Here is a 51,440-nt window from a genome sequence, read left to right on the forward strand (position 1 = left end):
TTCTGACCTTCGACAAGCCAGAACCTAGGCGGGACAACGGCATGTAGTGCACAGAACGGCTTAAACCACCCACACATGCGTCAGTAGAACCACAAAAACTGGCGCCGCCTCCGGGGACTGCCAAAATTCAGGACTACCGCGATCGCCCCGCCCGCTCACCGGCCCCAAAGGGGCGATCGCCCGCGGAGCGAAGCGGAGCCAGCCGGCTCAGCTCCTTGACAGGCGTCTGATCAGAGAATCCGCGCCCATCGGGTACGCGCCGTGGCGCCGCACGCCGTCGGCGACCTCCCGGTCCGACGAGACCACCACGAGCGGGCGCCCGGCCGGCTCGGCCCGTACCAGCTGGCGGATCAGCTCGTCGGCGGTGTCCCCCTTCCGGGAGAACAACACGCGCACGCCGCGGGGCGCCGGCGGCAGCCCGTGCACCCGCTCGGCCCCGTCGAAGACCACCGTGATCTCGTCGCCGGTCTGCGCCGCTATCCCGCCCAGCCCGGTGATCAGCCGCTTGCGCTGCTGCTCCAGCGACATCTCGGCGAAGCCGCGCTTGGTCACGTTGTACCCGTCCACGATCAGGTGCGCCCGGGGCAGGGCGAGCAACTGGTCGAGCCGGCCGGGGTCGTCGGTGTCCTGGGCGCGGGCCCGGGAGCGCTCGGGCGAGCCGGGCCGGTCGGCCGCCGCGTCCGCCACGAAATCGGCCGGCAGCTTCTCGGACGGGCCCAGCGCCAGCTCGCGGCGCAGGCCGGAGGCGGCCTGCCCGATCGTCTCGATGAGCAGCCAGAGGCGGGCGTCGTCGGCGGCCCGGGCGTCCTTGACGCTCTGCTTGCCGGTGGCGGCCATCGTCTCGGCCTCGGCCAGGCGGGCCTTCAGCCGGCGTACCTCCGCGTCATGATCCGCCGCGATGCGCGACGCGCGCCCCTTCTCGGTGGCCAGCAGGTCGCTCGCGCGTTTCTGCGCGGCCTGCGCCTCGCGCAGGGCCTTGGCGGTGGTCCGCGACTCCTCGCGCAGCGTGCCCAGCTCCTCGCGGACCCGGGCGAGCTCGTCGCGCAGCTTGTCGGCCTCGACCTTGGCGACCGTCCGGTCGTGCTCGGCCCGCAGCGCCCGCTGCTCGGCCTCGTGCACCTGGCGGGCCACGGCGGCGCTGTCGGCCTCGGCCCGGACCGCCTCGCCGGCCCCCTCGACCAGCTCGCGCCAGCCTTCCGGCCGGGCCAGATAGGCCAGCGCGGCGACCTCGACCGGGTCGGCGGCGGCCGGCGCCATCCCGGCGACCACGGCGGCGCCCAGGTCACCCGCCTCGGTAACGATCCGGCCGCTGATCCGCTGCCGGAAGAGCGGGTCGGAGGTGAGCTGCGCGGCGATCTCCCGGCCGCCCAGCCGTGCCCGGCGATTCGGGGCAAACCGGGCGACCCGCCGGAGCGCCACCGGGATCTCGTCGCCGGGCAGGCCCGGCAGGGCGGCGGCGGCAAGAGCGGTCACCCGCTGGCGGACCGGCTCGGGGAGGATCGGTTCCGGGACAAACTCCACGTCTTGGACGGCCGCCTCCTCCTGGGGGCGGTCGTCGTGACGCAGAGGCTCGGACATCTACCCATTCTCACACCGTGGACGGCAAAAAAGCTTGTCGAAGCAAGTGATCTTTCAAAGCCCAATCTTGTCGTACCCCCTCTCTAATCTCCCCGCCGTGGCACAACCCGCATATGTCCAGGGCACTCTGGACACGCTTCTCGCCGACCCGGCGGCGCACTCCCTGGCCGAGACCACGTTCGTGGTGCTCGACCTCGAGACGACCGGCGGCGCGGCCGACGGGGCCGGCGTCACCGAGATCGGCGCGGTCAAGGTGCGCGGCGGCGAGGAACTCGGCGTCTTCGCGACCCTGGTCAACCCGGGCGAGCGCATCCCGGCGTTCATCACCGTCCTGACCGGCATCACCGACGCCATGCTGGCCCCGGCGCCGTCGATCGAGACGGTGCTGCCCAGCCTGCTCGAGTTCCTGCGCGGGGCGGTGCTGGTGGCGCACAACGCGCCGTACGACGTGGGTTTCCTGAAAGCCGCCTGTGCCCGGCACGGCTACCCCTGGCCCAACCCGCGGGTGCTCGACACCGCCGCGCTGGCCCGGCGGGCGCTGACCCGAGACGAGGTGCCCAACCGCAAGCTCGCCACCCTCGCGCATTTCTTCCACGCCGCGGTCCAGCCCACCCACCGCGCGCTCGACGACGCCCGGGCCACCGTCGACGTGCTGCACGGCCTGATCGAGCGGCTGGGCAGCTTCCGGGTGCACACGCTGGGCGACGCGCTCGAGTTCGCCAAGGCGGTCACCCCCACCCAGCGCCGCCAGCGGCACCTGGCCGAGGGGCTGCCGCACGTGCCGGGCGTCTACGTGTTCCGGGCCGCCGACGACCGGCCGCTCTACGTCGGCACCTCGAAGGACATCGCCACCCGCGTCCGCAGCTACTTCACCGCCAGCGAGAAGAGGGCGCGCATCTCCGAGATGCTCGGCGCCGCCACCCGGGTGGAGGCGGTCGAGTGCGCCCACTCGCTGGAGGCGGAGGTCCGCGAGCTGCGGCTGATCGCGGCGCACTCCCCGCCGTACAACCGCAGGTCCAAATACCCCGAGCGAGTGGTCTGGCTCAAGCTCACCGAGGAGGCGTATCCGCGCCTGTCGATCGTGCGCCGCCTCGCCGACGACAGCTCGGCGTATCTGGGGCCGTTCTCCTCGCGGCGCACCGCCGAGCTGGCCGCCGCCGGGGTCTACGACGCGCTGCCGCTGCGCCAGTGTGGCCACACGCTCTCGATCCGCACGCCCACCCCGGCCTGCGCGCTGGCCGAGCTCGGCAAATGCCCCGCGCCGTGCGAACACAAGATCACCCCGGAGGTGTACGCGGCGACCGCCGCCCTGCCCTTTCGCACCGCCATCCACGGCGACCCGGGGATCGTCGTGGCCGCGCTGATGGGCCGCATCGACGCCCTCTCCGAGCACCAGCGCTACGAGGAGGCGGCGGTCCTGCGCTCCCGGCTGATCGCCCTGCTCCGGGCGACCGTCCGCATGCAGCGGTTGTCCGCCCTGACCCGGCTCGCCGAGGTGGTCGCCGCCCGCCGGGACACCGTCGGCGGGTGGGAGATCATCGTGGTCCGGCACGGCCGGCTCGCCGCCGCGGCCACCTCGCCGCCGCGCGAGCATCCCCGCCCGACCCTCGACGCGGTCCGGTTGACCGCCGAGACGGTCCTACCCGGACCGGGCCCGGTGCCGGCCGCGAGCGCCGAGGAGACCGAGCGCATCCTCGCCTGGCTCGAACGGGCCGACACCCGGTTGGTGGAAACCTCCGGCGACTGGGTGTCACCGGTTCGTGGCGCGGCGCGCTTCACCGCCCTGCTCAACCGGGCAGAAGCCGCGGCATCGGGCAAAGACTCGGCCGTTCGCTCATCCGTAACTGACCGTTCGGATGACGCTCGCTCGCTTAGGCTGTAAGGCAAGTGGATTCACCCGGAGTGGTTCGGGTGACTTCACGGCGATTTGCCAGGCGGATCGCGCGGGTGCCCACGGGTTCCCGGGCGGCCGAGCGGTGAGGGGGTGTCCAGTGGACGTCGACGCCGGCCACGGCGCCGCCCTTGGACGTGCCCTCCCCACGCAAGCGCCCGCCAGTGGTTCCCTCACCCAGCGCCTCCGCTCGTTCCTGAGCTTCCCGGGCAACGACGACGACCCGGTCGTACGGCTCACCAAGACGCACCGCGGCATCCACCCCTCCGCCGACTCCGGCATCCTGCGCCGCGGCTACGCGATCGCGGAGAACATGCACCGCGGCCAGATGCGCAAGTCCGGCGATCCGTACATCACGCATCCGCTGGCGGTCGCCCAGATCTGCGCCGAACTGGGGATGGATACCACCACCCTGGTCGCCGCCCTGCTGCACGACACGGTGGAGGACACGAGCTACACGCTGGAGGCGCTGCACAGCGACTTCGGCCCCGAGGTGACCCACCTGGTCGACGGCGTGACCAAGTTCGACAAAGCGTTCTACGGCAAGGCGGCCGAGGGCGAGACGATCCGCAAGATGATCGTCGCGGCCGGCAAGGACGTCCGGGTGCTGGTGATCAAGCTCGCCGACCGGCTGCACAACATGCGTACGCTCGACGCCCGCTCCCCCGCGAGCCGCGCCCGGATCGCCACTGCGACCCTCGATGTGCTGGTCCCGCTCTGCGACCGGCTCGGCATCCAGGCCCTCAAGCGCGACCTCGACGACGTGGTGCTCTACCACCTGGAGCCGGATTCGTACGCGCGCATCGACGACCACGTCCGCAACCGCCCCGGCTGGGACGAATACCTCAACGACGTCTCCGCGAAGGCGCGCACCGCGCTGCGCCGCCAGCGAGTGTCGGCCGAGGTACGGGTCCGGCCCCGGCACTACTACTCGATCTGGAAGGACACGGTCGCCGGCAATCATCCGGTCCCCTTCGACCTCCCCCGGATAGCGGTCATCGTCGACGGGCCGCCCACCGACTGTTACGCGGCGCTCGGCGCGATCCACGGCCAGTGGCGCCCGGTGGCCGGCCGCTTCAAAGACTTCATCGCCTCGCCGAAGAACAACCTCTACCGCTCGCTCCACACGACCGTCACCGGCCCCGAGGGCCGCCTGGTCGAGGTGCTGATCCGCACCGAGACGATGCACCGGTACTCCGAGTACGGCGTCGCCACCAGCTATCGCTACCCGAAGGTCGCCGAGACCCACGACCCGTCCGGCGCCGACCAGCTCTCCTGGCTCAAGCGGGTGCTCGACTGGCAGCAGGACACCACCGACGCCGCCCAGTTCCTCGCCTCGCTCCGCTGCGATCTCGCCGAGGCCCAGATCACCGTCTTCGCCCACGGCCAGGCGTTCGAGCTGCCCAGCGGCTCCACCCCGGTCGACCTGGCGTACGAGCTGGGGCCCGAGACCGGCGACCAGTGCCTGGCCGCCACGATCAACGGCCGCCTCGCCCCGCTGAGCTCCCCGCTGCGCGACGGCGACGTGGTCGAGATCTTCGCCGAGAACGACGGCCACGTCGAGACCGAGGCGAACGCGCCGCGCGGCCCCCGCAAGGAGTGGCTGGGCTTCGTGAAATCCAGCACCGCCCAGCTCCAGATCAACAAGTACTTCGACGACAAGAACGAGCCCGGCATGAGCATCGCCGACAAGGTACGGCTGGGCCGGGCGACGATCGGGCTGACCCTGCGCAAACACGACCGGGGGCTGGCCAGCGAGGTGCCGCTGCGCCGGCTCGCCGAGGAACTGGGCTACCCCGACCTGGAGACGATGCTGGTCGCCGTCTGTGAGCGCACGCTCGAACCGGACACGGTCGTCGAGCAGCTCATCGCCCTCGTCGACCACCCGGACTGAAACTTACAGCGACCGCCGTTAGCCTTGCTCACGTGAAATTCCCTCGGCGAGTGCGCGGCCTGGCGTACATCACGTTCTATCGGATGCCGCTTCCCGTACGCCGCGGGTTGGCCAGGCTGGTCTCGCCGCGCTACGTGGTCGGCGCGGTCACCATCCTGCGCGACTCGGAGGCGGCCGCCGGCGACGGCCCCGACCGCGTGCTGCTGCTCCGGCAGCCGAGCCGGCACGGCTGGGGCCTGCCGGCCGGCCTGCTGAAGAAGCGGGAGCAGCCGGTGGTCGGCGCGGCCCGCGAGCTCCTCGAGGAGACCGGCGTCCGGGTCGACCCCGCCGACATGACCGCCGCCTCGCCGAACGCGATCATCCACGTGGTCGGCGTGGTCGACACGATCTTCTTCGCCTCGGTCCCGGCCTCGACCACGCCGCTGATCGTGGACGGCGCCGAGGTGCTGGAGGCGGCCTGGTTCCCGGTCGACGACCTGCCCCGGCTGAGCGCCAACACCGCCCTGGTCCTGGGCCGCTACGGCATCGGCCCGATGGCCTCCGCGGGATGACCCCCGTGCCGGAGGTCTGCGCGGTGATCCTGGCCGCCGGCGAGGGGCAACGCCTGCGCCCGCTGACCGGGAGCCTGCCCAAGGCGCTCTGCCCGGTCGGCAACGTCGCGCTCCTCGACCGGGCGCTGGCCCGGGTGGCCGCGCTGGGCCTGCCCACCGCCGTGAACGCCGCCTACCTGGCCGACCGGATCCGTGACCACGTCGGCGACCGGGCCCACCTCTCGATCGAGCCGGCGCCGCTGGGCACCTCGGGCGGCGTGGCCCGCCTGAAGTCCTGGATCGACGGTCGCGCCGTCCTCATCGGCAACGCCGACGGCTACCTCGCCGACCCGCACCGGTCCCCCGGCAAGGACGTCGCGGCCATGCTGGAGGGCTGGTCCGGCGAGACGGTCCGGCTGCTCACCAAGCCGGTCCCACCCGGCGTCACCGGCGGTTTCAGCGGCCGCCGCTTCGCCGGCTTCTCGCTGCTGCCCTGGCGCTACGTCCGCGACCTGCCCGAGGGCCACGGCGACCTGGTCCGCACCGCGTGGCGCCCGGCCGAGGCGGCCGGCGAGCTCGATCTCATCCCGTACGAAGGCGTCTACATCGACACCGGCACGCCGGCCGACTACCTGAGAGCCAACCTGCACGCCGCGGACGGCCACACCCTGATCGACCCCACCGCCGAGATCACCGGATCCGTCAGCGACTCGGTGGTCGGCCCGCACGCCCGCGTCCACGGCAGTGCCACCCGCGTCGTCCTCTGGCCGGGCGCCGAAATCCCGGCGGGCGAGCACCTCACCGACGCCGTCCGCGCCCCCGGCGGCCTGACCGTCCACGTCCCCCCGACCGAACCGGCCGCGCGCCGATAGCATGGTCGCGACCGTTCCGCTCTCATCGCCGAGGAGCCGCCAGGTGAACACCGCGATCGTGCACATCGACTGCGCCACCGACTCGATCCCCGAGGTGGCCGAGGCACTGGCGGCTCTCGACGGCGTCAGCGAGGTCTACTCGGTGGCCGGCAACGTCGACCTGATCGCCATCGTCCGCGTCAACCACTTCGACGACATCGCCGAGGTCATCGCCGGCAAGATCTCCAAGACCCCCGGCGTCCTCAACACCGAGTCGCACATCGCCTTCCGCGCCTACTCCAAGCACGACCTCGAGGACGCCTTCGCGATCGGCCTTCCCGCCGCCGACTAAAAAGCCCATACCGTACGGGATCAGGACAAGTCCCCGCCGGAGCGCCCGGCGCCGTCGTTGCCTACGCTCCGACCGCGGCCGCCGGGCTGTTCCCGGCCCAAGACGTAACAACCAAGCACAGCAAAAAGGGCCCGCCGAAGCGGGCCCTTTTCGTCTGACTGACCGGTCAGCGGCCGGAGGTGATCTCCTCGCGCTGCTCGCCGGCGGTGACCGGGGGCAGGGCCGGGGAGACCGGGGCCTCGGCCGGCTTCTCGACCGGGAAGAAGAAGCCCTTGATCGCGGGGGCCAGGGCGCCCACGCGGTTCATCTTCTTCGGGACCACCCAGCCGCCGTACTCCAGCGGGATCGGGTGGCCGTGGTCGTCGACCGGGCCGAGCGGCTGGTGCACCTCGATGAACTGGCCGTTCGGGAGGCGGCGGATGATGCCGGTCTCCACGCCGTGCGCCAGTACCTCGCGGTCGTGCTGCTGGAGGCCCAGGCAGACCCGGACCGCCAGGAAGTACGCCAGCGGCGGGCCGATCAGCAACCCGATCCGGCCGGCCCAGGTCATCGCGTTCAGGCTGATGTGGAACTTGTCGGCGATCACGTCGTTACCGCCAGAGAGCGTCGCCACCAGGAAGAACGTGAAGGCCATCGCGCCGATGCCGGTGCGCTCGGGGTTGTCCCGCGGACGCTGCAGCAGGTTGTGGATCGCCTTGTCCTTGGTACGGCGCGCCTCGATCCACGGGTAGAACATCGGGACCGTGGTGAGCGCGCCGAGGCCGACCACCGCGGGCCAGAACAGCGGCGGGATGCTGTAGCCGTTCCCGATCGGGATGTAGATCTGCCAGTTCGGCATCAGACGGACCAGGCCGTCCATGAACATGACGTACCAGTCGGGCTGGCTGGCCGAGGAGACCTCGGACGCCCGGTACGGGCCGAACAGCCAGATCGGGTTGATCTGGAACATGCCCGCCATCAGCGCGACCGTGCCGAAGACGGCCATGAAGAAGCCGCCCTGCTTGAGCGCGTACCGCGGGAACATGCGCTCGCCGACCACGTTGGTGTTGGTCCGCATCGGGCCGGGCCACTGGGTGTGCTTCTGCTTGAAGACCAGGCCCAGGTGCACGGCGATCAGCGCGAGCAGCGCGGCCGGGATGAGCAGCACGTGCGCGATGTAGAACCGGCCGATGATCAGGTGGCCGGGGAACTCGCCGCCGAAGATCGACGCCGAGATCCAGGTGCCCGCGACCGGGATGGACAGCATGATCGCCGACGCGATGCGCAGGCCGGTGCCGGAGAGGCCGTCGTCCGGCAGCGAGTACCCGGTGAAGCCGGCCAGGAAGCCGAGCAGGAACAGCAGGACGCCGATCGCCCAGTTCGCCTCGCGCGGCTTGCGGAACGCGCCGGTGAAGAAGATGCGGGCCATGTGCACGACGATCGCCGCCACGAACAGCAGCGCCGCCCAGTGGTGCATCTGCCGCAGGAACAGGCCGCCGCGCACCTCGAAGGAGAGGCGCAGGGACGACTCGTACGCCGCCGACATGTCGACGCCGCGCAGCGCCGCGTAGGGCCCGTGGTACGTGACCTCCTGCATCGACGGGTCGAAGAAGAGGGTCAGGAAGGTGCCGGTCAGCAGCAGGATGATGAACGAGAAGAGCGCGATCTCACCGAGCAGGAACGACCAGTGGTCGGGGAAGACCTTGTTGAGCAGCGCCCGCAGCGGGGTCGCCACCTGGTAACGCTCGTCCACCCCCTTGGCGAGGGTGACCGGCGCCTGTGCGAGATCTACTTTCCGGCGTTTCATGGCCGCTCCCAGAAATCGGGTCCGACGGTGTCCTTGTAGTCACGGGCCGCCACGAAGAAACCTTCGTCGTCCACGGTAAGCGGCAGCATCGGCAGTCGGCGAGTGGCCGGACCGAAAATCGGCTGCGCATTGTCCGTGATGTTGAACTGGGACTGGTGGCACGGGCAGAGCAGACGGTTGGTCTGCTGCTCGTAGAGGCTCGCCGGGCAGCCCGCGTGCGTGCAGATCTTCGAGTACGCGATGTAGTCGCCCCACATCGAGCCCTTGTTGCGCGGGTCGGCGTCGGCGTTCTTCCGGGCCACGTCGGCGTCCTCCGGCCGCAGGTGGATCAGCAGGGTGGGCGAGTCGGCCCACTCGTTGGTCGCGCCGCCGGGGATGCCGGGGAAGACGGTCAGCTGACCGCCGGTGCTGACGTCCTCGGGCCGCAGCGGCGTGCCGTCCGACCGGGTCAGCCGGACCTGCTTGCCGTTGTTGAACGCCGAGTTGAACCCGGTCGAGAACATCATCGGCGGGTTGTCCCGATGCGGGTTCTGGATCAGGCCGCCGATCAGCGGCGCCGCGGCGGCCACGCCGAGCGGCGCCAGGCCGAGCCCGATCGCGCCCTTGAGCAGCGGCCGGCGCTGCACGCCCTGGCCGAGCTCCTCGGCCACGAACAGCATCGTCTGGCCGGTGATCTTCTGCTCGTCGGTGGGCGAGCCGCCGTCGTGCCGCTTCTGGATCGACACCTCGTGCGGCAGCAGCTTCTTCGCCCAGGCCAGGATGCCGAAGCCGAGGCAGAACAGCGCGATGCCCAGGCTGAGGCCGAGGATCGGCGTGTAGTAGTCGCTCAGCGTGTTGCCGAGCTCGAACTGCCACGGCCACGCGATGTAGAAGACCACGAACGCGATGCCGGCGATCCCCGCGATGAAGAACAGCAGCGCGATGTTGCGGACGACGCGCTTCTCCGCCTTGGAGTCCGTGCCGTGGAACTGCGACTCGTACGTGACGATCTCGATGTCGTCGCGCCGGGCGCCCTCCTTGACGATCTCGAAACGGCTGAGCCGCGGGTCGCTGACGTCGACCGCTTCCGTCTCGTCGTGCAGCGTGGTCATGACTTCCCCGCAATCCACAGCGCCGTGAAGACCAGGATCACAATGCCCACCCCGAAGATCACTAGACCCTCGGTGACCGGGCCGTACCGGCCGAGGTTGAAGATGCCGCCCGGGTCCTTGTCCTGCTGGAGCTGCACCGTGATGTAGGTGATGATCTGGCGCTTCTGCTCGGGGGTGAGCTCGTTGTCACCGAACACCGGCATGTTCTGCGGGCCGGTCAGCATCGCCGCGTAGATATGCTCGGGCGAGACGTCGTGCAGGCTCGGTGCGTACTTGCCCGAGGAGAGCGCGCCGCCGGCGCCGCCGAAGCCGTGGCAGGAGGTGCAGTTGACACGGAACAGCTCGCCGCCGCGGGCCAGCGCGTCCGGGTTCTGCTTCAGGTCCTCGGTGTAGACGCCGTCGGCCGGCAGCTGCGGGCCGCCGCCGAGCTCCTGGATGTACTGGGCCAGCTGCTTGGTCTGATCCTTGTCGAACTGCGGCTTCTTCTCCTCGGCCTGGGCCTCCTGCCGGGTCAGCGGCATGCGGCCGGTACCCACCTGGAACTCCACCGAGGCGGACCCGACGCCGATCAGGCTCGGACCACGACCCGTGACACCCTGCGCGTCCCGCCCGTGACAGACGATGCAGCTGTTCTCGTACAGCTGCTTGCCCTCTTGCGCGGTCGCCGAGAGCTGCGTCGTGTTGTCCTGGGCGAAGGCGCCGGGGGCGAACGCGGTGTATACGCCGCCGGCGAGCGCGAGCGCGGCGATCATGCGCACCGCCGCGCCGAGGCGCCGACGCGTCCGGCTCGGCGCGCCGCGACGCCGGGTGAACACGCCCCGGAAGCGCCACCGCCCCGGGCGGGATCCTGAAGTCATCAGCTGTGTCCCTCTGGTTTTCGACCTGAAACTCATGGGCGGGTGCGGGTCAGCGCAACCAATAGATCATGGAGAACAGCGCGATCCACACGACATCCACGAAGTGCCAGTAGTACGACACGACGATCGCCGACGTCGCCTGGGCCGGGGTGAATTTGCCCATGGTCGTACGGATCATGTAGACGATGAACGCGATGAGGCCGCCCGTGACGTGCAGGCCGTGGAAGCCGGTCGTCAGGTAGAACATCGAGCCGTACCCGTCGCCGTTGAGCGTCACACCCTCGTGGATGAGGCTGCGGTACTCGTTGGCCTGGCCGAGCACGAAGATCAGGCCCATCACGAACGTGATGGTGAACCAGCGCCGCAGCGCGAAGACGTCGCCCTTCTCCGCCGCGAAGACGCCGAGCTGGCACGTCACGGACGACAGCACGAGGATGATCGTGTTGGTCGTCGCGTACGGCAGGTCCAGCTTCGGCGTGTGCAACTGCCACATGCTGTAGTCCGCCGCGCGGATCGAGAAATACATGGCGAACAACGCCGCGAAGAACATGAGTTCGCTGGAGAGCCAGACGATCGTCCCGACGCTCACCATGTTCGGTCGCGTCAGCGAGTGGATCCGGCTCTTGTCGATGGCTGGGGCCGCTGTCACGGGCTCATTATTGCCCCGCGATCAGTCCAACGTGCCGCGGGGGGTGGAATCCGGCACGAGTCGCAGCCCGGAGGAACCGGCCACCACCGGATAGGCCTAGCCTCAGGTGGTGCAGTCAGTCGAAACGGCCACGTTGCTGGCGGCGGGCGGGGATACTGAGCTCCCGCCGTTCAGCGCCGCCGGCATCTTCACCGAGATCCATCTGGCCAGCCTGGTCGCGCTGATCCTGCTGGTCTCCGCGGCGTTGTACGGATACGGCGTCTACCGGCTGAGAGCGCGCGGCGACCACTGGCCGCTGGGCCGGACGATCGCGTTCGTCGCCGGTGGACTGGGCAGCATCGCGGCGGTCACGGTGACCGGGGTCGAGGCGTACGACGACACTCTGCTCTCGGTGCACATGGTCCAGCACATGGTGCTCTCCATGGTGGGCCCGATCTTCCTGGCGCTGGGCGCCCCGGTCACGCTCGCCCTGCGCACCCTGCACGGCAAGAGCCGCAAGACCCTGCTCGCCGTGCTGCACAGCCGGGTGGTCGGCGTGGTGACGTTCCCGCTGGTCGCGTTCGGGCTCTTCATCGCGAACCCGTTCGTCCTCTACTTCACCCCGCTGTACCGGGCGACCCTCGAGCACGCCTGGCTGCACGAGTTCATCCACGTGCACTTCATCGTCACCGGCTGCCTGTTCTTCTGGCCGCTGCTCGGCCTGGACCCGCTGCCCAACCGCTGGCCGTACCCGGGTCGCGCGCTGCTGATGGTGCTCTCGGTGCCGTTCCACACGGTCCTCGGCCTGACGATCATGCAGAGCAAGACACTGCTGGCCGGCGACTACTACCCCGACCTGCACCTGAGCTGGGTGAACCCGTGGAGCGACCAGGTCACGGCGGGCGGCATCCTGTGGGCCGGCGGCGAGATCGTGAGCGTCATCATGCTCGGCGTCCTGGTCATGCAGTGGATCAAGCAGTCCGAGCGGGAGGCCCGCCGGGTGGACCGCGCACTGGACCGCGCCGAGGCCGAAGAGGCAGCTCGGGAGGCCGCCGCGGCGGCGGCGACCAAGATCACAAACCCGCCGGACGCCGGGTAATCACGTTCGGTACGATCAGCCAGCACCTACGACCGACTTGTGAACCGGGGCCACACTCATGAGCGACGCACAGGCGACTCCGCAGCCGGACACCTACACTGTCCTGCTCTACAGCGACGACCTCGCGGTACGGGACCGGATCCGGCTGGCCATCGGCACCCGCCCCGCGGCCGACCTCGCGGTCGAGTTCGTGGACGCGTCCACCTGGGAGGAGTGCCGCATCCTCCTCGACAAGTACGTGATCGACCTCATGGTCCTGGACGGCGAGGCGGCCCCCGCCGGCGGCCTGGGCATCGCCCGCCAGACGAAGGACGAGTATGCGACGCCCCCGCCCGTCTGCGTGGTGCTGGCCCGGGCCGCCGACCGCTGGCTCGCGGCGTACGCGCAGGTCGACGAGACCCTGACCTACCCGCTCGACCCGGTCACCACCGGCCAGACCGTCGCCGGCATGCTCCGCGCCCACCGCGCGGGCGCCGTCCCGCTCGGCACCCTCGGTCACCTCGGCTGATCGACTTCAGTCGTCAAACCCCCCACGGAGGCCCCGCCATGGGCGCACGCACCTGGCCGAACCTGACGAGCGCCCTGCTGCGCGGCGAGGAGCTGGAGTCCGCCGACACCGCCTGGGCGATGGGCGAGATCGTCGCGGGCAACGCCACGCCGGTGCAGATCGCCGGGTTCGCGATGGCGTTGCGGGCCAAGGGCGAGACCCCCGGCGAGCTGGCCGGCCTGGTCGAGGCGATGCTGGCCAACGCCACCCTGGTCGAGCTGCCGGAAAAGACCCGCACCGACGCGGTGGACGTGGTCGGCACCGGCGGCGACCGGGCCAACACGGTGAACATCTCCACGATGGCCGCGATCGTCACGGCCGCCTCCGGGGTCACCGTGGTCAAGCACGGCAACCGCTCGGCCTCCTCCTCCACCGGCACGGCCGACCTGCTCGAGCACTTCGGCATCCCGCTCGACCTGGGCCCCGACGGGGTCTGCCGGACGGTCGCCGAGGCCGGCATCGGCTTCTGCTTCGCGGCCCGCTACCACCCCGGCATGCGGCACGCCGCGGTCACCCGGCGCGAGCTGGGCGTGCCCACCTTCTTCAACATGCTGGGCCCGCTGACCAACCCGGCCCGGCCGACGTCGGCCATGGTCGGCTGCTTCGACGTGCGGATGGCGCCGGTGATCGCCGCCGTCTTCGCCCGCCGCGGCGACAGCGCCCTGGTGGTACGCGGCGAGGACGGCCTGGACGAGTTCACCACCGCCGCGCCGACCCGGATCTGGATGGCCCGCTCCGGCGCCGTCGAGGAGCTCGTGATCGACTCGGTGGAGCTGGGCCTGCCCCGCAGCCAGCCGGCCGATCTCCGGGGCGACGACGTGACGTTCAACGCCCAGGTGGCCCATCGGGTGTTCGCCGGCGAGACCGGCCCGGTACGCGACGCCGTGGTGCTCAACGCGGCGGCCGCCCTCGCGGCGCACGACGGCTTCCCCGGCGACTTCAGGGAGACGCTGCGGGCCGGAATAGCCCGGGCCCAGGCCACGATCGACTCCGGCGCGGTGACGACCCAGCTGACCCGCTGGGTGGAGTCGGCGCAGGCGGCGAAGGCGGCCGAGGAGAAATAGCGACACGCCGCCGGTAATGCTCAGCGATGCCGGAGTTCCGTGGCAGCGTCTGAAGGACATTCGGGTAAATCCCAACCATAGGAGCCACCCGTGTCCGAACGCGAACTGCGCTGCGTCATCTGCGACGGCGACATGATGTTCGAGGTGCCGCCCTGCTTCGAGGGCCACGACGACTGCCCCGAATTGGTCTGCACCCGGTGCGGGGCCGCGGAGGTGGTCGCCCCCATCGTCGTCCATCTGTGGTGGAAACCTCAGGGTCCCCGCCGTGCCGTCGCTCCCCAGCAGCGCCGCGCCGCCTGAGACCCGCCTTAGCACACAACTCCGACACTGTTCGGGGTAGACCCTGGGCTCTGCCCAGACCCGGCCATCGCTGCGAAGATCAGCCGTTTGCGTGTTGGTTGCGGTGGGGCGGTGGGTGATCTCCTTGCGACAACATCCGTAGGGAATCTGATGCTGGGGTGGGGCGCAGCAAACACCGCTTGCGCCCCACCCCAGCATCAGATGGCGTTCGGCTGCCGTCGCAAGGAGATCACCCACCTACAGGTCGAGGTGTGCGGCGGCTCGGGCTGTGCTGGCGGGCGCTGGCTGCGTGCAGCACATCGGGGCAGGAGCAGAAACTCCCCACGGTCGGGTTCCGCGCCGCAGACCTTGATGCGTCCGTGTTCGGTGCGCGCACCAAAGCTTCATCCTTGCCGGGCCGGGCCCACCCCGATGCCTGGCCTACCGCGACGCACCATGACCACGTATCTGCCGGGTGCCCCTCATCCGAGAACGGCCCGCGCCCCCAGGCCCCCCGGGGTGCCCTATCTGGGAACGGCCCGCGCTCCCAGGCCTCCCGGGGTGCCCCGTATCCGAGAACGGCCCGCGATCGCCCCGCTGATGAGGAGAGGCCGGTTTTCGGTACCGCAAACCCCGCGGTGCCGAAAACCGGCCTCTCCTCATCAGCCCCAAAGGGGCGATCGCCCGCGGCGCCGAGGCCGACGGCGATCAGCCACCACATCCAGAACACCAGGCCCAGGCCGGCCACCGATGCTGCCAGGGCGATGCCGAACGGCCAGTAGCTGCCGGGGCTGAAGAAGCCGATCTCGCCGGCGCCCTCGGCGATCTCGCCGTCCTCGCGGTCTTCCGGGCGGGGCTCGATGCGCCGCGAGACGAACCAGAAGAACGTGGCGCACATCGAGCAGAGCAGGCCGGACAGGATCAGCGCGACCACGCCGATCCACTCCATGTGGCCGGTCGCGCCGTGCGTCCAGAAGCCGTACAGGGCGGCGGCGGAGAACAGGAAGCCGGCCACCCCGGCGAAGATTTTGTACTCGGTCTTCACGTCGCGCCCCCTACTTTCCCGAAGCCACGGGGTTGCTCTGGTTCCAGCTGTTCGCCTGGCGGCGCGTGTTCAGCGGCTCGGTGGTCACCGCGTACGCCTCCTTGCCGGTGAAGCCGATCGCCTCCATGCCCTGCTGGGTGGTGGCGCCGCTCTTCCGGGCGTTCATGTACGTGGTGAACTGGTCCTTCGAGACCGCGACCAGCTCGAACTGCATGAACGCGTGGTAGGTGCCGCAGAGCTCGGCGCAGCGGCCGACGTAGCGGCCGGTCTTGTCGAGGGTCACCTCGAAGACGTTGCGAACGCTGCCGGGGAAGACATCGCGCTTGAACAGCAGCTCGGGAACCCAGAAGGAGTGGATGACGTCCTTCGAGGTCTCCTCGAACCGGATCTTCTCCCCGACCGGCAGGACCAGCAGGGGGATCACGTCGGCCGAGCCGACGGTGGAGACCACCGTGTTCGCGTCCTTGCCCATGCCGTCGCGGTAGTCGAACTCCCACTGCCACTTGAACGCCGTGACCTGGACGACCTGGTCGGGGTTCTTGGAGAGCTTGTCCACGTCGGTCTGCACGATCGCGGTGAAGTAGAACAGCACCGCCACCACCAGGATCGGCGTGACCGTGTAGAGGACCTCCATCGGCATGTTGAACCGGGTCTGCACGGGCAGCTCGTCGCCGCGCTTGCGGTACCGGATGATGCACCAGAAGATCAGGCCCCAGACGAAGATGCCCACGACGAGCGCCGCGATGACCGCGGCGATCCACAGGTCGTACATCTTGTGCGCTTGCAAGCTGATGCCGGAGCTGGGCCAGCCGAAGTTGCCGAACGCGCTCCCGACGCTCTCCAGCGAACAGCCCGAGAGCAGGAACAGCAGCGCCGCGCCGCCGAGACCCAGCCCGGTGATCCGGACCGCCGCTCGACGCCGTGCGGCTGAACTCTTTGCGCCCACCTGCTTCTGCCTCCCTTAGCAGCGTCGCCCCGCCCGAAAACGGACACGGGCGGCAAGGCGTCACCGACGGTCGCACACTACTCGACCAGGCCCTACCGTCCGGTTCCGGGGGTCGGATCTTCAACGCTCGCGGAACCGGTCAACATTCGGACGATACCGTTCGCGGGGTGGAATACATGGGCGTTCCCGCCGGAGCGGCGGCCTACATGGACGCGGCGACCGCGGTTCCGCTGCACCCGGTGGCGGCGGAGGCGCTGGTAGCGGCGTTGGCCGATGGCTGGGCGGATCCGTCGCGCCTGTATGCCGCGAGCCGGCGGGCCCAACAGCTGAGTGAGGCGGCGCGCGCCGCGTTTGCGGAGGCATTGGGCGTACGGCCGGATGAAGTGTCTCTCTGGTCTTCGGGGACGCAGGCCGCCCAGGCCGCGGTGCTCGGTGGACTCGCCGGACGACGCCGCCAGGGCGACACGCTGGTCCACTCGGCCATCGAGCATTCGGCCGTCCTCCACGCGGCACACCGTCACGCGGCCCGACTGGCCTCGCAGGGGCCCGGGTTCTCCACGCCGTCCGTAGGACCGGGCGTCGGTAACGGCACAGCCATTGAGGTGGGTGTGGATCGTCTCGGGCGGCTCGACTTGGGAGCGTGGGACGAGGCGGTCAAGGCGCCGGGAGTGGCCCTGGCCAGCCTGATCAGCGCGAGTCACGAGGTGGGGACGGTGCAGCCGGTGGCGGCGGCGGCCGACTACTGCGCCGAGGCGGGCGTGCCGCTGTATGTGGACGCCGCCCAGTCGATCGGCCACCATCCGGTGCCGCCGGGCTGGTCGATGCTCAGCGCCAGCGCGCACAAGTGGGGCGGGCCGCCCGGAGTCGGCGTCCTGGTGGTGCGCAAGGGTGTGCGATGGATCTCACCGTACCCGCAGGATGATCTTTATCGCCCCGGCGCGACCGGCGCCCTCGACCTGCCGGCCGTGGTGGCCGCCGCGGCGAGCTTGCGGGCCGTGCTGGCCGAGGCCCGGGCCGAGGCGGTGCGGCTGAGCGCGCTGGTCGACCGGATCCGGGAGCGGGTGGCCGCGACCGTGCCGGATGTCGAGGTGGTCGGCGACCCGGCCGACCGGCTGCCGCACCTGGTCACCTTCTCCTGTCTCTATGTCGACGGGGAGGCGCTGCTGCACGCGCTGGACCGGGAGGGTTTCGCCGTCTCCTCCGGCTCGTCCTGCACGGCGTCGACGCTGCGGCCGAGTCACGTGCTGGAGGCGATGGGCGTGCTCAGCCACGGCAACGTGCGTGTCTCGCTGCACCGCGGCACGACGCCGGAAGAGGTCGAGCGCTTCCTATCCGTTTTGCCGGGAATAGTGCAAGAAATCAGGAAAGAAGCGGGCATGTGATCACGCTCGATTGCCTGGGTCAGAAGTGCCCGCTCCCCGTGATCGCCTTAGCCAAACAAATCCGAAATGTCGGAATCGGCGAAAAGGTCCGCGTGCTGGCGGATGACCCGGCGGCGGCGAACGACATCCCCGCCTGGTGCCGGATGAAGGACCAGGAGTACCTCGGGTCCCCCGAGGCGAACGCCTTTGAAGTCAGGCGAGTCAGCTGAGGTAGTCGACGACGGGCGCGACCGGCTCCCTGGCCAGGAACGTGTCCACCACCAGGCGCGGCCCCAGATACGGCTCGTACTCCTTCTGCCGCTCCAGCACCCGCACCCAGTCCGGGATGCCGTCGTGGTCGCGGGACGCGTACCGGGCCTCGACCCGGCGCCGGTGCTCGGCGTCGTCACCGCAGACCACCTCGACGACGCGCAGCCGCACGCCGAGCCGTTCGGCCAGCTCCACCCAGAGCTGGCGGGCCGCCTTCACCGGATTCACCGCGTCGATGATCACGTGGTGGCCGATGCGCAGCTGCACCTCGGCCAGCGCCGCCACGATCCCGTACGCGGCGTAGCCCGGCCGCGTCTCGGTGACCTCGTAGCGCTGCATCGTGAAATCGACGGTGTCGACGGGGAGCACCGCGGCGGGCAGCTCGGCGGCCACCCGCTCGGCGAGCGTGCTCTTCCCGACGCCGGGCAACCCGGCGAAGACGGCCAGCACCATGGCAGTTATGCCGGAAGGTACGACTTGACCTCGGCGGCCGCCGCGTCGCCGTACGAGACCGCGAACCGCTTCAGGAACTCGTCGCCGCGGATGTCGTACTCCTGCGGGCCGACCGACTCGAGGACGAGCGCCGCCACCAGCGAGCCCACCTGGGCGGCCCGCTCGAGGCCCAGCCCCCACGAGATGGCCGAGAAGAAGCCGGCCCGGAAGCCGTCGCCGACGCCGGTCGGGTCCTCGGGGATGACGTCCCGGGCGACCGGCACGTGGATCCGCTCGATCCCCCGGCCGGTGATCTCCACGCCGTCCTTGCCGAGCGTGGTCACCCGGATCTTGACCTGCTCCAGGACCTGGTCGGCGGTGAGGCCGGCCTTGGTCTCCAGCAGCGAGCGCTCGTACTCGTTGGTCAGCAGGTACTCCGCGCCGCTGATCAGGGTCAGCACGTCGCTGCCCTCCATCCGGGCGAGCTGCTGCGACGGGTCGGCCGCGAACTTGAAGCCGCGGGCGCGGCACTCCTGCGAGTGGCGGATCATCGCGTCCGGGTCGTTCGCGCTGATCAGCACCAGGTCGAGGCCGCCGGCCCGGGCGTCGACCGGGGCGAGCTCGATGTTGCGGGCCTCGGACATCGCGCCGGCGTAGAACGAGGCGATCTGGTTGAGGTCGTCGTCGGTGGTGCAGACGAACCGGGCGGTGTGCGCCACCTCGCTGACGTGCACCGAGCCGCAGTCGACGCCGTGCCGCTCGAGCCAGGAGCGGTAGTCGGCGAAATCCGCGCCGACCGCGCCGACCAGGATCGGGCTGAGGCCGAGCTTGCCCATGCCGAAGGCGATGTTGCTGGCCACCCCGCCGCGCCGGACCACCAGGTCGTCGACGAGGAAGGAGAGGGAGACCTTGTGCAGCTGGTCGGCGATGAGCTGGTCGGCGAACCGGCCGGGGAAATGCATCAGATGGTCGGTCGCGATCGAGCCGGTAACGGCGATCTTCATGTCGGCCCTCGAGGTTGGGGAACAGAACAGGGGGCGGGCTTACCAACGCAGCCTACCGGCACGTTACGCGACGCAGGCCGCCCCGTTAACGGGACGGCCTGCGGAGGTTTCGAGCTGTTAGGGCGATGTCAGTGGAACGAGTCGCCGCACGCGCACGAGTTCTGCGCATTCGGGTTGTCGATCGTGAAGCCCTGCGCGTCGATCCGGTCGGCGAAGTCGATCGTGGCGCCGGCGAGATACGGGGCGCTCATCCGGTCGACGACGACCTCGACCCCGCCGAAGTCGTTCACGACGTCGCCGTCGAGCGAGCGCTCGTCGAAGAACAGCTGGTAGCGCAGGCCGGAGCAGCCGCCCGGCTGCACGGCGATCCGCAGGCGCAGGTCGTCGCGGCCTTCCTGCTCGATCAGGGCCTTGACCTTCACAGCGGCGACGTCGGTAAGGATGACGCCGGTGGGCGCGGCGGCCTCGGTCGACTGAGTGTGCGCTTCAGTGGTCACTGCGTATCTCCCTGCAAGGGTCTGCGGTCTGCGGTCTTCTGCAGTACTAGCCAACGCTAGCCCTGTTTCGAATGATTCCCAATCCGGGTGGCTTACCTCTCACCTGCTCCACTGAACCGACAGGCGCTCGGCGAGTTCGCGCAGCCCACGGGCGGGCTCGGCGAGAGCTGTCGCTTCGGAGCCGAAGTGCTCGGTCAGGGACAGCGTCTCGGTGACTCCGGCGCTGGCGGCCTCACGGTAGCCGGTTTCGTTCCGGCCGCACACCACCACGCAGGGCAGGCCCCGGTCGCGGGCGCCGTTGGCGATGCCGGCCACCACCTTGCCGCGCAGCGACTGGTGGTCGAACGAGCCCTCCCCGGTGATCACCAGGTCGGCCGCGTCCAGCTCCTTCTCCAGCCCGATCAGCGTGCCGACCAGGCCGATGCCGGAGGTGACCCGGCCGCCGAGGGCGATCAGGGCGGCGCCGATGCCGCCGGCCGCGCCGCCGCCGGGGGCGACCTCCAGGTCGGTGAGCCCGAACGCCCGCTCGAGCACGCCGGCGAACTGCTCGAGGGCGGCGTCCAGGCGGAACACGTCCTCCTCGGTGGCGCCCTTCTGCGGGCCGTAGATCTTGCTGGCGCCGTGCAGGCCGGTCAGCGGGTTGTCGACGTCGGTGGCGGCGACGATCCGCGCCTGCCGCAGCCGGGGCTGCCCCTCCAGCGCGACCGCCGAGGTCAAATACATTCCGCCGTACGGGAGGGCGTTGCCGGCCACGTCGATCGGGGCGGCGCCGAGGGCCGCGAGCATGCCCGCTCCCCCGTCGTTGACCGCCGAGCCGCCCAGGCCGATCACCAGCTCGGTCGCGCCCGCCTCGACCGCCGCCGTCATCAGCAGGCCCAGGCCGTACGACGTCGTGGTGTTGGGGTTTCGCTCCTGCTTGGTCAGCAGGTGCAGGCCGCAGGCCTGGGCGCTCTCGAGATAGGCCGTGTTGCCGACCAGCAGGACCTCGCCGCGCGCGGGGCGGCCGAGTGGATCGACCGTCTCGACCGGCAGGAGCCGCCCGTCCAGCGCGCCGCTGAGCACCTCGACGAAGCCGGGGCCGCCGTCCGAGAGGGGCCGCTGCACGAGGAGATCATCCCCACCCCATCCGGAGGCGACGGCGGAAGCGACATCGGGGGCCGAAAGGGTGCCGGCGAACTTGTCCGGACAGATCAGTACGCGCACCCCATCAGTGTGGCAGGCCACTTTTGAGCGACGGTTCCGGCCGTGCCGAGCTGTGCAACTATGGCGGACGTGACGACCTGGATCGAGCCTGGCAATACCGCGACCGCGTTGCTGCTTCTCGGCCGTGGCAGCGATCCCGCCTCCGAGCGTGGCGTCGACTGCCCCGGCGATCTGCCCGCACCGAGCGACCCCGACCTGGTCGCCCGGGCCACCGCCGCCAAGGCCGCGCTCGGCGACCGCGTCTTCGTTCTGGGCCACCATTACCAGCGCGACGAGGTCATCCAGTTCGCCGACGTCACCGGCGACTCGTTCAAGCTGGCCCAGCAGGCCGCGGCCCGGCCGGACGCGGAGTTCATCGTCTTCTGCGGCGTGCATTTCATGGCCGAGAGCGCGGACATTCTGACCACCCCGGCGCAGCGGGTGATCCTGCCCGATCTGGCTGCGGGCTGCTCGATGGCCGACATGGCGGTGCTCGGCCAGGTGCAGACGGCCTGGGAGCACTTCGAGGACCTGGGCATCGCGGGTGACGTCGTCCCGGTCACGTACATGAACTCGTCGGCGGACATCAAGGGCTTCGTCGGCCGCAACAAGGGCGTGGTGTGCACCTCGTCCAACGCGAAACGGGCGCTGACCTGGTCGTTCGAGCAGGGTTCGAAGGTGTTCTTCCTGCCCGACCAGCATCTCGGGCGCAACACCGCCGTACTGGAAATGGGCTTTGATCTTGAAGATTGTGTGCTTTACGACCCGCACAAGCCGAACGGCGGCCTGACGGATCAGCAGCTGCGCGACGCCCGGATGATCCTGTGGCGGGGGCACTGCTCGGTGCACGGCCGGTTCACCATCGACAGCGTGCGCGAGGTGCGCGAGCGGGTGCCGGGGGTGAACGTGCTGGTCCACCCGGAGTGCCGGCACGACGTGGTGCGGGCGGCGGACCACGTCGGCTCGACCGAATACATCATCAAGGCGCTGGACGCGGCGCCGGCGGGCTCGTCGTGGGCGGTGGGGACCGAGCTCAATCTCGTACGCCGGATGGCGCTGGCCCACCCGGACAAGCAGATCATGTTCCTGGACCGGACGGTCTGCTACTGCTCGACGATGAACCGGATCGACCTGCCGCACCTGGTCTGGGCCCTGGAGGAGCTGGTGGCCGGCCGGGTGCCCAACCAGATCACGGTCGACGAGGACACCGCGCACCACGCCCGGGTCGCCCTCGACCAGATGCTCGCCCTGCCGTAACCCACAGTAACCGTATGACCGCCCGATGAGGGTCAACGGCTATGCGGTGTCTTAATCATCAGCATTTCACGGCGGTCTGGGCGATTGCCGACTTCCCTTATGGTCACGCAACGCTATGCTTCCTCGGTTGCAAGACCCCCTCGATCATCTTCGGGCGGCCTCGATCGCCCCCGGCTGGAGGTTACGTTGACCGACGATGTCCTGGTCGTGCACGGCGGTGCGCCGCTGCAGGGTCAGATCCGGGTCCGTGGCGCCAAGAATCTCGTCTCCAAGGCGATGGTCGCCGCCCTGCTGGGTGAGACGCCGAGCCGCCTCTACGACGTGCCGCGCATCCGCGACGTCGAGGTCGTCCGCGGCCTGCTGGAGCTGCACGGCGTCAAGGTCAGCGACGGCGCCGACGACGGCGAGATCGTGATGGACCCGACCAACGTCGAGTCGGCCAGCACCGACGAGATCAACGTGCACGCGGGCTCGAGCCGGATCCCGATCCTGTTCTGCGGCCCGCTGCTGCACCGGCTGGGCCGGGCGTTCATCCCGGACCTCGGCGGCTGCCACATCGGCCCGCGGCCGATCGACTTCCACATCCAGGCGCTGCGCGAGTTCGGCGCGGTCGTCGACAAGGCGCCCGAGGGCATGCACCTGAGCGCGCCGAACGGCCTCAAGGGCGCCAAGCTCGAGCTGCCCTACCCCAGCGTCGGCGCCACCGAGCAGGTGCTGCTCACCGCCGTGCGCGCCGAGGGCGTCACCGAGCTGCGCAACGCCGCCATCGAGCCGGAGATCATCGACCTGATCTGCGTGCTGCAGAAGATGGGCGGCATCATCACGGTGCACACCGACCGGGTCATCGAGATCCAGGGTGTGCCGCGGCTGCACGGCTATGCGCACAAGCCGATCCCGGACCGCATCGAGGCCGCCAGCTGGGCCGCCGCGGCGCTGGCCACCCGGGGCGAGATCGAGGTGCTCGGCGCCCGGCAGGCCGACATGATGACGTTCCTGAACGTGTTCCGCTCGATCGGCGGTGAGTTCCAGATCACCGACGACCGGGTCGGCCGGAGCGGCGTGACCGGCGCCGAGGGCGGCATCAAGTTCTGGCACCCGGGCGGCGACCTGCAGCCGGTCGCGCTCGAGACCGACGTGCACCCCGGCTTCATGACCGACTGGCAGCAGCCGCTGGTGGTCGCGCTGACCCAGGCCCGCGGGCTGTCGATCATGCACGAGACGGTGTACGAGCAGCGGCTGGGCTACACCGAGGCGCTCAACCAGATGGGCGCGACGATCCAGGTCTACCGGGACTGCCTGGGTGGCACGCCGTGCCGCTTCGGCCGCCGCAACTTCAAGCACTCGGCGGTCATCGCCGGCCCGTCCAAGCTGCACGCGGCCGACCTGGTGATCCCCGACCTGCGGGCCGGTTTCGCCCACCTGATCGCCGCGCTGGCCGCCGAGGGCACCTCCCGGGTGTACGGCGTCGACCTGATCAACCGGGGCTACGAGGACTTCGAGAACAAGCTCGCCGCCCTGGGCGCGCACGTCGAGCGCCTCTGACACCAGCCCGGCCGAGCCAACCCGCTACTCTCCTAGCGTGTCCTCGCTCTTTCGCCGCAAGCCCGCCGACGTCGCCTCCTCCGAGCCCGCCCCGGAGGAGGTGACCGACGCCGCGGCCAGGCCGAAGAGCTACACGCCGAGCAAGCGAGAGCTCGGCCAGGCCACGCCGAAAAGGCAGAGCACGGCGCGCAAGGTCAACGCGGAGGCTCCGGCGAACCGCCGCGAGGCCATGAAGCAGATGCGCGAGCGGCAGAAGGTCGAGCGGGCCGAGGCCGCCGAGGGCATGCGCGCCGGCGACGAGCGCTACCTGCTGGCCCGCGACCGCGGCCCCGAGCGCAAGCTGGTCCGCAACGTCATCGACTCCCGGCGTACGGTCGGCACCTGGTTCTTCGGCGGCGCGCTGATCGTGCTGGTCGGCTCGACCGTCCGGGTCCCGGCTGTCCAGCTGGCCAGCAACCTGCTGTGGGCGCTGCTCGCGATCGCCGTGATCGTGGACAGCGTCCTGATCTCCCGCAAGGTGAAGAGGCTGGTCAAGGAGCGCTTCCCGAAGACGCAGCAGCGGATGGGCTCCCTGCAGCTGTACGGCGTGATGCGCGGCCTGACGTTCCGCCGGATGCGGATGCCGAAACCGCAGGTCAACCTCGGCGACAAGAGCTAGGGCACGCCGGCCAGACGCAGCAAGGCGGCCGTCGCGGCGGCGGCCAGCACCACCACGACGAACGGCGCCTTGCGCCCGGCCAGCACGCCGCCGACCAGCACCCCGGCCGGGCGGGCGACGCCGGCGAAGTCGGTGCCGGCCATCAGCGCGGCCGTGCCGGCGAGGGCGGCGAGCAGCGCGGCCGCGGCCATCGCCAGCAGCCGCTGAAGGGCGTCGGAGAGCTCGAGGCGGCCCCGCAGCAGCACCCCGCCGAGCCGCATGCCGTAGGTCCCGACGCCGAGGGCGACGATCGCGGCGATCACCATGACCGGGGCCGTACCAGCGTGAGCAGGCCGACCAGCGCGCACAACACCGGCAGGCCGGCCGGCAGCACCGGCGTGAGCAGCACCGCCACCGCCGCGCCGGTCAGGGCCACGACGCGGGTGGTGCGGTCGCGCAGCGAGGGCATGATCAGCGCCAGCAGGGCGGCCGGGAAGGCGGCGTCCAGGCCCAGCGCGTTCGGATCCCCCGTCGCGCCGCCGAGCAGCACGCCGAGGGCGGTGCCGATGTTCCAGGACGTGAACAGGGTCGCGCCGATGATCAGGTAGACCCGGCGACGACGTACCGGATCGGTCTCGGCCAGGGTGAAGGCGGCGACCTCGTCGGTCAGCACGTGGCTGCCGATCACCCGGGTGCGCAGGCGGGGACCGAGCGCGTCGCCGACCGCCAGGCCGAACGGCAGGTGGCGGGCGTTGAGCAGCAGGCCGGCGAAGACCGCGGCGAGCGGGTTGCCGGCCGCGAGCAGGCCGACCGCGAGGAACTGCGAGCCGCCGGCGAAGACGACCGTGGACATCAGGAACGGCACCCAGGTGGGCAGCCCGTACGCGATGGCGATCGCCCCGAACGACGCGCCCACCGCGATCATGGCCGCCGCGATCGTCGCGGCGTCGCGCAGCAGGGCGCGATCCTCGACCGTTCGCTGTAGCGTACGCATGGTTTGAAATACTGAACGCCATACGGGCGTTCGTCAAATCGAACGAGCAGACTGATGGAGCGAACACATGCACCAGCCGGCGCCACCACTCGCCACGATCGCCGCGGCCCTGCGCCGCGAACGCGGGCGGGTCGGCATCTCGCTGGCCGAGCTCGCCCGCCGGGCCGGCCTGGCCAAGTCGACGCTCTCCCAGCTGGAGGCGGGCACCGGCAACCCGAGCATCGAGACGCTGTGGTCGCTCGGGGTGGCGCTGGGCGTGCCGTTCAGCCGGCTGGTCGAGCCGCCCACCGCGCAGGTCCGGGTGATCCGGGCGGGCGAGGGCCAGCGGCTCGAGGCGGACCAGGCCGACGTGCTGGTCAAGCTGCTCGCGGCCGGGGCTCAGGGCACCCGGCGGGACATCTACCTGATGGAGCTGGAGCCGGGCCAGGCCCGGGCGGCGGAAGCGCACATCCCGGGCAGCATCGAGCACCTCGTGCTGGGCGCCGGCCGGCTGCGCACCGGGCCGGCCGGCGAGGAGGTCGAGCTCGCGCCGGGCGACTACCTGACCTTCCCCGGCGACGTGCCGCACCACTACGAGGCGCTGGAGACGTCGTGGGCGGTGCTGGTCATGGAGCATCGCTGAGTGCCAAAAGGTCTTCTCGGCGCTACCGCTGGGTATTACGCCTCGGTAACGTGGCGACCGAGGAGGTCCGCGATGACCGCGACCCAGCGCAATGTCTCCGAGAAGCAGGCCCGGCAGGTGGCCGAGGCCGCACGCGAGTCCGAGTGGCGCAAGCCCAGCTTCGGCAAGGAGCTCTTCCTCGGCCGGTTCCGGCTCGACCTGATCGACCCGTGGCCCGCCGAGCAGCCCCGCCCGGACGCCGACGAGTTCCTCCGCAAGCTCGACGCGTTCGCCCGCTCCGAGATCGACGGGGCGCGGATCGAGCACGATGCGCGCATCCCGGACGAGGTCTTCCAGGGCCTGGCCCGGCTCGGCGCGTTCGGCATGAAGATCGACAAGGAGTACGGCGGGCTCGGGCTCACCAACCTGCACTACTGCCGGGCGCTGACCCTGGTCGGCTCGGCCAACGCGGCGATCGGCGCGCTGCTCTCGGCGCACCAGTCGATCGGCGTGCCGCAGCCGCTGAAGCTGTTCGGCAGCCCCGAGCAGAAGAAGAAGTTCCTGCCCCGGCTCGCGGCCGGCGAGGTCTCCGCGTTCCTGCTCACCGAGCCGGATGTCGGCTCCGACCCGGCCCGCCTCGGCACCACCGCCGACCCGGTCGAGGGCGGCTACCGGCTGAACGGCGTGAAGCTCTGGGCCACCAACGGCATCGTCGCCACCCTGCTGGTGGTGATGGCCCGGGTGCCGGACAAGGGGATCACCGCGTTCGTGGTCGAGGGCGACGCCGAGGGCATCACCGTCGAGCGGCGCAACGAGTTCCTCGGGCTGCGCGGCCTGGAGAACAGCGTGACCCGGTTCCACGACGTGTTCGTGCCCGAGGCGAACGTGATCGGCGGGCTCGGCAAGGGTCTCAAGATCGCGCTGACCACGCTGAACACCGGCCGGCTGTCGCTGCCCGCGATGTGCGTGAGCGCCGGCAAGCGGTCGCTGGCGATCGCCCGCGAGTGGTCGGCCGACCGGGTCCAGTGGGGACGCGCGGTCGGCAAGCACGAGGCGGTGGCCAAGAAGATCGCCTTCATCGCCGCCACCACGTACGCGATGGAGTCCACCCTCGACCTGTGCTGCATGATCGCCGACGACGACCGCAACGACATCCGGATCGAGGCGGCGCTGATCAAACTGTTCGCCAGCGAGATGGCCTGGCAGGTCGCCGACGAACTGGTGCAGATCCGGGGCGGCCGCGGCTACGAGACGTCCGCGTCGCTGCTCGCCCGCGGCGAGCGCCCGGCCGAGGTCGAGCAGATGCTGCGCGACCTGCGGATCAACCGGATCTTCGAGGGCTCGACCGAGATCATGCACCTGCTGATCGCCCGCGAGGCGGTGGACGCGCACCTGTCGGTGGCCGGCGACATCATCGACCCCGACGCCGGTCTCAACCGCAAGGCGAGGGCCGCGGCCAAGGCCGGCGGGTTCTACGCGAAGTGGCTGCCCACCCTCGCGGTCGGCAAGGGCCAGGCGCCATCGGCGTACGGCGAGTTCGGGCCGCTCGCCGGTCACCTGCGGTACGTCGAGCGCGCTTCTCGCAAGCTGGCCCGCTCGACCTTCTACGCGATGTCCCGCTGGCAGGGCAAGCTCGAGCGCAAGCAGGGCTTCCTCGGCCGGATCGTGGACATCGGCGCGGAGCTGTTCGCGATGTCGGCGGTGTGCGTGCGGGCCCAGGCCGAGCGCGGCCACCGGCCGGAGGGGGTGGAGCTGGCCGACCTGTTCTGCCGCCAGGCCCGGCTGCGGGCCGAGGCGCTGTTCGGCGCGCTGTGGGAGAACACCGACGCGGTGGACGTACGAGCGGCGCAGCGGGTGCTCGACGGGCGGTACGAGTTCCTGGAGGAGGGCGTGGTCGACCACCCGAGCGACCTGGCCTGGGTCGCCGCCTGGGAGCCGGGCGCGGCGACGGTCGAGGACGTGCGCCGGCGGATCCCTCAGGCGGAGGCGTAGAGCCGGGCCACCACGTCCTCGATGTCCGGCTCCACCACCGACAGGTCGCGGACCGAGGCGGCGGCCACCAGCGCGGCCACCGCCTCCCCGGCCGACGCCGAATCCAGCGCGAACGTGACCCGGTGCCCCTCCGCCTCGGCCGCCACGAGGGTCGCGCCGGGCAGCGCGAAACCGGACGCCAGCGGCCGGTCCAGGTCGACCACGAGGCTGCGACGAGAGCCGTACCGGGCGTGCAGGGCGTCGATCGTGCCGTCGTGCACCACCCGGCCGTGGTCGATCACCACGAGCCGGTGGCAGAGCCGCTCGATGTCGGCCAGGTCGTGCGTGGTCAGCACCAGCGTGACGTCCCCGGTCGCGCCCAGCTCGGCCAGGAACGAGCGGACCGCCTGCTTGCTCACCACGTCCAGGCCGATCGTCGGCTCGTCCAGGAACAGCACGCCCGGGCCGTGCAGCAGGGCGGCGGTCAGCTCGCCGCGCATCCGCTGGCCGAGCGACAGCTGACGGACCGGCGTGTCCAGGAAGGCGTCCAGGTCGAGCAGGTCCCGGCAGCGGCGCAGGCGGGCCTCGTGCTCGGCGGCCGGCACCCGGTAGATGTGCCGGAGCAGCCGGAACGACTCGCGCAGCGGCAGGTCCCACCACAGCTGGGAGCGCTGCCCGAAGACCACGCCGATGCGCAGCGCCAGCCGGGTGCGCTGCGGCACCGGGGTCAGCCCGAACACCGACACCTCGCCCGAGGTCGGCGCGAGCACGCCGGTCAGCATCTTCAGGGTGGTCGACTTGCCGGCGCCGTTCGGTCCGATGTAGCCGACCATCTCCCCGGGCTCGATCGTCAGGCTCACACCGTCCACGGCGGGGACCGTGCGTTTCTCGCGCCGCAGCCGGCCCGCTTTGACGCGTACGGTGAAATCTTTTCGAAGGTCCTGCATGCGAATCATGAGCCCGTACTCCGGTAGTGACGGATACCGATGCGCCAGACCAGGGCGGCGATGGCCACGGCGGGCACGCTGACCAGCGGCGCCGCGTAGCCGGCCCAGGCCGGCAGACCTAAGGGATCGGCGCGGTCCAGGAGCGCCAGCGCCGGCTGGTAGGAGACAAGACCGAAACCGAGTGCGTACGCGAAGACGCCGCGGAACCAATCGCTGTAGATCGTTATCGGGTACGAAGTGAAGTCGCGCCCACCGTAGGTGAAGGCGGCGCCCATCTCCCCCGACTCGACCCACCAGAAGGCCAGGCTGGCGGTCAGCACGAAGATCGCCCCGAAGAAGACGGCGGCCCCGATCGGCGCGACGACGGCCAGCGTGAGGCGGGTGGGCGTCCAGTGGACGTGGTTGACGACCAGCGCCGCCACGTACACAAAAATGCCGAAGGCCAGCCGCAGCAGCTTGCGCAGCGGCAGGTCCATGAAGATCAGCTGGGGCAGCACCCGCAACGGCCGGATCAGCACGGTGTCGAGGGTGCCGGCCCGCACGTACCTCTTGAGGTCGTCGATGTTCCCGACGACCAGGTCGGCGAGCACGAAGCCGGCCGCGGTCAGCCCGGTCATCAGCAGCGACTCGGCGAGCGTGAAGCCGCCGACCCGCGCGGTGGCCCGGTAGAGGACGAAGACGGTCACCACGTCGAGCACCGTGCTGCCCAGGTTGCTGAGCAGCTCGATCGCGAACGAGGTGCGGTAGGAGGCCATCGAGCGGGCCTTGCCGCCGAGCAGGGCGGCGTACGCGCGCAGCTCACCCACCCTGCACCACCAGCTTCCGCTCGGCGTGGCGCTGCACGGTTCTTGCCAGCGCCAGCAGGGCGATCGCCCAGACGGCCTGGAGCGCGACGAGGCCGGCCTGCTGGGCCGGCGGATCCCGCTCGACCAGCACGTCCAGCGGGGTCTACAGCAGGCCCGGGAACGGGGTGGCCACCCAGAGCGTCACCGCCAGCCACTCCGGCAGCAGGCGCAGCGGGAAGTAGAGGCCGCAGAGCACGCCCGAGCCGAGCGTCCAGAGCACGAGCGGGCCGCGGGCGTCGTGCAGCCAGTAGGCGGTCGCGTTGATCAGGAACCGGCACCCGAAGCTGCCGATCGCCGCCAAAAGGGTGGATATCGCGAACAAAGGGATGGTCTGCCAGCGCGTCGGCGTCGTCAACGTGAAGAAGATCGCCCCGACGATCACCGGCCCGACCATCCGGGTGAGCAGGGCGTGCCCGAAACGACCGAGATCGGCAGCCAGGTAAGCGGTCACCGGCGGGACCGGACGTAACAGATCGGACGCGACATCACCGGTCCGGATCCGGTCCGAAAGATCCGGTGGACCCCAGATGCCCACCACGGTGAGTAGCCCCTGACCCACCCAAACAAAGGTTGCCAGTTGCGCACCGTCATACCCGCCCGGGCGGCTCCCGGTCGCGCCCGCCGCCACGGCCAGCAGCACGTAGCAGCGGAGGAAGCCGAAGACTATGTTGGTGAACGATCCGGCTAAGGTGGCTTGCCGGTAGGTGGCGTACCGCCGGAAACCCGACCACACCAGGGCACCGAAAGTAGTGACGGAGGCGCGGAACGGACGACCGGGAGAGATCGTCAGCACGCTGGCGTATATCCCACCCACGCCGTTAATCTCCTTCCAAACCCCGCAGTGGAGCCGGGAGACTCTACCCGGGTCTCCGGACGGCCACCGCGCATTTTCTGACGTAGAAGTGGACGTGACCGTGACGGAGCGTTGCCAATCACCGGGCCTGTATCTGGGTGCCCGATGAACGGCTGGAGCTCTCAACGCGGGGACGACCGGTGGGGCGACGAGCCGGCGTGGGTCTACGAGATCACCTGGGAGTGGGAGCCGCAGACGCCGGGCCAGCGGTATCCGGGCGATCCGGGGCGGCGGAAGGCCGTGCATACGCCGGTTTATGAGGCGTCGCAGTCTGGTCGTGCTTCGGGGGCGGAGTCGGATTCGGGGCCTGGTCGTGCTTCGGGGGCGGGGCCCGTTTCGGGGCCTGGTCGTGCTTCGGGGGCGGGGCCTGGGTCTGCTTCGGCGTCCGCCTCGCGGGACGAGTGGACCGACTCACGGGGATATCCCCAGCGGAGTGCGCCGCCGCAGCGTGACGAGCCCGCGTGGAACCGGCCGGCCAGCATGGTTCCCGCGCCCGACCAGCGGCGTGGGTCGGCGCCGGTCTACGGGCGGCAGTCTGCCGAGGGTCAATATCCGCCGGCGGCTCGGGGGCAGTTCCGGCCGGGGTCGCCGGCGCCGGAGGGTGGGCGCGCCTCGGTGTCGCCGGTGTCCGGGCCGTCGGGGCGCCCGCAGTCGGGGCCGCCAGGGTCGCCGCAGCGGCCGGGTGTCACGCCGCCCGGGTCGCCGCAGCGGCCGGGTGTCACGCCGCCGGGGTCACCGCAGCGGCCGGGTGTCACGCCGCCCGGGTCGCCGCAGCGGGGGCCGCAGCATGGCCAGTCGGCGCCGCCCAGCGGACCGCGGCCGCCGGTCATGCCTGGGTCGCCACAGCATGCGCAGGGCACCCCGCCCGGGTCGCCGCAGCATGCGCAGGGCACGCCGCCCGGGTCGCCGCAGCACTCGCAGGGCACGCCGCCCGGGTCGCCGCAGCACTCGCAGGGCACGCCGCCCGGGTCGCCGCAGCGGCCGCACGCCGGTCCTGGGGCTTATGGGAGTGCTCGCCCCTATTACGGCGATTCGTCCGAGCGGGCTGGGCGACCGGTTTCGCCGGAATCCGGGCCGCACGTTTACGGCAGCGCTCGGCCGGCGCCGTCCGACGCCTTCCCGGCCCGGTCCGACGCGCAGCAGGGGCGGCGGCCTTCGGAGGCGCCGTTCGACCTGCGGCCGGCTCCCGAACTGGGGTCGCCCGCGCCCGCACGACCCGCCGCCCAGCCCACCCGGGTCACGCCGTCGCATCCGGCCACACCGCCGGCGCCGGCCTACCCGCCGGTGCCGGGACAGGCCCGCCCGGTCTCCGGCCCGGCCCAGCCCGGCCCCGCGGGCTGGCTACGTCCCACACACGCGGACCAGCCGGGCCCCTCCTACGCCGATCAGGCGCGCCCCACCCACGCAGAACAGCCGCGCCCCACGCACGCAGAACAGCCGCGCTCCACTTATGCCGACCAGGTGCGGCCCACCCCGGCGGAACAGCCGCGGCCCCCGCACGCGGAACAGCCACGCTCCAGCTACGCCGACCAGCCGCGGCCCACCAACGCCGACCAGGCGCGTCCCACCAACGCCGACCAGGCGCGTCCCACCAACGCCGACCAGGCGCGTCCCACCAACGCTGACCAGGCGCGCCCCACAAACGCTGACCAGGCGCGCCCCCCGGCCCAGCCTCGGCCGGAGCACCCGTGGGCGGCCACCGGGTCGACGCCGGCCGCCCCACCGCGGACCGGTCCGGCCGACTACGCGCGGCCGTCGTCCGGCTCGGCTCAGCCCGGCTTGGACCACCCGTGGGCGGTCCCGCCGACTCCTGCCGGGCCGCCGGACCAGCCACGACCGGTCTCCGCACCAAGCCAGGCCGGCCCCGGCTACCAGCGCCCGGTCTCGGCACCCGTCCCGCCCGACCAGCCACGCCCCGTCTCCGCGCCCAGCCAGGTCAGCCCCGACTACCCCCGACCCGTCTCGACACCCACCCCACCCGAGCAACCACGACCCGTCTCCGCGCCCAGCCAGAGTGGCGGCGACTACCCGCGGCCGGTGTCGGCGCCTGCTGATGCCGGGGTGCCTGAGCGGCCGGCGACCTGGGCGGACGCGTTTGCTCCTCGGGTTCGGCGCTCGACTTCGGACGAGGCTTTCGGTCAGGTGTCCGAGCCGGTTACGGCGTCACCCGCTGTGGAGCGGGTGGTGCTGCCGGACGGGCCGGTGGCGGGTTCGGGGATCGAGCCGGTTTTGGAGCCGCCTTCCGAGCCGCCGGCCGGGGAGGAGCCGCACGGGCTCGGCTGGCTGCTGTCGCAGAGCGGGCTGGGGGCTACGTCGCCGGTGCCGATCGAGGCGGTCACCGAGGAGCCGGAGCCTGCGCCCGAGCCGGAGCCCGAGCCCCAGCCGGTTGTCGAGCCCGAGGTGGTGGTCGAGCCCGAGGCAGTGGTCGAGCCCGAGGCAGTGGTCGAGCCCGAGGCAGTGGTCGAGCCCGAGGCAGTGGTCAAGGCCGAGCCGACGGTCGAGCCCGAGCAGGTGGCCGAGGCCGAGCCGACGGTCGAGGCCGAGCAGGAACCTGAGCCGGTGGTCGAGGCCGAGCCGGTGGTCGAAGACTCGGCGCCGGTCAGTGGGGCGCCGCAGAAGCAGAACTGGTTCGTGCCGGTCACCGGGTCTCAGCCGGTCATCAAGCCGGCCGGGGCAGCGGACGGCGAGCCGGCGGAGGACGAGCCGGTCGACGCCGAACCGGTCGAAGCCGAACTGGTCGACGAGCCGGTGGATGCCGAACTGGTCGACGAAACGGTGGACGTCGAACTGGTTGACGAGCCGGTCGCTGCCGACGCCGCGGACGAGCCGGTGGACGTCGAACTCGTTGACGAGCCGATTGACGCGGTGCTTCTCGGGGATGAGCCGGTCGCCGCGCCGGTCAGTTCGGGGGCGTTGGACACCTCGTCGTATCACCGGTCGGACTTTGACGACGAGCCGTTCAGCGCTTCGCCGGTCAGTGCGGCTCCGGTCAGCTCCGCGCCGGTGGAGGCCTTTGACGTGCGGCCGACCAGCGTGTCGCCCTACAGCGCCGCACCGACCAGTGCTGCGCCGGCCGGTCCCAGCTCGAGCGACGTCGCGCCGGTCAGCTCGTCCCCGGCCACCGCCCACCCGGTGAGTGCCACGCCCGTCAGTACCACGCCGATCAGCGCCGCCCCGGTGAGTACCGCGCCGGCCGGGACGGAGACGGCGGCAACTGCGACGGTGGAGGCGGATGCGGTCGAGGCAGAGCTGGTCGACGTCGGACCGGTGGATGCCATGCGGGTCGAGGCCGAGCTGCCGCCGAGCGTCGAGGACCACGTCGAGCCGGCCCACGAGACAGAGCCGGAGACCGAGGCGGAGCCGGACACCGAGGCAGAGCCGGACACCGAGGCAGAGCCGGACACCGAGGCAGAGCCGGAGACGCAGACAGGACCGGAGAGCGAGGCAGGGCCGGAGACCGCGCACGAGCCAGAGGCGGCGACCGAGCCAGGGACCGCGCACGACGCGCCGGAGACCGTGCCGGAGCCGGAGACCGCGCGCCACGAACCGGAGGACGAGCCCGAGGACCGGGACGAATCAGCTGCGGCGATCGAGGAGCCCGCCACCGTCGGGTTGATGGCGGATCGTGGGCGGCCGGAGCCGGACCGCCAGGACTCCGGCGCCGAGCGGGAAGGGCCGTCAGGACGGGACGCAGATCCGGCGAGGACTGTCCCACCCGTACCGCCTGAGGTGCGGAAGGTGATCCACCAGCGTGCGCAAACGGCCGGCGCAGCCGGCAATCGGCGGGCCGATCCGGAGCAGGTGCTCGCGAACTATCCGTGGGCCTTCGACACCGCGACGCTGCGGGAGCGGATCGACGACCCCGACCAGATGTGGGCGGTCATCGATCGGCTCACCGACAAGCTGGAGTACGCCGAGCGCGACACCGTCCGCGCCCGCCTGCTGAGCCTGCGCGCCGTGGCCGAGCGCCTGGTGGAAGACCTGGACGCCGCCCTCGAGGACGCCCGGGCCGCACTCACCCACGCCGAGGCCGTCGGGGAGCTGCGGCAGACCTCGACGGTACGGGCGCGGCTGGCGCACGTGCTGCAGTGGCGGGGCGAGTACGCCGAGGCCGACAAGCTCTACGCCGAGGCCGCCTCCCCGGAGTTGCCGTCGCGGCTGCGCGCCGAGATCCACGAGCTGGCCGGGCGGTCGGCTTTCGATCAGGGGCGCTACCTGGAGGCGATGAACCACTTCGAGACCTCCCTCGACCTGCGCAAGGGCGCCGACCCAGAACTGGTGGAGCGGATCGAGGCGGCGCTCGACACGATCACCCGGCGCACGACGGGCGCCGGCTGGGGGCCGTACCCGCGGACCTCGGACGAGATTCTCGGGCGGACCGAGCCGCCGCGGCCGCTGCGGGACCAGCAGTCCGGTCTGTGGGGATATGTCGGCGCCGTCCCGCCCCGGTACGCGCAGGTACAGCCGTTCGCGGACGGCCTGGCCTGGGTGCGCCGGCCGGAGACGCCGGCCTGGGAGCTGATCGATCTGGCCGGCCAGACGGTGATCGACGCGTCGGCCGGCTATCTGGCCGCCGAGCGGTTCGCCGAAGGGCTGGCCTGGGTGTCCCGGGACGAGGCGGGCGGCTGGTACGCGATCGACCGGTGGAACCGGCTGATCATCCCGGGCGGCTTCGACGACGCGAAGGCGTTCCACCACGGGCTGGCGCTGGTCAAGCGGGGCGGCTGGGGCGTGATCGACCGGCACGGGCGGCTGGTGGTGCAGCCGCGCTTCCGGGGGTTCGTGACGCCGCTGGTGTCCGGCGGGCCGATCGAGGGCTTCACCGACGAGGGGCTGGCCGTGATCGACGCCGGGGAGACCTTCGGCGTGGTGGACCGGACCGGCAAGGTGGTCGTGCCGGCCGAGCACGCGGCCGTGGTGATCCATCCCACCGCGTTCCTGATCGCCGACCAGTACGGGCTGTGGGGCGCGCTGAACCGGACGGGCGAGTCGCTGGTCGAGCGCAAGTACAAGGAGCAGGCGGACGTGCTGGAGCAGATCGATCGGCTGCTGACCGATGGGCGCCCGGTTCTGTAAGTAGAGTTCCCAGCATGGAGTTCCGTCATCTCGGCCGTTCCGGCCTGCTCATCAGCGAGATCGCCTACGGCAACTGGATCACCCACGGTTCCCAGGTCGAGGAGGACGCGGCGGTCGCCTGTGTGCGCGCCGCCCTCGACGAGGGCATCACCACCTTCGACACCGCCGACGTGTACGCCGGCGGGCGCGCCGAGGAGGTGCTGGGCCGCGCGCTGAAGGGCGAGCGTCGCCAGGGTCTGGAGATCCTGACGAAGGTCTACTGGCCGCTCGGGCCGGGCCCGAACGACCGCAGCCTGTCCCGCAAGCACATCATGGAGTCGATCGACGGGTCGCTGCGCCGCCTGCAGACCGACTACGTGGACGTCTACCAGGCCCACCGCTACGACTACTCGACGCCGCTCGAGGAGACCATGCAGGCGTTCGCCGACGTGGTCCGGCAGGGCAAGGCGCTCTACATCGGCGCGTCCGAGTGGACCGCCACCCAGCTGCGGGCCGGCTGGGAGATGGCGCAGGATCTGAAGATCCCGTTCATCTCGAACCAGCCGCAGTATTCGGCGCTGTGGCGGGTCATCGAGGCCGAGGTGGTGCCCACCTCGATCGAGCTGGGCATCGGCCAGGTGGTCTGGTCGCCGATCGCGCAGGGCGTGCTGACCGGCAAGTACTCGGTGGGTCAGCAGCCGCCGGAAGGCTCGCGGGCGACCGACGAGAAGAGCGGGGCGCGGTTCATCTCCCGGCTCATGCACGACGACGTGCTGAGCGCGGTGGCCGAGCTGAAGCCGCTGGCCGAGCAGGCCGGGCTCTCGATGGCGCAGCTGGCCGTGGCCTGGGTCCTGCAGAATGCGAACGTGTCGGCCGCGATCATCGGGGCCTCCCGGCCCGAGCAGGTCCGGGACAACGTCAAGGCCTCGGGCGTACGCCTGGAGGCCGACCTGATGAAGGCGATCGACGCCGCCCTCGACCCGGTCGTCGAGCGCGACCCGGCCAAGACCGAGTCCCCGGCGAAGCGCCCCTGAGGTGACCGCTTCTGGGAGGGGTTTTTACCCCTTCCAGAAGCGCATCAGCTCCAGTCCTACCTGGATCGCGTTCTGGTCGATGTGGAGTCCGCCGGCGATCGTGTACATCCCGTCGACGAACCAGGTCCCGATCTGGGTCTGCCACAAAATCAGGAACAGCAGGATGAAGCCGTACGGGGCGAACAGCCCCCAGGCGCGCTGATAGGCCGGGCTCATCCACGGCGCGAGGATGCTCCCGCCGTCCAGGCCCGGGATCGGCAGGAAGTTGAGCGCGCTCGCGGTGACCTGCAGGAAGCCGAGCGCGGCCAGCGCGCACCAGAACTCGGGGTGGCCGCCGGAGAGGCCCACCTCGCCGGTCGGCGTCAGATACAGGTCGACCTTGCCGAAGCCGGCCAGGAACGGCACCGCCACCACCAGCGCCAGGATCACGTTGGTGAGCGGGCCGGCCGCGCTGATCAGCGAGTCCTTGAGGCGGCCCTGGATGTACCGGTGGTCGATCCAGACGGCGCCGCCGGGCAGGCCGATGCCGCCGAGCACCACGACCACCACCGGCAGCACGATCGACAGCAGCGGGCTGGTGTATTTCAGCGGGTTGAGCCGCAGGTAGCCGCGGTCGGCCACGGTCTTGTCGCCGGCGAAGAAGCCGGCCAGGGCGTGCGCGTACTCGTGCAGGCACAGCGAGACCAGCCAGCCGGTCACGATGAACAGGAAGACGTCGACCTTGACGTTGCCGAAGTGCGACCAGGTCATCACGCCACTGACGGCGAAGACGGCGACGATCCCGACGAAGACCGGGCTCGGGACGAACGCGTTACGCGGGGTCCGCGTGTAAACCGGCTCGTACGTCACCCTGTCACTCCGCCGGCAGCAGGCTCATCCGGTAGTCGACCCGGTCGTCCTCGATCAGGACCACCTGGGCGACCCCGGCGTCGGCGAGTTCCCGCCACTCCTGGCCGATCCACGACTCGGCGTCCGACTGGCTGCTGAACGTCTCGACCGGACCGGAGACCGGCTCGCCGTCGCCGTTCTCGTACCGCCAACTCCACGGCATCCGCCGCTCCCCCTCACGTCTGGGCTCGTGCGCCTCCACCCTACGGCGTCCGCCTGAGCACCCCGGCCTTAAGGTACGGGGCATGTCCGATGATCGGTGGAACACCGCCCTGGTGCTCGGCGGCATCCGCTCCGGCAAGTCAGCGTTCGCCGAGGCCCTGGTCGCGGACGCGCCCTCGGTGCGCTACGTGGCCACGGCGGTGGGCGGCCAGGACGACCCGGAGTGGCTCGCCCGGATCGAGGCGCATCAGCGGCGCCGCCCGCAGTCCTGGTCGACCGAGGAGACCGGCGCCGACCCGGCCCGGCTGACCGCCCTGCTGGCCGAGGCGAAACCCGACGACACGCTGCTGGTCGACGACCTCGGCGGCTGGGTGACGGCGCTGCTCGACCCGGCCCGCCAGCCCAACGACGACGAGGCGGACGTGGCGGCCCTGGCCCACGCCGTGCGCGGCTGCCCGGCCCGGGTGGTACTGGTCAGTCCCGAGGTCGGGCTGACCCTGGTGCCGGCCACGCCGGTCGGGCGGGCGTTCGCCGACGCGCTCGGCACGACCAATCAGGCGCTCGCCGGGGCGTGCGACCGGGTCGCGCTGGTGGTCGCCGGCCAGCATGTCTGGCTGAAAAGCGAAGAGTCGTATTTGTCCGAAGAGGCGACCGCGGCCGGGGGCGGCGGCGCGCCGGTCCTCAGCATCACCGAGGATCTCGAGGACATCGAGGTGCCGTACGAGCCGCAGCTGGTCGCGCCGGCCCCGGCCGAGGCCCCGGCGCCGGCGACCGCTGCGGCGACCGTGCTCGACGAGCCCACCCAGCTGCTCCCGGTGATCGGCGGCGGCGCCTTCGAGAGCGGCCTCGACCTGCCGCTCCCGGACGGCGACGCCGGCCCGGACGCGCGCGACCGGCTGGTCGAGGTCGACTTCGCCGGGGCCGGCCTCGGCGACCTGGTCGAGGCGGTCGAGTTCGCGGCGGCCACCCAGGGCACCACCATCCCGCGGCCGTGGGAGTCGGTACGGGTGCTGCTGATCTCCGGCACCCACGAGGGCGGCGCCGCCGCCGGCGACGACCCGGAGGACGTCGAGCGCCGGGTCGCCCAGGTCGAGCACGGCGAGGGCGTGCTGAGCCGGCTGGCCGGCCAGGCTGGCGCCGACGTCGCGGTGCTGCGGGTGGCCCTGGCCGGCGCGATGGAGGACGGCCCGGTGATCGGCGACGGGGCGCTGGACGTCTCGCTGCGGCAGGGCTGGCGGCTCGCCGAGGCGGCCGCCGACGCCGGGCGCGACCTGCTGGTGCTCGCCTCGATCGGGGTCGGCACCGACGCGGTGGCCGCGGCGATCTCGGCCGCGATCACCGGCACCGAGGGGGTCGAGGTGCTGCCCCGGGTGCTGCAGCCGGGCGGTCGCTTCGACGACGAGTCGTGGATGGTCCGCTGCGCGGCGATCCGCGACGCGCTGCACCGGATCCGGCAGGAGCCGCGCGGCGCCAAGGACATCCTGCGCCAGCTGGGCGGCGCCGACCTGGCGGTGGCGGTGGGCGCGCTGCTCGGCGCGGCCTCCCGGCGGCTGCCGGTGCTGCTGGACGGCCCGGTCGGCGTCGCCGCCGCGCTGGTCGCCCGCGACCTGGGCAGCCAGGCCCGGCACTGGTGCATGCTGCCGGACGCGGGGAACCTGGCGCTGGTCGCCAAGGGCGCCGACGTGCTCGGCCTGACCCCGGTGCTGGATCTCGGCCTGGGCCTGGGCGAGGGCGCGAACGCGCTGGCCACGCTGCCGCTGCTGCGCGCCGCGATCGGCCTGGCCGCGGCGGCGCCGGTGCACCCGGCGCTGCTCACCGAGCCGGGCGACCAGGGCCTGGCCGACCTGATCGTGCCGAACGACGAGGACGTCGACTTCGCCGAGCCCGAGCCGGACGGCCCCGGTCCCGCCACCACCGCCGAGCCTTCGGACCCGGCCACGACCGCCGAGCCTTCGGACCCGGCCACCACCGCCGAGCCTTCGGACCCGGCCACCACCGCCGAGCCTTCGGACCCGGCCACGACCGCCGAGCCTTCGGACCCGGCCACCACCGCCGAGCTCGCGGAGTCCGATCCTTCGGGCCCGGCTCAGGAGTGAGCGACGCCGCGGCCGGTGCCCGGCTGGCCGTGACGACGCTGACCGTGCTGCCGGTCCGCGGCGGCCGGGTGGATCGGGCGGCCGCGGCGTGGGCGATGGGCCTGGCGCCCGCGGTCGGCGCGCTGCTCGGCGCGCTCCTGGCCGGCCCGCTCTGGCTGCTCCGCGAGGCGGGCGCGCCCGGGCTGGTCGCGGCGGCGGTGACGGTCGCGGGCGGAGCGCTGCTCACCCGCGGCATGCACCTCGATGGACTGGCCGACACCTTCGACGCGCTGGGTTCCTACCGCCGAGGCGACGCAGCCCTAGAAGTCATGAAAAAATCAGACATAGGCCCGTTCGGGGTGGCGGCGATCGCGCTCGCTCTCCTGATCCAGACCGCGGCGATCTCCGGGGTATCCGAATCGAAGATCGTCGCAGCCTGGGCGGCCGGTCGCCTCGCGATCACGCTGGCCTGTTCCCGGGGCGTGCCCGCGGCCCGGCCCGAGGGTCTGGGCGCGCTGGTCGCCGGGACGGTTCCCCGCCCGGCCGCGGCGCTGGTCGCGGCCGTCGTCGTGGTCGCCGCGGCCGCCGCGACCCCGGGCCGTCCGTGGCAGGGCCCGGCCGCCGTCGTCGCGTCGCTGGCCGTCGTGCTTGCGCTGCTGCGCCATTGCGTACGCCGTTTCGGCGGGATAACCGGCGACGTCCTCGGCGCGGTGGTGGAGGCCGGCACCACCGTGGCGCTGGCCGGCCTGTCCCTGGGCTGAGGCCGTCAGCGCACCGAGGGCTGCACGAACGGCGGCTTGACCACCTTGGCCTCGATCCGCCGGCCCCGGATGTCGATCTGCACCAGGTCGCCGTCGGCCACCCCGGCCGCGGTGTCGATCAGGGCCAGCGCGATGCCGGCCTTCTTCGTCGGCGAGAAGGTGCCGCTGGTGGTCTCGCCGATCGCCTGGTCCCCGGCGTACACCCGCATGTGACCGCGAGGGATCCCGCGGCCCGTCAGCTCCAGTCCGCGCAGAACGCGACGCGGACCCTGGGTCTTCTCCGCGAGCAGCGCGTCGCGGCCCCAGAACGCGGGCTTGGACCAGCCGACCGCCCAGCCGGAGCGGGCCTGCACCGGCGAGATGTCGAGCGAGAGGTCCTGGCCGTGCAGCGGGTAGCCCATCTCGGTGCGCAGCGTGTCCCGGGCGCCCAGCCCGCACGGCTGCACGCCGGCGCCGATGATCGCGTCCCACACCGCGGCCGCGTCGTCCCACGGGATGACCAGTTCGTAGCCGTGCTCGCCGGTGTAGCCCGTACGGCAGACGATGAGTTCGGCATCGCCCAGCTTGGCGTTCGCGAACGACATGTAGTCGTGGTCGGTGGGCAGGCCCAGCTTGCCGAGCACCTCGGCCGAGGCCGGGCCCTGCACGGCGAGCACGGCGAACTCCCGGTGCTCGTTCTCGACCGTCACCCCGGCCGGCGCGGCGGCCTGCAGGCGGCGGACCACCTCGGCGGTGTTGGCCGCGTTCGGGATCAGGAAGACGTGGTCGTCGGCGAACAGGTACGCGATCAGGTCGTCGACCACGCCGCCGGTCTCGTCGCAGCACAGCGTGTACTGCGCCTTGCCGGGCTCGATGCGCGTGAGGTCGTTGGTGAGGCAGGAGTTCACGAACGCGGCCGCGCCTTCCCCCCGGACCCGGGCCTTGCCCAGGTGCGAGACGTCGAAGACGCCGGCCGCCTCGCGTACGGCGGCGTGCTCGCGCAACACCCCGCCGCCGGCGTACTCCAGCGGCATCTCCCAGCCGCCGAAGGCGGCGAGCTTGGCGCCGAGCGCGACATGGCGATCGTGCAGCGGAGAGCGGAAAAGGTCATGGGCGGCGTCGGCAGACATGACAGTGAACTTACCCGTGACCTTGCAAGTCGTTATTGTCGCGGGGACACCCTTCCCCGTCGCCATCGCGCCGGGACCACCAGACCAGCCGGCGCGCCCAAGAAGCCGCCGGCCCCGAATCGCCCGCGGAGTGCCCGAGTGAGCCAGCCCAGCCTCAGCCTGGTCGACACCGACCCGGCCGAATTGGCCGTCGATGCGATCGTCATCGGCCTGCACAGCCAGCCCGACGACGGGGGTGCCCTGCTGCCGGCGGCCGGCGCGGAGAGCATCGCCGCCGCGTTCGACGGCAAGCTCACCTCGACGCTCGCGCTGCTCGGCGCGAGCGGCGCGCCCGGCGAGGTGACCAAGCTGGCCACCCTCGGCACCGTCGCCGCGCCGCTGATCGTCGCGGTCGGGCTGGGCGACGAGCCGTCCGGCTCCGCCCCCGAGCGGGAGAAGCTGCGCCGCGGCGCCGGCGCGGCGGTGCGCGCGCTGGCCGGCAGCGCCACCGTCGCGCTGGCCCTGCCGGTGCCGGACGACGAGGACGCGCCCGGCGTGCTGCGGGCGATCCTGGAGGGGGCGCTGCTCGGCGGCTACCGGTTCGCCGGCTACAAGACCAAGCCGCAGCCGCGACGCCTCCCGGTGGCCGCGCTGCAGGTGCACGTGCCGGACGCGGCCGACCCGGCGGCCGGCGCCGAGGTGATCCGGGCCGAGATCGTCGCCCGGTCGGTGCGGCTCGCCCGGGACTGGGTCAACATGGCGCCCAACGAGCTGCGGCCGCCGCAGTTCGCCGACGCGGTGGTGGCCGCGGTCCAGGGCACCGGGCTCGAGGTCGAGGTGCTCGGCCTGGAGGAGCTGAAGGCGGCCGGGTACGGCGGGATCGTGGCGGTGGGCCAGGGCTCGGAGGCGCCGCCCCGGCTGGTCAAGCTGACGTACGTGCCCGAGGGCGTCGAGTCGCCGAAGAAGATCGCGCTGGTCGGCAAGGGCATCACCTTCGACACCGGCGGCATCAGCATCAAGCCGACGGCCGGCATGTGGGAGATGAAGTCGGACATGGCCGGGGCGGCGGCGATCGGCGGGGCGATGCTGGCGATCGCGGCGCTCAAGCCGCCGGTCGCGGTCAGCGGGTACCTGGCGATGGCGGAGAACATGCCGTCCGGCTCGGCGTACCGGCCGGGCGACGTGATCACGATGTTCGACGGCAAGCGGGTCGAGGTGTTCAACACCGACGCCGAGGGGCGCATGGTGCTCGGCGACGCGATCGCCCGGGCCTGCGCGGACGGCGCCTCGTACGTGCTGGAGGCGTCGACGCTGACCGGCGGCCAGGTGATCGCACTGGGCAAGCGGATCGCGGGTCTGATGGGCTCCGAGGAGGCGGTCGAGCTGATCCGGGCGGCCGGCGACAAGGTCGGCGAGCCGGCGTGGCCGATGCCGCTGCCCGAGGAGGTCCGCAAGGGCATGGAGTCCGACATAGCGGACATCTGCCAGACCAACAACGCGATGGACCGCGCCGGGCACATGCTCCAGGGCGGCGTATTCCTACGCGAGTTCGTGGCCGACGGCGTCGAGTGGGCGCACATCGACATTGCCGGGCCGGGCTACCACGCGGGGGAGGCCGCCGGCTACTGGACCAAGGGTGGCACCGGCGTGCCGGTACGCACGCTGCTGCAGGCGATCGACGACTTGAGGTAAAGCGGCTCGGCCGCAGCCCGCCTCCCAGGCCTCCCGGGGTGCCCCGATGCGAGAACGGCCCGCGATCGCCCCGCTTCCCAGGGGCGATCGCCCGCGGCGCCGGAGGCGACGCCAGCTAGCTCTGCCGTTTTTGTCTTGCGTTGTAGTCGCGCATGCGTTGGGGGTAGCCGAGCAGCCGTACGTCGTAGATGGGGACCGACAGGCTGCTCGCCCAGCGGCGGGCGATCTCCGGGGACTCGATGCGGCGACGGGTCCACTCGCCGTCGTGTGCCACGAGCAACACCGTGGTCTCGGTCACCGTCGTGCGCGGCTCGATGAATGCCTCGACGCCGCGGCGGGTGCGGACGAACTCCGCAAGGTACTCGAGATCGGCACGGTCGACCGGCCGACCCGCCACCCGCTGGGGCGCGGTGCGCCGCCGAAACCAGGCCACTGCCCGCTCCTTACGCTCAATTCCCGCAAGGGTACGACGGGCAGGCACGCCGGTGGGCACCTGACTGCATCGATGGCTTCGATAAGTGACAAGATGGCGTGGACATACTGTGACCGTTTCCTTTGTGTGACCCACACGGCGACGGATGTGACCACTGGAGTCAACGTGAGCCAGCCGAACGGCGGAACCTTCGACATCGTCATCCTCGGCGCCGGCAGCGGCGGCTACGCGGCCGCCCTGCGCGCCGCCGAGCTCGACCTCTCCGTAGCGCTGATCGACAAGGCCGAGCTGGGCGGCACGTGCCTGCACCGCGGCTGCATCCCGACCAAGGCGCTCCTGCATGCCGCCGAGGTGGCCGAGCAGACGCGGGAGGCCGAGCAGTTCGGCATCAAGGCCGAGCTGTTGTCGATCGACATGGCCGGGGTGAACGCGTACAAGGACGGTGTCGTCTCCCGTCTGTACAAGGGCCTCACCGGCCTGCTCACGCACAACAAGAACATCACCGTGGTGGCCGGCGAGGGCAAGCTCGTCAGCCGGGACACGGTCGAGGTGGCCGGCCGGCGCTACACCGGCCGCAACGTCATCCTGGCCAGCGGCTCCTACTCGCGCTCACTGCCCGGCCTCGAGGTCGACGGCAAGCGGGTCATCACCAGCGAGCACGCGCTCCGGCTCGACCGGGTGCCCTCGTCGGCGATCGTGCTCGGCGGCGGCGTGATCGGCGTCGAGTTCGCCAGCGTCTGGAAGTCGTTCGGCGCCGAGGTGACCATCCTGGAGGCGCTGCCCCGCCTGGTCGCCGCCGAGGACGAGGAGATCTCGAAGCAGCTCGAGCGCTCCTTCCGCAAGCGCAAGATCAACTTCAAGGTCGGCAAGCCGTTCGAGAAGGTCGAGTACACCGACAACGGCGTGCGCGCGACCATCCAGGGCGGCGAGACGGTCGAGGCCGAGGTGCTGCTGGTGGCGGTCGGTCGCGGCCCGACGACCCAGGGCCTCGGCTACGAGCAGCAGGGCGTCACGCTCGACCGCGGCTTCGTGATCACCAACGAGCGGCTGCACACCGGCGTCGGCAACATCTACGCGGTCGGCGACATCGTCCCCGGCCTCCAGCTCGCGCACCGCGGCTTCGCCCAGGGCATCTTCGTGGCGGAGGAGATCGCGGGCCGGCGCCCGGCGGTCATCGACGAGGCCGGCATCCCCCGGGTCACCTACTGCGACCCGGAGATCGCCTCGATGGGCCTGACCGAGGCCAAGGCCAAGGAGAAGTACGGCGCCGACAAGGTCTCGACGTACAACTACAACCTCGGCGGCAACGGCAAGAGCCAGATCCTCAAGACCACCGGCTTCGTGAAGCTGGTCCGTCTGAACGACGGCCCGGTGCTCGGCGTGCACATGATCGGCGCGCGGATGAGCGAGCAGGTCGGCGAGGCTCAGCTGATCTACAACTGGGAGGCCTTCCCGGAGGAGGTCGCTCAGCTCGTGCACGCCCACCCGACGCAGAACGAGGCGCTGGGCGAGGCGTTCCTCGCGCTCGCCGGCAAGCCCCTGCACGCACACAGCTGACCTATTTCGTTGACGAAGACGAAGCGGACAAGGAGTTCGGAGAATGCCGGTATCGGTCACCATGCCGCGGCTGGGTGAGAGCGTCACCGAGGGCACCGTCACGCGCTGGCTGAAGCAGGAGGGCGAGCGGGTCGAGGCCGATGAGCCGCTGCTCGAGGTCTCCACCGACAAGGTCGACACGGAGATCCCGTCGCCGGCCGCGGGCGTGCTCACCCGCATCGTCGTCGGGGAGGACGAGACGGCCGACGTCGGCAGCGAGCTGGCGGTCATCTCGGGCGACGGCGAAGAGCCGGCCGACGCGGCGCCGGCCCCGGCCGCCGCCTCGCAGGCCCCCGCCCCGCAGGCCGCCGCCCCGCAGGCCCCGGCTCCGCAGGCCGAGGCCGAGCCGGAGCCGCCGGCGCCCACCACTCCTTCGACGGAGAAGCCGGTCGAGGCCGAGGCCCCCGCGCCGCAGCCGTCCGCGGCCACGCCGTCCGCCGGCGGCGAGGGCACCGACGTGAAGATGCCCGCGCTCGGCGAGAGCGTCACCGAGGGCACCGTCACCCGCTGGCTCAAGCAGGTCGGCGAGACGGTCGACGCGGACGAGCCGCTGCTCGAGGTCTCCACCGACAAGGTCGACACCGAGATCCCGTCGCCGGTGGCCGGCACCGTCCTCGAGATCAAGGTGCAGGAGGACGAGACCGCCGACGTCGGCGCGGTGCTCGCGGTGATCGGCACCCCGGGCGCCGCCCCGGCTCCGGCTCCCGCGCCGCAGCAGGCCCCGGCGCCGCAGCAGGCACCTGCCCCGCAGCAGGCCCCGGCCCCCAAGCAGGAAGAAGCGCCGAAGATCGAGTCCGCTCCGGCGCCTTCCTTCGGGCCCGGCGACTCGTATGCCGAGCCCGCGGCCGAGGCGGAGGTCGCCAAGGACCCGTCGGCCGCCGAGCGCGGCGCCGAGCCCCCGGCCGCGGTCGCCACCCCGACCCGCGAGGCGGTCAAGGGCAACGGCGCCGGCGACGCCGGTTACCTGACCCCGCTGGTCCGCAAGCTGGCCGCCGAGAAGGGCGTGGACCTGTCCTCCCTGACCGGCACCGGCGTCGGCGGCCGCATCCGCAAGCAGGACGTGCTCGACGCGGCCGAGGCCGCGGAGAAGGCCAAGGCCGCCCCGGCCCCGGTGGCGCAGCCCGCCCCGGCCGCCGCCGCACCGGCCGCGGCGCAGGCCGCCAAGCCGGCGCCGAGCCCGCTGCGCGGCCGCACCGAGAAGCTGACCCGCATGCGCCAGACCATCGCCCGGCGCATGGTCGAGTCGCTGCAGGTCTCGGCGCAGCTCACCACGGTGGTCGAGGTGGACGTCACCAAGATCGCCCAGCTGCGGAACCGGGCCAAGGCCGACTTCCAGGCCAAGCACGGCGTGAAGCTGACCTTCATGCCGTTCTTCGCCCTGGCCGCGGTCGAGGCGCTGCAGCAGCACCCGACGGTCAACTCGTCGATCGACCTCGAGGCCAACACGGTCACCTACCACGACGGCGAGCACCTGGGCATCGCGGTCGACACGCCGCGCGGCCTGATCGTCCCGGTGATCCGGGACGCCGGCGACCTCAACCTGGCCGGCCTGGCCAAGCGGATCGCCGACGTGGCCGACCGCACCCGGAACAACAAGATCGGCCCGGACGAGCTGTCCGGCGGCACGTTCACGCTGACCAACACCGGCAGCCGGGGCGCGCTCTTCGACACGCCGATCATCAACCAGCCGCAGGTCGGCATCCTCGGCACCGGCGCGGTCGTCAAGCGGGCCGTCATCATCGACGACCCGACGCTCGGCGAGCTCATCGTGCCGCGCTCGATGATCTACCTGGCGCTCAGCTACGACCACCGGATCGTGGACGGTGCCGACGCGGCCCGCTTCCTGGTGACGCTGAAGGACCGCCTCGAGGGCGGCCAGTTCGAGGCCGAGCTCGGCCTGTAGGGCAGACAAGGCCGAAGGGCGTGCCGGAGTGATCCGGCACGCCCGCGATCGCCCCGCTGATGAGGAGGCAGTCGATTTCCGTCGCCGCGGGGTTTGCGGTGCCGGAAGTCGACTGCCTCCTCATCAGCCCCGAAGGGGCGATCGCCCGCGGAGCGAAGCGGAGCCAGCCAACTCAGTTTTGAACGGGTTCATATCCGGGCATCATGGGTGGCATGCGGATCCTGATGGCCGGTGCTTCCGGTTTCCTTGGCACGCGGCTGGGCGACCGGCTCGGCGAGGCCGGGCACGAGATCACCCGGCTGGTCCGGCGGCCGGCCCGGCACGCCGGCGAGTCGACCTGGCAGCCGTCCCAGGGTCAGATCGACCCGGCCGCGGTGGCCGGCGCCGACGTGGTGATCAACCTGGCCGGCGCGAACATCGGGACGCACCGCTGGACCAAGCACTACCGCGGTGTGCTGCGCTCGAGCCGGGTCGACACCACCGCCACCCTGGCCGAGGCGATCCGGCAACTGCCCGCCGCCGACCGGCCGGGCACGATGGTGCAGGCCTCCGGGATCAGCGCGTACGGCGACACCGGCGACCGGCCGACCACCGAGGAGGGACCGGCCGGGCACACCTTCCTGGCCGACCTGTGCCGGGTCTGGGAGGCCGCGGCCCGGCCCGCCGAGGACGCCGGCACCCGGGTGCTGCTGCTGCGGACCGCCCCGCTGGTCGACGCGCGCGGGGGCATGCTCAAGCCGCTGCTGATCCCGTTCCGGCTGGGCCTGGGCGCCAAGCTCGGTGGCGGCCGGCAGTGGATGGCCTGGATGGCGCTGGCCGACTGGCTCGGCGCGGTCGAGTTCCTGCTGGACCGCGAGGACGTGGCCGGCCCGGTGAACATGACCGGCGCCGTGCCCTGCACCAACGCCGAGTTCACCAGGGCGCTGGCCCGGGCGCTGCATCGGCCGGCGGTGCTGGCCGTGCCGGGCTTCGCGCTCGACCTGGCGCTGGGCGGGCTCGCCGAGGAGTTGCAGGTGAGCGTGCGGGCGATTCCCGCCGTACTAGAAAAAGCGGGTTTTCATTGGTCTTATCCGGACATTGACTCCTCGGTTCGTGTCGCCGTCGATGCTTCCCGGTAAACGAGACAGGTTCGCTTGCTAACCTGCGCGTGATGTCCGTCGCAGCGCCCACCACCGATGCCGCCGAGGACCGTCCGGCCCCGCCCGACACCGTTTCGGTGGTCCGGCGCCTGCGGTCCCACCTGCTCGTGGCCGTGATCGCCCTCGGCCTCGCCGTCTACGTCACCGAGGGGCTCTGGCGGCAGCCGTATGCTCACGTCATCGCCGGCAACGTCGGTGACCAGGCGTTCTTCGAGTGGGTGCTGGCGTACGGCGTGCATCTGCTCCGCGACGGCGGCGACCCGTTCTACGCGACCGTGATGAACGCGCCGAACGGCGTGAACCTCGCGGCCAACACGTCGGTCACCGCGTACGCGATCCTGTTCGCCCCCTTGACGATCTGGGCCGGCCCGCAGGTCACCTTCGCGACGGTGCTGACGCTGAACCTGGCCGGCTCGGCCTTCGCCTGGTACCTGTTCCTGGCCCGCTGGGTGACCCGCAACCGGCTCTCGGCCGCGGTCGCCGGGCTGTTCTGCGGCTTCGCGCCCGGCTTCGTCTCGCACGCCAACGCCCACCTCAACTGGACCGCCGGCTGGATCGCGCCGGTCGTGCTGTGGTGGCTGTTCAAGCTGCGCGAGCCGGGGCGGTGGCTGCGCAACGGCGCGGTGCTCGGCGCGTTCCTCGGCGTCGCCTTCACCATCGCGGCCGAGGGGCTGTTCTTCACCGCGCTGGCCGGCGGGGTGTTCGTCGTCGCCTGGTCGCTGTCGCGGGCCACCCAGGCCGAGGCGCGCGTGGCGCTGCCGACCATGCTCAAGGGGCTCGGGGTGACCGCGGTGGTGGCCGGCGCGCTGCTGGCCTACCCGCTGCACATGCACTTCGCCGGGCCGGAGACCTTCTCCGGGACGGGCTTCAACCAGCGGCACTACGCCGAGGACATCGCGGCGTATTTCTCCTTCTCCGACCGTACGCTGGCGGCCGGGGTCGGGCTGGGCGCCAACTACGCGGCCAATCCGACCGAGCAGACCTCGTTCTTCGGGCTGCCGCTGATGGTGCTGGTCGTCGCGGCGTTCGTGCTGCTCTGGCGCCGGGCCGACGCGCGGCGCCGGGCGACGCTGCGGGCCCTGGCGATCACCGGCGGCGTGTTCATGGTGATCTCGTTCGGGCCACGGTTGCACATCTTCGGCTACCAGAGCGACATTCCCCTGCCGTACGCGTTGCTCCAGCGCCTGCCGCTCTTCGACTCCGCGCTGCCGCTCCGGTTCGCGCTGGTGCTGGTCGGCGTGATCGGTGTGATCCTCGCGTCGAGCGCCGACCTGCTGCTCGACCGGGACGAGATGCCGCACCCGGCACACACCCCGTTCGCCGCGGCGTTCGCCGTCGCGCTGATCCCGCTCTTCCCGCTGCCGCTGCTGTGGACCGAGCGGGCGCCCGAGCCGAAGTTCATCGCCGACGGCACCTGGCAGCGGTACGTGCCCGAGGGCGGGACGATGAGCGCGCTGCCGTTCGCGATCAACGTCGCCGCCGACGGGCAGCGGTGGCAGGCGTACACGATGGCCCGCGGGGGACGGCAGTTCCGGATCCCGGACGGGTACTTCCTCGGTCCCGAGATCGACGGCGCCGACAAGCAGGGCCGGATCGGCGCGCCGCCGCGCCGCACCGACTGGCTGTTCCTGCGGGCCGCGCTGTACGGCTACGTCCCGGAGGTCGACAACTGGGACCGCGCGCAGGCCCGGGCCGACTTCGAGTACTGGGGCGTCGACGCGCTCTTCCTGCCCGAGGAGATCACCGGGCCGAACGGGATGCTGTTCCGCTCGGCGGTGGAGAAGAGCGCGACCGATCTGCTGGGCGAGCCCGAGCACGTCGACGACGTGCTGGTGTGGCGAATACGTCCCGGCGTGGATCCGATCGACAGGTAGCACCGGGTTATGTTGGGGGCGTGACACCCTCCACGCTCACCGTGCTGCGTCCCGGTCTGGTCGACTACCGTACGGCCTGGGACGAGCAGCGCCGCCTGCATGACGCCGTGGTGGCGGGCGACCAGCCCGACACCATCCTGCTGCTGGAACACCCCAGCGTCTTCACCGCCGGCAAGCGCACCGAGCCCGCCGACCGCCCGTCCGACGGCACCCCGGTGGTCGAGGTCGACCGCGGCGGCAAGATCACTTGGCACGGCCCGGGGCAGCTGGTCGGCTACCCGATCCTCCGCCTGCCCGACCCGGTCGACGTGGTCGCCTACGTGCGCCGCACCGAGCAGTTGCTGATCGACGTGTGTGCCGAGTTCGGCGTCGCCACCGAGCGGGTCGAGGGCCGCAGCGGCGCCTGGGTGCGCGCCGACGGCCGCGGGCCCGACCGCAAGATCGCCGCGATCGGCATCCGGGTCGCGCGCGGGGTCACCCAGCACGGGTTCGCGCTCAACTGCGACTGCGACCTGTCGGCGTACGACCGCTTCGTGCCCTGCGGGATCCGCGACGCCGGGGTGACGTCGCTCAGCGCCGAGCTCGGCCGGCCGGTCCCGGTCGCCGAGGTGCTGCCGGTCCTCGAGCGGCACCTGCCGACGCTGTTCTGATGCCTCTCTACCGGGATCCGAGCGACCCGCGGGTCTTCGTGCCCAAGAAGGGCGGCGGGGTCACGCTGAACTTCGGCCACCCCGTCGCCTGGGTCATCCTGGTCGGCACCACGATCATCCCGCTGGCGATCGTCGCGGCGGTCGTCCTCGCGACCATCACCTAACGGGGCTTCGCCCCAGCCCGACGAGGCATGTTGGTGGTTGAGGCGGTCGCTCGTTTGAGGGACTCCGGTCGGCGGGATCTAGACCCGTGTCCGGC

Annotated in this window: 48 protein-coding genes and 1 pseudogene; 27 read left to right on the plus strand and 22 right to left on the minus strand. The window is 71.6% G+C overall.

Features of this window, described 5'->3' with window-relative positions:
• Nucleotides 1-207 precede the first annotated feature (207 nt).
• Complete coding sequence (locus IH26_RS0149350; protein WP_030443262.1) at nt 208-1,578, minus strand: NYN domain-containing protein; 1,371 nt, start codon at nt 1,576-1,578, stop codon at nt 208-210.
• A gap of 97 nt (nt 1,579-1,675) precedes the next feature.
• On the opposite strand from IH26_RS0149350, the gene IH26_RS0149355 reads away from it, so the two are divergent.
• The 5 genes from IH26_RS0149355 to IH26_RS0149375 all read left to right on the plus strand — a co-directional run bounded on the left by IH26_RS0149355 (nt 1,676) and on the right by IH26_RS0149375 (nt 7,096).
• Complete coding sequence (locus IH26_RS0149355; RefSeq protein WP_030443263.1) at nt 1,676-3,460, plus strand: DEDD exonuclease domain-containing protein; 1,785 nt, start codon at nt 1,676-1,678, stop codon at nt 3,458-3,460.
• A 109-nt stretch (nt 3,461-3,569) separates the two neighbouring features.
• Complete coding sequence (locus tag IH26_RS0149360) at nt 3,570-5,363, plus strand: RelA/SpoT family protein (RefSeq protein ID WP_030443264.1); 1,794 nt, start codon at nt 3,570-3,572, stop codon at nt 5,361-5,363.
• A gap of 83 nt (nt 5,364-5,446) precedes the next feature.
• Nucleotides 5,447-5,914: an NUDIX hydrolase gene (locus tag IH26_RS0149365; RefSeq protein WP_051809954.1), complete on the plus strand. Its 468-nt coding sequence runs from the start codon at nt 5,447-5,449 to the stop codon at nt 5,912-5,914.
• Nucleotides 5,911-6,765: a nucleotidyltransferase family protein gene (locus IH26_RS0149370; RefSeq protein ID WP_030443266.1), complete on the plus strand. Its 855-nt coding sequence runs from the start codon at nt 5,911-5,913 to the stop codon at nt 6,763-6,765. The genes IH26_RS0149365 and IH26_RS0149370 overlap by 4 nt, the downstream gene beginning before the upstream one ends.
• A 43-nt stretch (nt 6,766-6,808) precedes the next feature.
• Nucleotides 6,809-7,096: an Lrp/AsnC family transcriptional regulator gene (locus tag IH26_RS0149375; protein WP_030443267.1), complete on the plus strand. Its 288-nt coding sequence runs from the start codon at nt 6,809-6,811 to the stop codon at nt 7,094-7,096.
• Between the two features lie 166 nt (nt 7,097-7,262).
• Here the strand turns inward: IH26_RS0149375 and qcrB are convergent, their stop codons facing one another.
• From qcrB to ctaE, 4 genes are read right to left on the minus strand one after another with little or no spacing between them, the layout of a single operon-like run.
• Nucleotides 7,263-8,882, minus strand: a complete 1,620-nt coding sequence (gene qcrB / locus IH26_RS0149380) for a cytochrome bc1 complex cytochrome b subunit (RefSeq protein ID WP_030443268.1) — start codon at nt 8,880-8,882, stop codon at nt 7,263-7,265.
• On the minus strand, nt 8,879-9,973 hold the full coding sequence (qcrA, locus tag IH26_RS0149385) for a cytochrome bc1 complex Rieske iron-sulfur subunit (protein WP_030443269.1): 1,095 nt from the start codon (nt 9,971-9,973) through the stop codon (nt 8,879-8,881). The genes qcrB and qcrA overlap by 4 nt, the downstream gene beginning before the upstream one ends.
• Nucleotides 9,970-10,830 carry a cytochrome bc1 complex diheme cytochrome c subunit gene (gene qcrC / locus IH26_RS0149390; RefSeq protein WP_030443270.1) on the minus strand — a complete coding sequence of 287 codons (861 nt, stop codon included), beginning with the start codon at nt 10,828-10,830 and terminating at the stop codon, nt 9,970-9,972. The genes qcrA and qcrC overlap by 4 nt, the downstream gene beginning before the upstream one ends.
• A 49-nt stretch (nt 10,831-10,879) precedes the next feature.
• Entirely contained in the window at nt 10,880-11,479 is a 600-nt protein-coding gene (ctaE, locus tag IH26_RS0149395) for an aa3-type cytochrome oxidase subunit III (RefSeq protein WP_030443271.1), read from the minus strand.
• A 109-nt stretch (nt 11,480-11,588) separates the two neighbouring features.
• On the opposite strand from ctaE, the gene IH26_RS0149400 reads away from it, so the two are divergent.
• The 4 genes from IH26_RS0149400 (at nt 11,589) to IH26_RS0149415 (ending at nt 14,468) form a co-directional block, all read left to right on the plus strand.
• The gene (locus IH26_RS0149400; protein WP_034217906.1) at nt 11,589-12,557 is read left to right on the plus strand and encodes a cytochrome c oxidase assembly protein; all 969 of its coding nucleotides are present in this window, start codon (nt 11,589-11,591) and stop codon (nt 12,555-12,557) included.
• 58 nt (nt 12,558-12,615) lie between these two features.
• Nucleotides 12,616-13,065, plus strand: a complete 450-nt coding sequence (locus tag IH26_RS0149405) for a hypothetical protein (protein ID WP_030443273.1) — start codon at nt 12,616-12,618, stop codon at nt 13,063-13,065.
• Nucleotides 13,066-13,103: 38 nt separating this feature from the next.
• Nucleotides 13,104-14,168 carry an anthranilate phosphoribosyltransferase gene (gene trpD / locus IH26_RS0149410; protein WP_030443274.1) on the plus strand — a complete coding sequence of 355 codons (1,065 nt, stop codon included), beginning with the start codon at nt 13,104-13,106 and terminating at the stop codon, nt 14,166-14,168.
• Between the two features lie 90 nt (nt 14,169-14,258).
• Nucleotides 14,259-14,468, plus strand: a complete 210-nt coding sequence (locus tag IH26_RS0149415) for a hypothetical protein (protein ID WP_030443275.1) — start codon at nt 14,259-14,261, stop codon at nt 14,466-14,468.
• 667 nt (nt 14,469-15,135) lie between these two features.
• On the opposite strand, the pseudogene IH26_RS0149420 reads toward IH26_RS0149415, so the two are convergent.
• Nucleotides 15,136-15,492 (minus strand): annotated as a pseudogene (locus IH26_RS0149420) (cytochrome c oxidase subunit 4); the annotation flags it as partial.
• Between the two features lie 10 nt (nt 15,493-15,502).
• Complete coding sequence (gene ctaC / locus IH26_RS0149425; protein ID WP_030443277.1) at nt 15,503-16,438, minus strand: aa3-type cytochrome oxidase subunit II; 936 nt, start codon at nt 16,436-16,438, stop codon at nt 15,503-15,505.
• Between the two features lie 176 nt (nt 16,439-16,614).
• Here ctaC and IH26_RS0149430 point away from each other — a divergent pair, with 176 nt between their 5' ends.
• Nucleotides 16,615-17,820, plus strand: coding sequence for a cysteine desulfurase family protein (locus tag IH26_RS0149430; RefSeq protein WP_030443278.1), 1,206 nt, complete (start codon nt 16,615-16,617; stop codon nt 17,818-17,820).
• Nucleotides 17,817-18,029 (plus strand): sulfurtransferase TusA family protein, encoded by a 213-nt coding sequence (locus tag IH26_RS0149435; RefSeq protein WP_030443279.1) that lies wholly within the window; start codon nt 17,817-17,819, stop codon nt 18,027-18,029. Before IH26_RS0149430 ends, IH26_RS0149435 begins: the two co-directional genes overlap by 4 nt.
• Here the strand turns inward: IH26_RS0149435 and IH26_RS0149440 are convergent.
• The 4 genes from IH26_RS0149440 to IH26_RS0149455 all read right to left on the minus strand — a co-directional run bounded on the left by IH26_RS0149440 (nt 18,022) and on the right by IH26_RS0149455 (nt 21,205).
• Nucleotides 18,022-18,522, minus strand: a complete 501-nt coding sequence (locus IH26_RS0149440) for a P-loop nucleotide/nucleoside kinase family protein (RefSeq protein WP_030443280.1) — start codon at nt 18,520-18,522, stop codon at nt 18,022-18,024. The two genes, IH26_RS0149435 and IH26_RS0149440, sit on opposite strands and share 8 nt — an antisense overlap.
• Before the next feature lie 5 nt (nt 18,523-18,527).
• Nucleotides 18,528-19,505, minus strand: coding sequence for a carbohydrate kinase family protein (locus IH26_RS0149445; protein WP_030443281.1), 978 nt, complete (start codon nt 19,503-19,505; stop codon nt 18,528-18,530).
• A 128-nt stretch (nt 19,506-19,633) separates the two neighbouring features.
• Nucleotides 19,634-20,002, minus strand: a complete 369-nt coding sequence (erpA, locus tag IH26_RS0149450) for an iron-sulfur cluster insertion protein ErpA (RefSeq protein WP_030443282.1) — start codon at nt 20,000-20,002, stop codon at nt 19,634-19,636.
• Between the two features lie 99 nt (nt 20,003-20,101).
• Nucleotides 20,102-21,205: a glycerate kinase family protein gene (locus tag IH26_RS0149455; RefSeq protein ID WP_030443283.1), complete on the minus strand. Its 1,104-nt coding sequence runs from the start codon at nt 21,203-21,205 to the stop codon at nt 20,102-20,104.
• A gap of 60 nt (nt 21,206-21,265) precedes the next feature.
• On the opposite strand from IH26_RS0149455, the gene nadA reads away from it, so the two are divergent.
• The 3 genes from nadA (at nt 21,266) to IH26_RS0149470 (ending at nt 24,641) form a co-directional block, all read left to right on the plus strand.
• On the plus strand, nt 21,266-22,441 hold the full coding sequence (nadA, locus tag IH26_RS0149460; RefSeq protein ID WP_030443284.1) for a quinolinate synthase NadA: 1,176 nt from the start codon (nt 21,266-21,268) through the stop codon (nt 22,439-22,441).
• A gap of 186 nt (nt 22,442-22,627) precedes the next feature.
• The gene (gene murA, locus IH26_RS0149465; protein WP_030443285.1) at nt 22,628-23,983 is read left to right on the plus strand and encodes a UDP-N-acetylglucosamine 1-carboxyvinyltransferase; all 1,356 of its coding nucleotides are present in this window, start codon (nt 22,628-22,630) and stop codon (nt 23,981-23,983) included.
• A gap of 37 nt (nt 23,984-24,020) precedes the next feature.
• On the plus strand, nt 24,021-24,641 hold the full coding sequence (locus IH26_RS0149470; protein WP_030443286.1) for a DUF3043 domain-containing protein: 621 nt from the start codon (nt 24,021-24,023) through the stop codon (nt 24,639-24,641).
• On the opposite strand, the gene IH26_RS0149475 is transcribed toward IH26_RS0149470, so the two are convergent.
• Complete coding sequence (locus tag IH26_RS0149475) at nt 24,638-24,946, minus strand: AzlD domain-containing protein (protein WP_030443287.1); 309 nt, start codon at nt 24,944-24,946, stop codon at nt 24,638-24,640. The genes IH26_RS0149470 and IH26_RS0149475 overlap by 4 nt on opposite strands.
• Nucleotides 24,940-25,614, minus strand: coding sequence for an AzlC family ABC transporter permease (locus tag IH26_RS0149480; protein WP_030443288.1), 675 nt, complete (start codon nt 25,612-25,614; stop codon nt 24,940-24,942). Before IH26_RS0149480 ends, IH26_RS0149475 begins: the two co-directional genes overlap by 7 nt.
• 67 nt (nt 25,615-25,681) lie before the next feature.
• On the opposite strand from IH26_RS0149480, the gene IH26_RS0149485 reads away from it, so the two are divergent.
• Together IH26_RS0149485 and IH26_RS0149490 are read left to right on the plus strand one after the other, a co-directional pair.
• The gene (locus tag IH26_RS0149485; protein ID WP_030443289.1) at nt 25,682-26,236 is read left to right on the plus strand and encodes a helix-turn-helix domain-containing protein; all 555 of its coding nucleotides are present in this window, start codon (nt 25,682-25,684) and stop codon (nt 26,234-26,236) included.
• 72 nt (nt 26,237-26,308) lie between these two features.
• Nucleotides 26,309-28,207, plus strand: coding sequence for an acyl-CoA dehydrogenase family protein (locus IH26_RS0149490; protein ID WP_030443290.1), 1,899 nt, complete (start codon nt 26,309-26,311; stop codon nt 28,205-28,207).
• Here IH26_RS0149490 and IH26_RS0149495 read toward each other — a convergent pair.
• The 5 genes from IH26_RS0149495 to IH26_RS60800 all read right to left on the minus strand — a co-directional run bounded on the left by IH26_RS0149495 (nt 28,192) and on the right by IH26_RS60800 (nt 31,661).
• A complete protein-coding gene (locus tag IH26_RS0149495; protein ID WP_030443291.1) occupies nt 28,192-29,142 on the minus strand; it encodes an ABC transporter ATP-binding protein in 951 nt (316 codons plus the stop codon). The genes IH26_RS0149490 and IH26_RS0149495 overlap by 16 nt on opposite strands.
• Entirely contained in the window at nt 29,139-29,939 is an 801-nt protein-coding gene (locus IH26_RS0149500) for an ABC transporter permease (protein WP_030443292.1), read from the minus strand. Before IH26_RS0149500 ends, IH26_RS0149495 begins: the two co-directional genes overlap by 4 nt.
• Nucleotides 29,932-30,069 (minus strand): hypothetical protein, encoded by a 138-nt coding sequence (locus IH26_RS63645; protein WP_245666040.1) that lies wholly within the window; start codon nt 30,067-30,069, stop codon nt 29,932-29,934. Before IH26_RS63645 ends, IH26_RS0149500 begins: the two co-directional genes overlap by 8 nt.
• Nucleotides 30,070-30,081: 12 nt before the next feature.
• On the minus strand, nt 30,082-30,792 hold the full coding sequence (locus tag IH26_RS54985; protein WP_245666041.1) for an ABC transporter permease: 711 nt from the start codon (nt 30,790-30,792) through the stop codon (nt 30,082-30,084).
• Between the two features lie 584 nt (nt 30,793-31,376).
• The gene (locus tag IH26_RS60800; RefSeq protein ID WP_157437820.1) at nt 31,377-31,661 is read right to left on the minus strand and encodes a hypothetical protein; all 285 of its coding nucleotides are present in this window, start codon (nt 31,659-31,661) and stop codon (nt 31,377-31,379) included.
• Nucleotides 31,662-32,973: 1,312 nt separating this feature from the next.
• On the opposite strand from IH26_RS60800, the gene IH26_RS60805 reads away from it, so the two are divergent.
• Nucleotides 32,974-35,907 (plus strand): WG repeat-containing protein, encoded by a 2,934-nt coding sequence (locus IH26_RS60805; RefSeq protein WP_157437821.1) that lies wholly within the window; start codon nt 32,974-32,976, stop codon nt 35,905-35,907.
• Between the two features lie 14 nt (nt 35,908-35,921).
• Nucleotides 35,922-36,920, plus strand: a complete 999-nt coding sequence (locus IH26_RS0149515) for an aldo/keto reductase family protein (protein WP_030443294.1) — start codon at nt 35,922-35,924, stop codon at nt 36,918-36,920.
• Between the two features lie 24 nt (nt 36,921-36,944).
• On the opposite strand, the gene IH26_RS0149520 is transcribed toward IH26_RS0149515, so the two are convergent.
• Nucleotides 36,945-37,769 carry a site-2 protease family protein gene (locus IH26_RS0149520; RefSeq protein WP_030443295.1) on the minus strand — a complete coding sequence of 275 codons (825 nt, stop codon included), beginning with the start codon at nt 37,767-37,769 and terminating at the stop codon, nt 36,945-36,947.
• Nucleotides 37,770-37,773: 4 nt separating this feature from the next.
• Entirely contained in the window at nt 37,774-37,971 is a 198-nt protein-coding gene (locus IH26_RS0149525; protein ID WP_030443296.1) for a hypothetical protein, read from the minus strand.
• An 82-nt stretch (nt 37,972-38,053) separates the two neighbouring features.
• Between IH26_RS0149525 and IH26_RS0149530 the strand changes: the two genes are divergently transcribed.
• Together IH26_RS0149530 and IH26_RS0149535 are read left to right on the plus strand one after the other, a co-directional pair.
• Nucleotides 38,054-40,066: a bifunctional adenosylcobinamide kinase/adenosylcobinamide-phosphate guanylyltransferase gene (locus IH26_RS0149530; protein ID WP_030443297.1), complete on the plus strand. Its 2,013-nt coding sequence runs from the start codon at nt 38,054-38,056 to the stop codon at nt 40,064-40,066.
• The gene (locus IH26_RS0149535; RefSeq protein ID WP_030443298.1) at nt 40,063-40,806 is read left to right on the plus strand and encodes an adenosylcobinamide-GDP ribazoletransferase; all 744 of its coding nucleotides are present in this window, start codon (nt 40,063-40,065) and stop codon (nt 40,804-40,806) included. The genes IH26_RS0149530 and IH26_RS0149535 overlap by 4 nt, the downstream gene beginning before the upstream one ends.
• Nucleotides 40,807-40,811: 5 nt before the next feature.
• Here the strand turns inward: IH26_RS0149535 and gcvT are convergent, their stop codons facing one another.
• Complete coding sequence (gene gcvT / locus IH26_RS0149540; protein ID WP_030443299.1) at nt 40,812-41,915, minus strand: glycine cleavage system aminomethyltransferase GcvT; 1,104 nt, start codon at nt 41,913-41,915, stop codon at nt 40,812-40,814.
• Nucleotides 41,916-42,053: 138 nt separating this feature from the next.
• Here gcvT and IH26_RS0149545 point away from each other — a divergent pair, with 138 nt between their 5' ends.
• Nucleotides 42,054-43,586, plus strand: coding sequence for a leucyl aminopeptidase (locus tag IH26_RS0149545; protein WP_030443300.1), 1,533 nt, complete (start codon nt 42,054-42,056; stop codon nt 43,584-43,586).
• 115 nt (nt 43,587-43,701) lie between these two features.
• On the opposite strand, the gene IH26_RS0149550 is transcribed toward IH26_RS0149545, so the two are convergent.
• A complete protein-coding gene (locus IH26_RS0149550) occupies nt 43,702-44,019 on the minus strand; it encodes a hypothetical protein (RefSeq protein ID WP_030443301.1) in 318 nt (105 codons plus the stop codon).
• Between the two features lie 165 nt (nt 44,020-44,184).
• Between IH26_RS0149550 and lpdA the strand changes: the two genes are divergently transcribed.
• From lpdA to IH26_RS0149580, 6 genes are all read left to right on the plus strand, one after another.
• A complete protein-coding gene (lpdA, locus tag IH26_RS0149555; RefSeq protein WP_034217911.1) occupies nt 44,185-45,576 on the plus strand; it encodes a dihydrolipoyl dehydrogenase in 1,392 nt (463 codons plus the stop codon).
• A 43-nt stretch (nt 45,577-45,619) separates the two neighbouring features.
• Nucleotides 45,620-47,518 carry a 2-oxoglutarate dehydrogenase, E2 component, dihydrolipoamide succinyltransferase gene (sucB, locus tag IH26_RS0149560; protein ID WP_030443303.1) on the plus strand — a complete coding sequence of 633 codons (1,899 nt, stop codon included), beginning with the start codon at nt 45,620-45,622 and terminating at the stop codon, nt 47,516-47,518.
• Nucleotides 47,519-47,730: 212 nt separating this feature from the next.
• Nucleotides 47,731-48,636, plus strand: coding sequence for a TIGR01777 family oxidoreductase (locus IH26_RS0149565; RefSeq protein ID WP_030443304.1), 906 nt, complete (start codon nt 47,731-47,733; stop codon nt 48,634-48,636).
• 32 nt (nt 48,637-48,668) lie between these two features.
• Nucleotides 48,669-50,531 (plus strand): DUF6311 domain-containing protein, encoded by a 1,863-nt coding sequence (locus tag IH26_RS0149570; protein ID WP_030443305.1) that lies wholly within the window; start codon nt 48,669-48,671, stop codon nt 50,529-50,531.
• A gap of 20 nt (nt 50,532-50,551) precedes the next feature.
• Complete coding sequence (lipB, locus tag IH26_RS0149575; protein ID WP_030443306.1) at nt 50,552-51,181, plus strand: lipoyl(octanoyl) transferase LipB; 630 nt, start codon at nt 50,552-50,554, stop codon at nt 51,179-51,181.
• Nucleotides 51,181-51,345, plus strand: a complete 165-nt coding sequence (locus tag IH26_RS0149580; RefSeq protein ID WP_030443307.1) for a DUF5808 domain-containing protein — start codon at nt 51,181-51,183, stop codon at nt 51,343-51,345. Before lipB ends, IH26_RS0149580 begins: the two co-directional genes overlap by 1 nt.
• The last annotated feature ends 95 nt before the right edge of the window (nt 51,346-51,440 follow it).

The organism is Actinoplanes subtropicus (genome assembly GCF_000721705.1).
GTDB classification, from domain to species: Bacteria; Actinomycetota; Actinomycetes; order Mycobacteriales; family Micromonosporaceae; genus Actinoplanes; species Actinoplanes subtropicus.

What these genes read in the sequence shown, in the direction of transcription:
- trpD (WP_030443274.1), top strand. Translation starts at nt 13,104, where the DNA reads ATGGGCGCACGCACCTGGCCGAACCTGACGAGCGCCCTGCTGCGCGGC.
- gcvT (WP_030443299.1), bottom strand. Translation starts at nt 41,915, where the DNA reads ATGTCTGCCGACGCCGCCCATGACCTTTTCCGCTCTCCGCTGCACGAT.
- IH26_RS0149565 (WP_030443304.1), top strand. Translation starts at nt 47,731, where the DNA reads ATGCGGATCCTGATGGCCGGTGCTTCCGGTTTCCTTGGCACGCGGCTG.
- sucB (WP_030443303.1), top strand. Translation starts at nt 45,620, where the DNA reads ATGCCGGTATCGGTCACCATGCCGCGGCTGGGTGAGAGCGTCACCGAG.
- IH26_RS0149405 (WP_030443273.1), top strand. Translation starts at nt 12,616, where the DNA reads ATGAGCGACGCACAGGCGACTCCGCAGCCGGACACCTACACTGTCCTG.
- IH26_RS0149530 (WP_030443297.1), top strand. Translation starts at nt 38,054, where the DNA reads ATGTCCGATGATCGGTGGAACACCGCCCTGGTGCTCGGCGGCATCCGC.
- IH26_RS0149515 (WP_030443294.1), top strand. Translation starts at nt 35,922, where the DNA reads ATGGAGTTCCGTCATCTCGGCCGTTCCGGCCTGCTCATCAGCGAGATC.
- IH26_RS0149490 (WP_030443290.1), top strand. Translation starts at nt 26,309, where the DNA reads ATGACCGCGACCCAGCGCAATGTCTCCGAGAAGCAGGCCCGGCAGGTG.
- IH26_RS0149580 (WP_030443307.1), top strand. Translation starts at nt 51,181, where the DNA reads ATGCCTCTCTACCGGGATCCGAGCGACCCGCGGGTCTTCGTGCCCAAG.
- nadA (WP_030443284.1), top strand. Translation starts at nt 21,266, where the DNA reads ATGGCGGACGTGACGACCTGGATCGAGCCTGGCAATACCGCGACCGCG.
- IH26_RS0149350 (WP_030443262.1), bottom strand. Translation starts at nt 1,578, where the DNA reads ATGTCCGAGCCTCTGCGTCACGACGACCGCCCCCAGGAGGAGGCGGCC.
- IH26_RS0149570 (WP_030443305.1), top strand. Translation starts at nt 48,669, where the DNA reads ATGTCCGTCGCAGCGCCCACCACCGATGCCGCCGAGGACCGTCCGGCC.
- IH26_RS0149445 (WP_030443281.1), bottom strand. Translation starts at nt 19,505, where the DNA reads ATGAAGATCGCCGTTACCGGCTCGATCGCGACCGACCATCTGATGCAT.
- qcrA (WP_030443269.1), bottom strand. Translation starts at nt 9,973, where the DNA reads ATGACCACGCTGCACGACGAGACGGAAGCGGTCGACGTCAGCGACCCG.
- qcrC (WP_030443270.1), bottom strand. Translation starts at nt 10,830, where the DNA reads ATGACTTCAGGATCCCGCCCGGGGCGGTGGCGCTTCCGGGGCGTGTTC.
- IH26_RS0149440 (WP_030443280.1), bottom strand. Translation starts at nt 18,522, where the DNA reads ATGGTGCTGGCCGTCTTCGCCGGGTTGCCCGGCGTCGGGAAGAGCACG.
- qcrB (WP_030443268.1), bottom strand. Translation starts at nt 8,882, where the DNA reads ATGAAACGCCGGAAAGTAGATCTCGCACAGGCGCCGGTCACCCTCGCC.
- IH26_RS0149365 (WP_051809954.1), top strand. Translation starts at nt 5,447, where the DNA reads ATGCCGCTTCCCGTACGCCGCGGGTTGGCCAGGCTGGTCTCGCCGCGC.
- IH26_RS0149480 (WP_030443288.1), bottom strand. Translation starts at nt 25,614, where the DNA reads ATGCGTACGCTACAGCGAACGGTCGAGGATCGCGCCCTGCTGCGCGAC.
- IH26_RS0149485 (WP_030443289.1), top strand. Translation starts at nt 25,682, where the DNA reads ATGCACCAGCCGGCGCCACCACTCGCCACGATCGCCGCGGCCCTGCGC.
- IH26_RS0149370 (WP_030443266.1), top strand. Translation starts at nt 5,911, where the DNA reads ATGACCCCCGTGCCGGAGGTCTGCGCGGTGATCCTGGCCGCCGGCGAG.
- IH26_RS0149430 (WP_030443278.1), top strand. Translation starts at nt 16,615, where the DNA reads ATGGGCGTTCCCGCCGGAGCGGCGGCCTACATGGACGCGGCGACCGCG.
- IH26_RS0149475 (WP_030443287.1), bottom strand. Translation starts at nt 24,946, where the DNA reads ATGGTGATCGCCGCGATCGTCGCCCTCGGCGTCGGGACCTACGGCATG.
- IH26_RS0149525 (WP_030443296.1), bottom strand. Translation starts at nt 37,971, where the DNA reads ATGCCGTGGAGTTGGCGGTACGAGAACGGCGACGGCGAGCCGGTCTCC.
- IH26_RS0149495 (WP_030443291.1), bottom strand. Translation starts at nt 29,142, where the DNA reads ATGATTCGCATGCAGGACCTTCGAAAAGATTTCACCGTACGCGTCAAA.
- IH26_RS60800 (WP_157437820.1), bottom strand. Translation starts at nt 31,661, where the DNA reads ATGACCGGCGGCCGCGGTCCGCTGGGCGGCGCCGACTGGCCATGCTGC.